Source organism: Curtobacterium pusillum (genome assembly GCF_007680845.1).
GTDB lineage: Bacteria > Actinomycetota > Actinomycetes > Actinomycetales > Microbacteriaceae > Curtobacterium > Curtobacterium pusillum_B.
In genome coordinates this window covers 113706-171376 of record NZ_VEIY01000001.1, presented here as the reverse complement: position 1 = coordinate 171376, position 57671 = coordinate 113706, and the positions used below count along the sequence as shown (strand labels likewise).

49 protein-coding genes, 1 tRNA gene and 1 pseudogene (2 of these 51 cut by a window edge) are annotated in these 57671 nt (G+C 71.7%); 26 read left to right on the top strand and 25 right to left on the bottom strand.

What is annotated here, in order from left to right; all coding sequences use genetic code 11:
* Both FS825_RS00800 and FS825_RS00795 read right to left on the bottom strand, forming a co-directional pair.
* Positions 1-891, bottom strand: the start of a protein-coding gene (locus tag FS825_RS00800; RefSeq protein WP_260980951.1) for an ABC transporter substrate-binding protein. 903 nt of this gene lie to the left of the window's left edge; 891 of the gene's 1794 nt are visible here — the first part of the coding sequence; it begins with the start codon at positions 889-891; its stop codon lies off the left edge, out of view.
* A gap of 492 nt (positions 892-1383) precedes the next feature.
* A complete protein-coding gene (locus FS825_RS00795) occupies positions 1384-2487 on the bottom strand; it encodes a LacI family DNA-binding transcriptional regulator (protein ID WP_144709945.1) in 1104 nt (367 codons plus the stop codon).
* Positions 2488-2694: 207 nt separating this feature from the next.
* Here FS825_RS00795 and FS825_RS18495 point away from each other — a divergent pair, with 207 nt between their 5' ends.
* Positions 2695-2850 (top strand): hypothetical protein, encoded by a 156-nt coding sequence (locus FS825_RS18495; protein WP_186376999.1) that lies wholly within the window; start codon positions 2695-2697, stop codon positions 2848-2850.
* Between the two features lie 157 nt (positions 2851-3007).
* On the opposite strand, the gene FS825_RS00790 is transcribed toward FS825_RS18495, so the two are convergent.
* Positions 3008-3709, bottom strand: coding sequence for a GntR family transcriptional regulator (locus tag FS825_RS00790; RefSeq protein ID WP_260980950.1), 702 nt, complete (start codon positions 3707-3709; stop codon positions 3008-3010).
* A gap of 82 nt (positions 3710-3791) precedes the next feature.
* Between FS825_RS00790 and FS825_RS00785 the strand changes: the two genes are divergently transcribed.
* The gene (locus tag FS825_RS00785) at positions 3792-4973 is read left to right on the top strand and encodes an MFS transporter (protein WP_144709941.1); all 1182 of its coding nucleotides are present in this window, start codon (positions 3792-3794) and stop codon (positions 4971-4973) included.
* Positions 4974-5077: 104 nt separating this feature from the next.
* Here FS825_RS00785 and FS825_RS00780 read toward each other — a convergent pair whose 3' ends face one another.
* Positions 5078-6235: a baeRF2 domain-containing protein gene (locus FS825_RS00780; protein ID WP_144709939.1), complete on the bottom strand. Its 1158-nt coding sequence runs from the start codon at positions 6233-6235 to the stop codon at positions 5078-5080.
* Positions 6236-6422: 187 nt separating this feature from the next.
* On the opposite strand from FS825_RS00780, the gene FS825_RS00775 reads away from it, so the two are divergent.
* The 4 genes and pseudogenes from FS825_RS00775 (at position 6423) to FS825_RS00760 (ending at position 12824) form a co-directional block, all read left to right on the top strand.
* Positions 6423-7787, top strand: coding sequence for an ABC transporter substrate-binding protein (locus tag FS825_RS00775; protein WP_144709938.1), 1365 nt, complete (start codon positions 6423-6425; stop codon positions 7785-7787).
* Positions 7784-8701: pseudogene (locus tag FS825_RS00770) on the top strand (carbohydrate ABC transporter permease); the annotation flags it as partial. The gene FS825_RS00775 and the pseudogene FS825_RS00770, both read left to right, overlap by 4 nt.
* A gap of 167 nt (positions 8702-8868) precedes the next feature.
* The gene (locus FS825_RS00765) at positions 8869-9804 is read left to right on the top strand and encodes a carbohydrate ABC transporter permease (RefSeq protein WP_144709934.1); all 936 of its coding nucleotides are present in this window, start codon (positions 8869-8871) and stop codon (positions 9802-9804) included.
* Positions 9801-12824: a glycoside hydrolase family 2 TIM barrel-domain containing protein gene (locus FS825_RS00760; protein ID WP_144709932.1), complete on the top strand. Its 3024-nt coding sequence runs from the start codon at positions 9801-9803 to the stop codon at positions 12822-12824. Before FS825_RS00765 ends, FS825_RS00760 begins: the two co-directional genes overlap by 4 nt.
* Before the next feature lie 224 nt (positions 12825-13048).
* Here the strand turns inward: FS825_RS00760 and FS825_RS00755 are convergent, their stop codons facing one another.
* Positions 13049-13468, bottom strand: coding sequence for a DUF3151 domain-containing protein (locus FS825_RS00755; RefSeq protein WP_144709931.1), 420 nt, complete (start codon positions 13466-13468; stop codon positions 13049-13051).
* A 285-nt stretch (positions 13469-13753) separates the two neighbouring features.
* Between FS825_RS00755 and FS825_RS00750 the strand changes: the two genes are divergently transcribed.
* A complete protein-coding gene (locus FS825_RS00750; protein ID WP_144709929.1) occupies positions 13754-15331 on the top strand; it encodes an ABC-F family ATP-binding cassette domain-containing protein in 1578 nt (525 codons plus the stop codon).
* Between the two features lie 12 nt (positions 15332-15343).
* Here the strand turns inward: FS825_RS00750 and FS825_RS00745 are convergent, their stop codons facing one another.
* From FS825_RS00745 to FS825_RS00735, 3 genes are all read right to left on the bottom strand, one after another.
* On the bottom strand, positions 15344-16039 hold the full coding sequence (locus FS825_RS00745; protein ID WP_144709927.1) for an SDR family oxidoreductase: 696 nt from the start codon (positions 16037-16039) through the stop codon (positions 15344-15346).
* 135 nt (positions 16040-16174) lie between these two features.
* Positions 16175-17206, bottom strand: coding sequence for a YihY/virulence factor BrkB family protein (locus FS825_RS00740; protein WP_144709925.1), 1032 nt, complete (start codon positions 17204-17206; stop codon positions 16175-16177).
* 3 nt (positions 17207-17209) lie between these two features.
* Positions 17210-17725 (bottom strand): hypothetical protein, encoded by a 516-nt coding sequence (locus FS825_RS00735; RefSeq protein ID WP_144709923.1) that lies wholly within the window; start codon positions 17723-17725, stop codon positions 17210-17212.
* 63 nt (positions 17726-17788) lie between these two features.
* Here FS825_RS00735 and FS825_RS00730 point away from each other — a divergent pair, with 63 nt between their 5' ends.
* Complete coding sequence (locus FS825_RS00730; protein ID WP_144709921.1) at positions 17789-18529, top strand: MBL fold metallo-hydrolase; 741 nt, start codon at positions 17789-17791, stop codon at positions 18527-18529.
* Between the two features lie 398 nt (positions 18530-18927).
* On the opposite strand, the gene FS825_RS00725 is transcribed toward FS825_RS00730, so the two are convergent.
* The 7 genes from FS825_RS00725 to FS825_RS00695 all read right to left on the bottom strand — a co-directional run bounded on the left by FS825_RS00725 (position 18928) and on the right by FS825_RS00695 (position 25298).
* The gene (locus FS825_RS00725) at positions 18928-19971 is read right to left on the bottom strand and encodes a Gfo/Idh/MocA family protein (protein ID WP_144709919.1); all 1044 of its coding nucleotides are present in this window, start codon (positions 19969-19971) and stop codon (positions 18928-18930) included.
* A gap of 70 nt (positions 19972-20041) precedes the next feature.
* A complete protein-coding gene (locus FS825_RS00720; RefSeq protein ID WP_144709918.1) occupies positions 20042-20968 on the bottom strand; it encodes a prenyltransferase in 927 nt (308 codons plus the stop codon).
* Entirely contained in the window at positions 20965-21363 is a 399-nt protein-coding gene (locus FS825_RS00715) for a lycopene cyclase domain-containing protein (RefSeq protein WP_186376998.1), read from the bottom strand. The genes FS825_RS00720 and FS825_RS00715 overlap by 4 nt, the downstream gene beginning before the upstream one ends.
* A complete protein-coding gene (locus FS825_RS00710) occupies positions 21360-21701 on the bottom strand; it encodes a lycopene cyclase domain-containing protein (protein WP_144709914.1) in 342 nt (113 codons plus the stop codon). The genes FS825_RS00715 and FS825_RS00710 overlap by 4 nt, the downstream gene beginning before the upstream one ends.
* Positions 21701-23329: a phytoene desaturase family protein gene (gene crtI, locus FS825_RS00705; RefSeq protein WP_186376997.1), complete on the bottom strand. Its 1629-nt coding sequence runs from the start codon at positions 23327-23329 to the stop codon at positions 21701-21703. The genes FS825_RS00710 and crtI overlap by 1 nt, the downstream gene beginning before the upstream one ends.
* Positions 23326-24243 (bottom strand): phytoene/squalene synthase family protein, encoded by a 918-nt coding sequence (locus FS825_RS00700; protein WP_144709912.1) that lies wholly within the window; start codon positions 24241-24243, stop codon positions 23326-23328. Before FS825_RS00700 ends, crtI begins: the two co-directional genes overlap by 4 nt.
* Entirely contained in the window at positions 24240-25298 is a 1059-nt protein-coding gene (locus tag FS825_RS00695; RefSeq protein WP_186376996.1) for a polyprenyl synthetase family protein, read from the bottom strand. Before FS825_RS00695 ends, FS825_RS00700 begins: the two co-directional genes overlap by 4 nt.
* A gap of 21 nt (positions 25299-25319) precedes the next feature.
* On the opposite strand from FS825_RS00695, the gene idi reads away from it, so the two are divergent.
* From idi to FS825_RS00665, 6 genes are all read left to right on the top strand, one after another.
* Positions 25320-25862, top strand: coding sequence for an isopentenyl-diphosphate Delta-isomerase (idi, locus tag FS825_RS00690; RefSeq protein WP_144709910.1), 543 nt, complete (start codon positions 25320-25322; stop codon positions 25860-25862).
* A gap of 265 nt (positions 25863-26127) precedes the next feature.
* Complete coding sequence (locus FS825_RS00685; protein WP_144709908.1) at positions 26128-27177, top strand: magnesium and cobalt transport protein CorA; 1050 nt, start codon at positions 26128-26130, stop codon at positions 27175-27177.
* 104 nt (positions 27178-27281) lie between these two features.
* Entirely contained in the window at positions 27282-28301 is a 1020-nt protein-coding gene (locus FS825_RS00680; protein ID WP_144709906.1) for a LacI family DNA-binding transcriptional regulator, read from the top strand.
* Between the two features lie 518 nt (positions 28302-28819).
* Positions 28820-30343: a multiple monosaccharide ABC transporter ATP-binding protein gene (gene mmsA / locus FS825_RS00675; RefSeq protein WP_186377066.1), complete on the top strand. Its 1524-nt coding sequence runs from the start codon at positions 28820-28822 to the stop codon at positions 30341-30343.
* Positions 30340-31632, top strand: a complete 1293-nt coding sequence (gene mmsB, locus FS825_RS00670) for a multiple monosaccharide ABC transporter permease (RefSeq protein WP_144709904.1) — start codon at positions 30340-30342, stop codon at positions 31630-31632. Before mmsA ends, mmsB begins: the two co-directional genes overlap by 4 nt.
* A 61-nt stretch (positions 31633-31693) precedes the next feature.
* Complete coding sequence (locus FS825_RS00665) at positions 31694-32797, top strand: substrate-binding domain-containing protein (protein WP_144709902.1); 1104 nt, start codon at positions 31694-31696, stop codon at positions 32795-32797.
* Positions 32798-32940: 143 nt separating this feature from the next.
* On the opposite strand, the gene FS825_RS00660 is transcribed toward FS825_RS00665, so the two are convergent.
* Genes FS825_RS00660 through dcd form a run of 3 tightly spaced genes read right to left on the bottom strand, consistent with a single transcriptional unit; the run spans position 32941 to position 34407 of the window.
* Complete coding sequence (locus tag FS825_RS00660) at positions 32941-33270, bottom strand: HepT-like ribonuclease domain-containing protein (RefSeq protein ID WP_144709900.1); 330 nt, start codon at positions 33268-33270, stop codon at positions 32941-32943.
* A complete protein-coding gene (locus FS825_RS00655; protein WP_144709898.1) occupies positions 33267-33782 on the bottom strand; it encodes a helix-turn-helix domain-containing protein in 516 nt (171 codons plus the stop codon). The genes FS825_RS00660 and FS825_RS00655 overlap by 4 nt, the downstream gene beginning before the upstream one ends.
* Positions 33783-33819: 37 nt before the next feature.
* Positions 33820-34407, bottom strand: a complete 588-nt coding sequence (dcd, locus tag FS825_RS00650) for a dCTP deaminase (protein WP_144709896.1) — start codon at positions 34405-34407, stop codon at positions 33820-33822.
* 77 nt (positions 34408-34484) lie between these two features.
* Here dcd and FS825_RS00645 point away from each other — a divergent pair, with 77 nt between their 5' ends.
* A complete protein-coding gene (locus tag FS825_RS00645; protein ID WP_144709893.1) occupies positions 34485-35576 on the top strand; it encodes a GNAT family N-acetyltransferase in 1092 nt (363 codons plus the stop codon).
* 62 nt (positions 35577-35638) lie between these two features.
* Complete coding sequence (locus tag FS825_RS00640; protein WP_144709891.1) at positions 35639-37684, top strand: bifunctional copper resistance protein CopD/cytochrome c oxidase assembly protein; 2046 nt, start codon at positions 35639-35641, stop codon at positions 37682-37684.
* A gap of 143 nt (positions 37685-37827) precedes the next feature.
* Here the strand turns inward: FS825_RS00640 and FS825_RS00635 are convergent, their stop codons facing one another.
* The 3 genes from FS825_RS00635 to FS825_RS00625 all read right to left on the bottom strand — a co-directional run bounded on the left by FS825_RS00635 (position 37828) and on the right by FS825_RS00625 (position 42278).
* Positions 37828-40722, bottom strand: a complete 2895-nt coding sequence (locus tag FS825_RS00635; RefSeq protein ID WP_144709889.1) for an Ig-like domain repeat protein — start codon at positions 40720-40722, stop codon at positions 37828-37830.
* 148 nt (positions 40723-40870) lie between these two features.
* Positions 40871-41218: a hypothetical protein gene (locus FS825_RS00630; protein ID WP_144709887.1), complete on the bottom strand. Its 348-nt coding sequence runs from the start codon at positions 41216-41218 to the stop codon at positions 40871-40873.
* A complete protein-coding gene (locus FS825_RS00625; RefSeq protein WP_144709885.1) occupies positions 41208-42278 on the bottom strand; it encodes a DUF6177 family protein in 1071 nt (356 codons plus the stop codon). Before FS825_RS00625 ends, FS825_RS00630 begins: the two co-directional genes overlap by 11 nt.
* A 222-nt stretch (positions 42279-42500) precedes the next feature.
* Between FS825_RS00625 and FS825_RS00620 the strand changes: the two genes are divergently transcribed.
* The 6 genes from FS825_RS00620 to FS825_RS00595 all read left to right on the top strand — a co-directional run bounded on the left by FS825_RS00620 (position 42501) and on the right by FS825_RS00595 (position 48988).
* Positions 42501-42571 (top strand) — tRNA-Gly (locus FS825_RS00620).
* A 27-nt stretch (positions 42572-42598) separates the two neighbouring features.
* A complete protein-coding gene (gene bla / locus FS825_RS00615; protein WP_186376995.1) occupies positions 42599-43591 on the top strand; it encodes a class A beta-lactamase in 993 nt (330 codons plus the stop codon).
* A 75-nt stretch (positions 43592-43666) separates the two neighbouring features.
* Positions 43667-44935 (top strand): NAD(P)/FAD-dependent oxidoreductase, encoded by a 1269-nt coding sequence (locus FS825_RS00610; protein WP_144709883.1) that lies wholly within the window; start codon positions 43667-43669, stop codon positions 44933-44935.
* The gene (locus tag FS825_RS00605; protein ID WP_144709881.1) at positions 44932-46074 is read left to right on the top strand and encodes an FAD-dependent oxidoreductase; all 1143 of its coding nucleotides are present in this window, start codon (positions 44932-44934) and stop codon (positions 46072-46074) included. Before FS825_RS00610 ends, FS825_RS00605 begins: the two co-directional genes overlap by 4 nt.
* Complete coding sequence (locus FS825_RS00600) at positions 46071-47627, top strand: ABC transporter substrate-binding protein (RefSeq protein ID WP_144709879.1); 1557 nt, start codon at positions 46071-46073, stop codon at positions 47625-47627. Before FS825_RS00605 ends, FS825_RS00600 begins: the two co-directional genes overlap by 4 nt.
* Entirely contained in the window at positions 47624-48988 is a 1365-nt protein-coding gene (locus FS825_RS00595) for a M20/M25/M40 family metallo-hydrolase (protein ID WP_260980948.1), read from the top strand. Before FS825_RS00600 ends, FS825_RS00595 begins: the two co-directional genes overlap by 4 nt.
* Positions 48989-48991: 3 nt before the next feature.
* On the opposite strand, the gene FS825_RS00590 is transcribed toward FS825_RS00595, so the two are convergent.
* Genes FS825_RS00590 through FS825_RS00575 form a run of 4 tightly spaced genes read right to left on the bottom strand, consistent with a single transcriptional unit; the run spans position 48992 to position 53998 of the window.
* Complete coding sequence (locus FS825_RS00590) at positions 48992-50857, bottom strand: glycogen debranching N-terminal domain-containing protein (RefSeq protein ID WP_144709877.1); 1866 nt, start codon at positions 50855-50857, stop codon at positions 48992-48994.
* The gene (locus FS825_RS00585; RefSeq protein ID WP_144709875.1) at positions 50854-52149 is read right to left on the bottom strand and encodes an MGH1-like glycoside hydrolase domain-containing protein; all 1296 of its coding nucleotides are present in this window, start codon (positions 52147-52149) and stop codon (positions 50854-50856) included. The genes FS825_RS00590 and FS825_RS00585 overlap by 4 nt, the downstream gene beginning before the upstream one ends.
* A complete protein-coding gene (locus FS825_RS00580) occupies positions 52146-52943 on the bottom strand; it encodes a sugar phosphate isomerase/epimerase family protein (RefSeq protein ID WP_144709873.1) in 798 nt (265 codons plus the stop codon). Before FS825_RS00580 ends, FS825_RS00585 begins: the two co-directional genes overlap by 4 nt.
* Positions 52940-53998 carry a zinc-dependent alcohol dehydrogenase gene (locus FS825_RS00575; protein ID WP_144709870.1) on the bottom strand — a complete coding sequence of 353 codons (1059 nt, stop codon included), beginning with the start codon at positions 53996-53998 and terminating at the stop codon, positions 52940-52942. Before FS825_RS00575 ends, FS825_RS00580 begins: the two co-directional genes overlap by 4 nt.
* A gap of 121 nt (positions 53999-54119) precedes the next feature.
* Here FS825_RS00575 and FS825_RS00570 point away from each other — a divergent pair, with 121 nt between their 5' ends.
* The 4 genes in view from FS825_RS00570 to FS825_RS00555 are tightly spaced (at most 2 nt apart) and all read left to right on the top strand, a layout consistent with a single transcriptional unit that may run on beyond the window.
* Positions 54120-55523, top strand: coding sequence for an ABC transporter substrate-binding protein (locus FS825_RS00570; RefSeq protein ID WP_144709868.1), 1404 nt, complete (start codon positions 54120-54122; stop codon positions 55521-55523).
* Complete coding sequence (locus FS825_RS00565) at positions 55520-56455, top strand: carbohydrate ABC transporter permease (protein WP_144709866.1); 936 nt, start codon at positions 55520-55522, stop codon at positions 56453-56455. Before FS825_RS00570 ends, FS825_RS00565 begins: the two co-directional genes overlap by 4 nt.
* Positions 56455-57321: a carbohydrate ABC transporter permease gene (locus tag FS825_RS00560; RefSeq protein WP_144709864.1), complete on the top strand. Its 867-nt coding sequence runs from the start codon at positions 56455-56457 to the stop codon at positions 57319-57321. The genes FS825_RS00565 and FS825_RS00560 overlap by 1 nt, the downstream gene beginning before the upstream one ends.
* 2 nt (positions 57322-57323) lie before the next feature.
* On the top strand, positions 57324-57671 hold the 5' end (the start) of the coding sequence (locus tag FS825_RS00555; RefSeq protein ID WP_260980947.1) for an ROK family transcriptional regulator. The gene runs 789 nt beyond the window's last position; 348 of the gene's 1137 nt are visible here — the first part of the coding sequence; it begins with the start codon at positions 57324-57326; its stop codon lies off the right edge, out of view.

The following is a 57671-nucleotide window of genomic DNA, read 5'->3' as shown; positions in this document are numbered from 1 at the left end:
GCCGATCACGCCCCCCGGCGGGAACCAGTAGGTGTTCGTCTTCGAAGCCGCGCCCCACGTGCCCTGCACGTCGGAGATGAACGCGTACGCCCAGTCGTAGCCGCGCGTGACGGTGTCGAGCTGCGTGTTCGTGGCGGGGAGGATGAGGTGCTTGATGGCGATCTTGTCGGCCTGCCAGTACTTCGGGTTCTTGTCCATCGAGTACTGCTGGTCGGTGTAGTTGCCGAGCACGAACGGGCCGGTGCCGACCGGGTTCGGGTCGCGCCACGTCGTCGGGTCCTTGACCTTCCCCCAGTGCTGCTCGCCGAGGATGTACGTCTGCCCGATGATCGTGAGGCTCGGGACGTCCTCCGACTTGAGGTGGAAGACGACGTGGTCGCCCTTCCGCTCGATGGTGTCGATGTGCTGCCAGGCGCCCTTGACGTCCATCGCGGGGAACTTCTTGAGCAGGTCGAACGTGAAGACGACGTCCTTCGCGGTGAACGCGCTGCCGTCGGACCACTCGACGCCGTCGCGGATCGTCATGTCGATCGTCTTCGCGTCGGGCTGCGTCCATGAGCTCGCGAGCCAGGGGTTGCGCTTGCCGTCGAGGGGGTTCACCTCGATGAGGGGCTCGTACATCCACTTGCTCGCGGTGCGGGCGTTCGCGATGTACGGGTTGAAGTTGCGGTCGAACAGCGGGTTGCCGTGGTCCGCGTTGATGAGCATCGTGTCCTTGCCGATGCTCGGGTCCGGTTGGGAGCGGACCTGGATGCTGCAGCCGGTGGCGGCGAGGGCCACGACGGCGATGCCGGCGATGGCCGCGATGAGGCGGCTGCGGCGGCGGGGGCGCGGGGTGCCCGGGGTGCGTGGCTCGTGTTGCCCGCGCGTGCGCTGTGGGGGAAGCGTCATTGCTCGGTCGACCTCCGTGTCGAGTCGGTACGGAGACAATGTATGCGCTTACATCGCGGCGCGCAACCGTGGCGGTTGTTTGCCGGGGCGACACTCGTGCGGCCGCGGGCCGGCGCCGGGCCGGTGTCGGCCGGGGCGTCGGGCCGGGCGCGGGGTCGGGCGTCGGGCGGGTGTCGGCCGGTGCGTCGGGCGGCCCCTCCGAACGGGCACAAAACGCCGCGAGCCTTCCGCCGAGCGGGCACGATCTGCCGCGTGGGATCTCCGAGCGGGACGGATATCGCCCGCTCGGCGAACGCGTCCGCTCGGCGAAGCCGTCCGACCGCGGGGTCGGGCGGCGGGCCGGTGTCGGCCGGTGCGTCGGGCGGCGGGCACCGAGCGAGCACAACACGCCGCAAGCCTTCCGCCGAGCGGGCACGATCTGCCGCGTGGGCCTGCCGAGCGGGACGGATATTGCCCGCTCGGCGAGCGCGGGCGAGCCCCCGCCGCGCGCCCTCAGAACGCCGGCGGGCAACTCTCGCGCAGCAGCACCTCGACCGGCAGGCGCATCGCCCGGGGCGGCCCCTCCCGGCGCTCCAGCCGGTCCACGATCGCCCGGACCGCTGCACGCCCGAGCTCCCCCATCGGCTGGTGCACGGTCGTGAGCGGCGGCGACGAGAACCGCCCGGCGTCGATGCCGTCGAAGCCCGTGACGACGAGGTCCTCCGGCACCCGGACCCCTCGAGCCGCCGCGGCGTCCAGCACCCCGAGCGCCGACTGGTCGTTCGAGCAGACGATCGCGCGCGGCACCGCGTCCCCGTCGAGCAGCTGCGCCGCGAGCTCCCGGGCACGAGCACGGCCGAAGTCCCCGTGCACGACCCGCACCGCCGAGGCCGGCACCCCGTGGTCGTCGAGGGCCTGCCGGAAGCCCGCCGACCGCTCGATGTCGTCCGGGGAGTCGATCGGTCCCGCGAGGTACACCAGCGACCGGATACCGAGCCGCCCGATCACGTGCGCCCCGAGCGTACGCATGCCCGCGGCGTTGTCCACGCTCACCGAGTCGAACCCGTGGGACCGTCGGTCGTCCGCGAGCACCACCACCGGCACCCGCCGGGCGACGTGCTCGAGCAGCTCGTCCGGCACGGTCTGCGCGAGCACGGCCAGCCCGTCCACCCGGCCGGCGACGTCGTTGACGATGACGTCCCGGGAGGAACCGCGCCCCGCCGCGACCATGAGCGCGAGGCCACGCTGCCACGCCTCGGTCTCGGCGCCACGGAGCACCTCGTCGAAGTACAGGTTCGAGGAGAACGGCTGCGTGACGTGCCGGCGGTCGTCGACGATCCGGACGCCTCCGTCGGTGACGAGGTCGGGCCGTTCGTCCGGCACGACGTCGAACCCGGGCAGCAGGAGGCCGACGACGCCGGTGCGCTTGCCGGCGAGGGCCCTCGCGTTGCCCGACGGCACGTAGCCGAGGGTGCGGATCGCCGCTTGGACCCGGTCGCGGGTGCCCTCGCGGACCGCGTCGGGCGTGCGCAGCACGCGCGAGACGGTGGCGATGGAGACGCCGGCCGCGGAGGCCACGTCGTAGACCGTGGGAGGTGCGGTGCGTTGCTCGGCCAAGCCGTGCCTCCCGTCCGACGTCCGCGCGTTCCTGGCCGCGAGCCGTGCGGCCGGACCATCCTAGGCATGGTGCGAGCCGTGACTTCTCCACACATGGCGCGGAGCCCTTGTGTTCTCGGAACGGGGCGCGCCACACTGTCGAGACCTCAGAACGTCCCGTGAGGAAGCGCACCCGCAACGGTGCCCACACACACAGGAGAAGACACGATGTCCCAATCGACGCGGTCCGGCAGCAAGAACGCGATCCGGCTCGACAACGACGAGGCCGAGGTGCGCGACGCGCTCCTGGACCACACCGACGGCGGGAACGCCTGGATCTTCGACCAGATCGACGCGGCTGAGGACCGCGCGACCAGACCGTAGTCGGTCGCGGTCCGGCCAGGAGGCTCGGTGCGGGTCCGCCCCGCCGCGCGCCTCCCGGTCGGGGCGCGTCCACGGCGGCACGCGCGTCGTGCGGCTGGCGACCGGCCTGGCAGACCGCAGGGGTCAGTGCTCAGTGCTCCTTTGGCGGACCGCCGGTTCAGCGCTCGGTGCTCCCGACGATCGCCATGCCGGCGCCCCGCAGCCGTCGGCGCTCCTGCGCGATCCACGCGAGCAACCGGTCGTTCGTCCCGGCGACGTGCGCCGCGAGCAGTTCTGCGGCGCGGTCCGCGTCGCCGGAGCGCATCGCGTCGATGATGGCGCTGTGCTCGTCCCAGGCGGCGTCGCGGGCCTCGGGTGTGCGCACCTCGATCCAGCGCGTCCGCTCGAGTCGGGTGAGCGCGTCGGCGATGGCGTCGGTGATGAACCGGTTGCCGCCGAGCGCCGCGAGGTCGAGGTGGAACGTCGACCCCATCCGGATGCCGGCCTGCTGGTCGGGTGTCGGGCGGAGCGTGTCCAGGTGCGCCCGGACCTCGTCGAGCTGCGCCTCGGACGCACGGGCCACGGCGAGCCGGGCGGCGGCGGGTTCGAGCACGCCGCGGAGTTCGGCGAGGGAGGCGATCTCGTCGAGGTCGATCGGGGTGACGGTCCACGAGCGACCCTCGTGGAGGATCAGCCCCTCGCGTTCGAGGCGTGAGAGTGCCGCGCGGACGGGCGTCCGGGACGCGTGGAACCGGGCCTCGAGCCCACGCTCGGAGATGCGCTCCCCCGGGGCGATCTCGAGGGTCAGGATCGCCGATCGGAGGTTGTCGTAGAGCTGGCTCGTCTGCGACACGGGGGCTGCGTCCGTCGTCTCCGTCACGGCCAACCAGTCTAGTCGTGGAGCGCTCCGGATGGTATACCGTTTTGGTATACCAATCCGTTCCGATGCGAAACGACCAGGGATGCCCGTGACCACCACCTCCCGCGCCTGGACCATGCTCGCCCTCGGCGTGGCAGCCCAGGCGGCCGGCACGCTCGTGGTGTCCGCACCCGCGCTGCTCATCCCGTACCTGCACGCCCAGGGCACGTCGCTGACCCTCGCCGGGCTCCTCGCCGCGGCCCCGACCTTCGGCATGGTCCTGACGCTCATCGCCTGGGGAGCGATCACGGACCGCGTCGGCGAGCGGATCGTCATCGCGGGCGGTCTCGTGCTCACCACGCTCGCGGTCGTCGGCGCTTGGGCCGCCGCGGGGAACCCGGTCCTCCTCGGGCTCGCGTTCCTCGCAGGCGGCATGACGAGTGCCTCGACGAACGCGGCGAGCGGGCGGGTCGTGGTCGGCTGGTTCCCCAAGGAACGGAGGGGACTCGCGATGGGCATCCGACAGATGTCGCAGCCGCTCGGGGTCACCCTCGCGGCGGTCACCGTCCCACAGCTCGCCGAGGCCGACGGCATCCGGGCCGCCCTAGTGCTCCCGATCGTCCTGTGCACGGTGCTCGCCGTGCTCTGCGCGATCGGGATCGTCAACCCGCCGCGTCCCGCCCGTGCGGACGCCCCGGCCGAGCACGTGGCGAACCCGTACCGGACGAACGGGTTCCTCTGGCGGATCCACGCGGTGTCGATCCTGCTCGTGGTGCCGCAGTTCACCCTGTCGACGTACGGGTTGGTGTGGCTCGTCGGCCTCGGTTGGTCGACGCCGGCGGCGGGACTCCTCGTCGGGGCGTCGCAGTTCGTCGGCGCGATCGGCCGGATCCTGGTCGGGGCGTGGAGTGACCGCGCCGGCTCCCGGGTCGGTCCCTTGCGGATCGTCGCCGTGAGCGCCGCCGTCGTGATGGGCCTGCTCGCGCTCGTCGACGCCACGCACTTCGCCGCGGCGGCGGTGTTCCTGGTCGTCGCGACGAGTGTGACCGTGGCGGACAACGGCCTCGCGTACACGTCGGTGGCGGAAGCGGCGGGCCCGTTCTGGTCCGGCCGGGCCCTCGGTGCGCAGAACACCGGGCAGTTCATCGCGGCGAGCGCCGTCGGCCCCGGGGTCGGCGCACTGGTCGGTGCGGTGGGGTTCGCGGCATCGTTCTCGATCGTGGGGGTCCTGCCGCTGCTGGCGCTCCCCCTGGTGCCGCGCCGCGACCGGGCGCTGCACGACTGAAACTTCCCAGAACGCTCGCGATGGAATGCAGAAACGGGCGTACCCGGTCGAAAAGTTCGACCAGGTACGCCCGTTTCGACCAGGTAAGCGCGAACAGCCCGGGCTCAGGCGGGGACCGCCGGGCCGACCGGCCACCGCAGCAGCGCCGCCGCGGCCGCTCCTCCGGGCAACGACGCCGCGTTGACGAGCACGAGCTCCGCATCCGTCAGCACCGCCGCCCGCACGAGCGCGCACACCGCCGGCACGGCCCCGATCACGGGCGTCCCGGCCGCCTGCTCCGGCGCCGTCGCCACCCACGGCGCACCGGCGAGCGCGAGGAGCGTGCGCTCCCCGACCGCCACGGCGTCGAGCGCGACCACCGCACCCTGCGCCTGCTGCAGCGCGGCGACGACGGCTCCGAGCCCGGTCACCGCGAGGTTGTCACCGCGGCCGGCGTGCGTGCGGAGCAGGTCCTCGAGGTCGTGCCGCCGCGTGGCGACGACCCGGGCGAGAGCGGTCTCGACGTGTTCGACGAACGCCTGCTTCGAACCGGCGTCCGCCCGGGGGTCGCCCGGGAACACCGAGGTCAGGGCGCGGGTCTCCGCCGAGAGCGTCTTGACGAGGAGTTCCCGCGCGGTGACGTCCCCGGCGACGACCACGAGTCCGGGGCGCAGGGAACGGACGGTCTCGTCGATCGCGGCAGCGACCTCGCCCGAGGTCTGCTTCCAGATCTCCTCGGTGTGCGCCTGCCAGTGCGGCTGCTTCCAGCCGGTGCCGGCCTTGGCGTAGTGGAGGGTGTCGGTCCGCCCCTCGACGACCCGGTCGTCGGTGGCGCCCGGAGCGTGTCCGAGGCGGTAGGTGCGGAAGGTGCCGCCCTCCTTCGCGGCGTGCACGACGAGGAACGGCAGGTCGACCGGACGGTGGGCGACCAGCGGGACGAGGTCGGGCACGTGTCCGACGCCGACGGCCTCCGGGCCGTGCAACTGACCCGGCAGGACCTCGCTGAGCACGAGTTCGCCGTCGTGGACGAGCACGTAGCGGGTGACGGGCGACGGCACACCGGGTTCCTGCTCGAACTCGCCGGCGATCAGGTCCACCACGTCGTCGGCCGCGCCCTGCCCGCGGAGCGCCGTCTCGACGGCCCGGAGCTTGAGGGCCGCCTGCCGCCTCGGATCCTCCACGTTGCCGGAGACGTCGGCGTAGGCCCAGGCCCACGTCCCACCGCCCTCCAATCGCTGTCCCAGGATCCCGTGCAGTTCGCTCGTCGCGTTGGTCGACGTCATGGCAGCTCCTCTCGGACGGTGCCGGGGCTGTCACGAACCCCGACGTTTCGTGTCCGACCACACTCCACCCGGCTGCCTGGGGGTGTCCGCGGCGCGGAGGGAACACCCAGGCCGTGAAAAGACACCGGTGCTCGGTTCTGTGGTTGGCTGAGGAGAACCCCGATCGACGACGAACCGGAGTCCGGCAATGACGCCACGACCGAACCGAAGCCCGATATCGAGACGACAGCTGTTGGGCTTCGGCCTGGGCACCGCTGCCGCAGGACTGCTCGCCGGGTGCGCTGTCCCCGGCTCGACGAACGTCAACCGAGCCGCGGTGATCCCCGCGGCGGCCGCCGGCCAGAAGGTCGAACTGACCTACTGGGCGTGGCTGAAGGACCTGCAGAAGGTCTGCGACGTCTGGAACCGCACGCACCCGGACATCCAGGTGAACGCGAACTGGATCCCCGGCGGCAACAGCGGCGGGTACCAGAAGATGTACTCGGCGCTGGCGGCCGGAGGCGGCCCGGACATCGGGCAGGTCGAGCTCCGCCAGGTCCCGGAGTTCATGCTCGCCAACGGCCTGGTCGACCTCGCCCGCTACGGCGCGAAGGACTTCGAGTCGAAGTACGACGACGCCGCGTGGGCCCAGGTCTCGTTCGTCGACGGGGTCTACGGCATCCCGCAGGACACCGGCCCGATGGGCTTCTACTACCAGACCGCCGTGCTCGAACGGGCCGGCGGCGAACCCCCGGCGACGTGGGACGAGTGGCGCGACCTCGCCGAAAAGGTCCGGAAGACCGGGTCGCAGAACTACCTCGAGGTGTTCCCGGTCTCGGACGCCTCGCCCTTCGCCGCGTACGCGCAGCAGGCCGGTGCCCGCTGGTTCAAGGTCGACGGCGACGAGTGGGTCGTGGACCTCACCGACGACCAGACCCTGATGGTCGCCGAGTTCTTCGACGGCGTGATCGACGACAAGCTCGTCGACACGAGCGCCGGCGCGTACTCCCCCGGCTGGTACGCCTCGGCCGCGAGCGGCAAGATCGCGGCCGTCACGAGCGCGAGCTGGGGCGACGCCCTCATCGAGAGCGTCCAGGGCGGCAAGGGCAAGTGGAAGGTCGCGCCGATGCAGAAGTGGGGCGACACCGGGTTCGGGTCGAGCGCGATCGGCGGGTCGACCGCCGCGGTGCTCGCCAACTCGAAGCACCCGAAGGAAGCGCTCGAGTTCATCACCTGGATGACCACCTCGAAGGAGGGCATCGACGCGATGATCAAGTACTGCGGCATCGGGTGGTCGCCGGCGAAGGACTACATCGGCGCGCAGCGTGAGAAGCCCAGCGCGTGGTTCTCCGGCCAGAACTACAACGAGGACGTCTTCGTGCCCGCAGCGACGGAGCAGAACGTCGACTGGTCGTGGTCCCCGGTCACGCAGTCCGCGTTCACGAGCCTGCAGAACCAGTTCCGCCGCAAGCTCACGAGCGGACTCAAGCTCACCGACGCGGTGGAGCTCGCCCAGAAGGAGATCGTCCAGTCCTTCAAGGACAAGGGCCTCAGCGTGAGGACGGCACGATGACCACGACCCAGCCGAAGAACGGCTTCCGCACGAGCACCAAGGCCACGAGTGCGCAGAAGCGCGCGCCGTGGATCCTCCTCGCGCCCTTCCTCGCCCTGTTCGTGCTCACGTTCGTCATCCCGATCATCAGCGCGCTGTTCCAGAGCTTCACCACGGTCGACCGGCAGGGGCTCTTCGGCGAGGACGGCGTCACCGGCCGGTTCGCCGGGTTCGACAACTACGTCACCGCGCTGAACGACAACGGCTTCGTCGCCTCGATCGGACGGATGCTGCTGTTCGGCATCGTGCAGGTCCCGGTGATGATCATCGCCTGCACGATCCTCGCGCTGCTGCTCGAGTCGGCGAGCGCCCGCTGGCCGGGCTTCTTCCGGGCGATCTACTTCATGCCGTACGGCGTCCCGGGCGTCATCGCGACGATCCTGTGGTCGTTCCTCTACGTGCCCGGGCTCTCGCCGATCGTCGCGGGCCTGCAGGCGATCGGGTTGCAGCCGGACTTCCTCGGCGCGAACAGCGTGCTGTGGTCGATCGCGAACATCGTCACCTGGACGTACACCGGCTACAACATGCTCATCATCGTGGCGCAGCTGAAGTCGATCCCCGGCGAGGTCTACGAAGCCGCGAGGGTCGACGGCGCGAACGCGTTCCAGGTCGCGTGGCGGATCCAGATCCCGCTCATCGCCCCGGCACTCGTGCTCACGACGGTGTTCTCGATCATCGGGACGCTGCAGCTCTTCGCCGAGCCGCAGATCCTGTCCACGGTCGCTCCCGCGATCGACACGGAGTACACGCCGAACTACGCCGCCTACACGAACGCGTTCGCGTTCAACGAGTACGGCGTCGCCTCGGCCCAGGCGGTCATCATCGCGCTGGCCGCGTTCATCCTGTCGTTCGCGTTCCTCGCGTTGACGAACCGTCCGCCGAAGGACGAGCGGGAGCGCCGGAAGCGGGGGAAGCGGGACGGACTGGAGGCGCGGCGTGCGCTCGAGACGCGCGCATCCGCCCGACCGGTGGTCACCACCCAGGCCGCACCGCGCCTCCAGACGGAGTCCGGACCGCAGAACGCAACCAAGGGGGCGGACGCATGACCAGCGAAGCCATCGAAGCGCCGGCCACGGCGAAGACCGCCGTGCCGGTCGACACCACGTCGATCACGGCGCACCAGCGCCGCAAGCTCGACCGCTCCGGGAAGTCGCAGATCGTCGTGACGGGCATCCTGGTCGTCGTCGCGCTGTACTTCCTCGTCCCGCTGTACTGGGTCGTCATCGCCGCGACGAAGACCACCGGTGCCCTGTTCGCCACGAACGGGTTCTGGTTCGGCGGCGACTTCGCCCTGTTCAGCAACCTCCAGCAGGTGTTCACCTACGACGGCGGCATCTTCGTCCGGTGGATCGCGAACAGCATCCTGTACTCGGGCGTCGGCGCCGTCCTCGCGACGTACTTCGCCGCGGCCGGTGGGTATGCGCTCGCGAAGTACGAGTTCCGCGGACGGCAGCTCGTCTTCGGCACGATCCTCGGCGGCGTGCTCGTGCCGGGGACCGCGACGGCGCTGCCGCTGTTCCTGCTGTTCTCGACGCTCGGGCTGACCGACACGTACTGGAGCGTGCTCATCCCGAGCCTCGTCAGTCCGTTCGGCCTGTTCCTCTGCCGCGTGTACGCGTCGGCCTCGGTCGACACGGCGCTGCTCGAGCAGGCGCGCATCGACGGCGCCGGCGAGCTGCGCATCTTCCACACGATCGTGCTGCGGCAGATGACGCCGGCGCTCGTCACCGTGTTCCTGTTCCAGGTGGTCGGGATCTGGAACAACTTCTTCCTACCGCTCATCATGCTGGCAGACCAGAAGCTCTACCCGATCACACTGGGGTTGAACAACTGGCGCTCGCAGGTCGACCGTCTGCCGGAGTTCTACCAGCTCACCACCGGCGGGGTGCTCGTCTCGGTCATCCCGCTCGTCATCGCCATCATCGTCCTGCAGCGCTTCTGGCGCGGGGGCCTCACGGAAGGATCGGTCAAGGGTTGACCATCGCCGCACTCTCCTCCACCACGCCCGGCTCCGACTCGAGGCTGGCACCGCGGGCCTGGTTGCACACCGACGCCCCGGCGCTGTCGCTCAACGGGGAGTGGGACTTCCGGTGGTCGCCCGTCGCGGACGTCCCGGAACCCGGACCGAACGACGAGTGGGGCACGATCCCCGTCCCGGCCCACTGGGTCCTGCACGGGCACGGGGCACCGAGCTACACGAACCTGCAGTACCCGTTCCCGATCGACCCGCCGCACCCGCCGGAGGAGAACCCCACCGGTGACTACCGGCGCACGTTCTCCTTGCCGACGTCCTTCGACGCGGCGGCCCGGGTGCTGCTGCGGTTCGACGGCGTGGAGTCGCACTTCCGGGTGTGGCTGAACGGGTCCGAGGTCGGGTGGGCGACCGGCTCGCGGCTCGCGACGGAGTTCGACGTGACGTCCCTGCTGCGGCCGGGGTCGAACGAGGTGCGGGTCCGCGTGCACCAGTGGTCGGCCGCGTCGTACCTCGAGGACCAGGACCAATGGTGGCTGCCCGGCATCTTCCGGGACGTCACGCTGCTGGCACGCCCGAGTGCGCCGATCGACGACGTGTTCGTGCGGGCCGGGTGGACCGCGGTCCTGGGTGACGCCGCCACCGCCGGGACCGCTGCGTCCGGACGCCCCTCGACCGGCACGGGGACGATCACGTTCCCGACGCTCGACGCGGTGTTCCCGGTGCGGTTCTCGGTGCCCGATCTGGGCATCGACGTGACGTGGGCGTCCGCTTCCGACGTCGGGCCGATCACCGTCGAGGGGGTCGAGCCGTGGAGCGCTGAGCTCCCGCGGTTGTACGACGCGACCCTGGCGACCGGGACCGCTGCCGGCGGTGCCTCTGCCGCGTCGGGCGGGGAGACCGTCTCGCTGCGGCTCGGGTTCCGGACCGTGGCGATCGAGGGCGACCGGTTCCTCGTGAACGGCGAGCGCGTGGTCTTCCACGGGGTGAACCGGCACGAGACGCACCCGTTGCGTGGCCGCGTCTTCGACGAGGAGCACGCCCGCGCCGACATGGCGCGCATGAAGCGGAACAACGTCAACGCGATCCGGACCTCGCACTACCCGCCACACCCCCGCGTGCTCGACCTCGCCGACGAGCTCGGGTTCTGGGTGATCCTGGAGTGCGACCTCGAGACCCACGGGTTCATCTTCACGGACTGGGTCGGCAACCCGTCCGACGACCCCGCGTGGGAGGACGCCTACCTCGACCGCATCGCGCGGACCGTCGAGCGGGACAAGAACCACCCGGCCATCGTGATGTGGTCGCTCGGCAACGAGTCCGGCACCGGGCGGAACCTCGCGGCCATGTCGCAGTGGGTCCACGCGCGGGACGCCGAACGCCCCGTGCACTACGAGGGCGACTACACGGGCGAGTACACCGACGTCTACTCGCGGATGTACCCGTCGCTGCAGGAGACCGAGTCCATCGGCGGCGGCACGCCCACCCCGCTGCTCGGCTGCGGTCCGGCCGCGGCCGCACGCCAGCGGTCGAAGCCGTTCATCCACTGCGAGTACGTGCACGCGATGGGGAACGGACCCGGGCAGATCGCCGAGTACGAGGCCCTCGTCGACAAGTACCCGCGCCTGCACGGTGGCTTCGTGTGGGAGTGGCGGGACCACGGGCTCCTGACCCACACGGCGTCCGGCCAGCCGTACTACGGGTACGGCGGCGACTTCGGCGAGGTCGTGCACGACGGCAACTTCGTAATGGACGGCCTCGTGCTGCCGGACGACTCCCCGACTCCGGGGCTCGCGGAGTTCGCGGCCGTCGTCGCCCCGATCCGACTGTCGGTGTCCGACCGGACCCTGCTCGTCGAGAACCGGTACCACTCGGCGTCGACCGCGGGGCTCCGCTTCTGCTGGACCCTGTCGCGCAACGGCGTCGTCGAGGCCTCCGGACGCTTCGCACCCGGTGTCGTCGCCGCGCGGGCGTCCGCGACCGTGCCGGTGCCGGACGAGGTGCTCGCCGCCACAGCGTCGGAGCCGGCACCCGGCGAAGAGCTGTGGTTCGACGTCACCGCCGAGCTGGCGGGCCCGACCGCGTGGGCGGACACCGGCCACGTCGTCGCACGCACCCAGACGCTCGTCGCGAGCCGGGAGGCGGAGCCGCCACGCGCCTCCAGGCAGGGGTGGGACGGCGACCGTCTCGGCGACGGGACCTTCACCGCCCGCGGTGACCTCGTCGGCTTCAAGGGGCACGAGGTCGCCGGTCCCCGACTCGAGCTCTGGCGGGCGCCGACGGACAACGACAGTCTGGCGTCGCAGGGCGGGTACGAGACCGCCGACCCGGTGCTCACGCACGGCGTCGGCGACCCGGACGCCCCGGCCTCGGCGACGCGGTGGCGTTCGCGAGGGCTGGATCGCCTGACGCACCGGCTCGTCGCGGTGACCAGGACCGACTCCGGGCTCGTGCAACGGGTCCGCGTGGCCGCGGCGAACAGCGGGTGGGGCGTCGACGTCACGCACCGCTGGACCCTGACCGACTCGGGCTTGGTGCTGCAGACCGACGCCGTGCCGTTCGGGGCGTGGGACGTGACCTGGCCGCGGATCGGCGTGCGGTTCGACCTGCCCGTCGGGCTGCTCGACTCGGAGGCGACGTGGTTCGGGACCGGGCCGCTGGAGTCCTACGCGGACTCGTCGCACGCGGCCCGGGTCGGACGGTTCACGGCACCGGTGCGGGCGCTGTCCGTCGAGTACTCGATGCCGCAGGAGACGGGGCACCGGCCGGGGCTCCGGACGCTGTCGGTCGGGGACCTCACCGTGTCGACCGTCGGGGCGCACCGTGCGGGGTTCACCCTGTCGCCGTGGACCGCGCAGCAGATCGGTCGCGCGGGACACCCGTACGAGCTGCCGACGCCGGACCACACGTACCTGTACCTCGACGCGGCGCAGCACGGGCTCGGGTCGCGGGCGTGCGGGCTCGACGTGCTGCCGGAGCACCAGCTGTGGCCGCGGGCGTTCTCGTGGAGCGTGGTGTTGGCGTAGCGGCGCGGGCGCGGGCGCGGGCGGCGCGGGAGGGGCCTGCGGCGCGGCGGGCGCGGCCGTCGCTGCGCTGCGGTTCGAACCACGGAACCGACGTCGAACCGCCCTCCGGGGCTGGTTCGACGTCGGTTTCGTGGTTCGTCGCGGGGGCGCGGCGGCGACGCGGGCGGCGGCGCGGCGCACCGGCGCGGGCTGGGCGCCGCGGGCGCGCCGCGCGCGGCGCCGCGCTACGCCTCGAGCGCGCGCCGCGCCTCGGGGTCGGACGCGTCGAGGAACTCGGTGAGCCGCTCGGGCTCGCCCGGCTCCTCGATCGCCTCGGCCGCACGACGCAGGGCGAACAGCGCCCGCAGCACGCCGCGGTTCGGCTCGTGCGACCACGGCACGGACCCGGTGCCGCGCCACCCGGCCTTCCGCAGGGCATCGAGGCCGCGGTGGTACCCGACCCGGGCGTACGCGTAGGACTCGAGGGTCGCCCCGCGCTCCCAAGCCTCGTCGGCGAGGAGCGCCCACGCCAGGCTCGACGACGGGTACGACACCACGATGCTCGCGACCGGGGTCTCGGCGGCGATGGCGGCGGTCACCTCGGGCTCGGCGGGGAGCAGCGTCTCGGGGTTCGCGGTCGGGTTCGGCAGCAGGTTCTCCGGCATGCCCCCCAGCCTGTCACGCGCGCGGGACCCTTGCGGCCCGCCCGACCACGGGCGTAGCGTGTCGGTCACCTCGTCGTCATCACGAGGCCACCGGGGCGGGACGACCGACCGGCGGCACGGATGGCGGACACGGGGGTCCCCCGACGGAGAGAGTCGCCTTGCTGGCCACCACCGGTCCTGCTCAGCCCACGCGCTGACACCGGTGTCCTCGCGTCCCGTCGGACGCCCCGCCTGACGGCGGACCGGTGTCGTGCGCCCAGCACCGACAACCGGGGAGGCACCCGCATGCCCATCAGTCCGTCCGTCGTCCTCGACGACGTCAGCTTCACCTGGCCCGACGGCACCGTCGCGCTCAGTCACCTCACCACCGCCTTCGGACGGGGCCGGACCGGCCTGGTCGGGAGGAACGGGGCCGGCAAGTCCACGCTCGTCCGGCTGGCCACGGGGCAGCTCCACCCCTCGTCCGGCCGCATCACGACGTCCGGCCGCGTGGACCTGCTCCCCCAGCGCCTGACCGGCGACCCGAGCGCGACCGTCACGGACCTCCTCGGCATCCGGGACACCGTGACGGCGCTCCGCGCGGTCCTCGGCGGCGACGTCTCCCCGGGCCTGTTCGACGCCGTCGGCGACGACTGGGACGTCGAGGAGCGCGCCGCCGCCGCGCTCTCCGGCATCGGGCTCGGACTCGACGCCGACGACCTGGACCGGCCCGTCGGGACCCTGTCCGGCGGTCAGGCCGTGCTCGTCGCGGTCGCCGGCATCCGGATGCGCCGCGCTCCCGTGGTGTTCCTCGACGAGCCGACGAACAACCTCGACCGTCGGGCCCGCGGCGTCCTGCTCGAGATGGTGGACTCGTGGTCCGGCACCCTCGTGGTCGTGAGCCACGACCGCGAACTGCTCGAGCACGTCGACGAGGTCGCCGAGCTCCGCGCGGGTTCGATGACCGTGTTCGGCGGGACGTTCAGCGCCTTCGAGGAGCACGTCGCGGTGCAGCAGGCCGCGGTCGAGCGCGAGGTCCGCGTCGCCGACCAGCGGCACCGGACCGAGAAGCGCCAGCGCATCGAGGCCGAGACGAAGATCGCGCGCCGTGCCAAGGCGGGCGAGAAGGCGGGTCGGTCGATGCCGAAGATCCTCGCGAACGAGGCACGGAAGAAGGCGCAGGAGACCGCCGGGCGGCTCCGTGCGGGCTCGGCGGACGACGAGGCCGCGGCGCTCGAGGACAAGCGGGAAGCGCAGCTCCGGCTCCGCGTCGACGAGTCCATCCACGTCGCCCTCCCCGACCCGGACGTGCCCGCGTCGAAGCGGATCGCCACGATCACCGTCCGCGGTCGGGACACGATCGTGCAGGGCCCGGAGCGCATCGCCGTCGCGGGCGACAACGGCGTGGGCAAGACGACGCTGCTCGAACAGCTCGTCGGCGCGCCCGGGGCCCGGGAGCACCCGCTCCCGGACACGAGCGCGACCGCCCACGTCGACCGCATCGGGTACCTGCCGCAGCGCAAGGACTCGCTCGACGACGACGCGTCGGTGTTCGACAACGTGCGGCGCCGCGCCCCTGGGATCCCGGACGCCGAGGTGAAGAACCGTCTCGCGCGGTTCCTCGTCCGCGGGGACACCCTCGGCCGCCCGGCGAGCGCGCTCTCCGGTGGGGAGCGGTTCCGGGTGGCGCTGGCGAGCCTGGTGCTCGCGGACCCGCCGCCGCAGCTGCTGGTGCTCGACGAACCGACGAACGACCTCGACCTGACGAGCGTCGACCAGGTCGTCGACGCACTGCGGTCCTACCGCGGAGCCCTCGTCGTGGTCAGCCACGACGAGACGTTCCTCGACCGGCTGGAGCTCACGGCGAGGATCGAGCTGGGGTGAGCGCCGGCGCCGTCAGCGCCGTCGGGTCGGTCGGATCGCGAGCGACTCGACGGTGCCGCGCTCCGGCAGGTCGACGACGGTGCGGACCGCGGCGGCGACGTCCTCCGGCGCGAGGTAGTACGCGGTGTCGTAGTCCTCGCCGAGCTTCTCGGTGAGCGCCCGCTGCATGTCCGAGTCGGTCCGGCCCGGGTGCACGCTCGAGACCCGGACGCCGTTCGCCCGCTCTTCTTCGCGCAGGGCGTCGGCGAAGGCCCGCAGTGCGAACTTCGACGCCGCGTACACGCCGCCGCCGGGGCCGGAGTGGAAGCCCGAGCCGCTGTTGATCGGCACCACGATGCCCCGTGCCGCCCGGAGGGCCGGGAGCGCGAGCCGGGTGAGTTCGGCCACCGCGAAGAGGTTCGTCGCGAAGACCTGTTCCCACACGGGGCGGGGCGTGTCGGCGATGGTGGTGCCCTGCTCGACGCCGGCGGAGTGCACGAGCACGTCGAGCCGCTCCGGGAGCGCCGGGACGTCCCCGGACGCGAGGTCGGCGACGAACGGCGCAGCGCTCGGCAGTTCGGCGACGAGCGCATCGACGGCCTCGGCCGAACGGCCGCCGACGAGCACGTGGTGCGTGCGCCCGAGGTCGAACGCGATGGCTCGGCCGATGCCACGGGTCGCGCCCGTCACGAGTGCGGTCGGACGGACGGGAGGCGCGGTGTCGGTCATGCGCACCAGCCTACGGAAGCCGCGGTGCGGGCCGGTGTCGCGCAGTGGACCTGTGGAGAACCCGACGGAGCGCGCCTGCCGCGGACGAGCCGCGCCTCCCGTCCGGGGAACCGGCCCCGGGCCCCCGGCCGACCGTCAGCTGCGGTCGGCGTCCTCCCGGATCTTGATGCCGTCGAGCACGTCCTGCGCGCGCTTCTCGTCCTGCTTCTCGATCTGGCGGGTGTCGCGCTCGGGGAGCTGGATGTCCTCCTCGGCGCGGATGCCGGCCTGCAGTTCACGACCGCGCTCGATCTCGGCGTCGAACTCGGCGCCGAACAGCAGCGCGTTGTTGGTGATCCAGATCCAGAGCAGGAAGACGATCACACCACCGAGGGAGCCGTACGTGGCGTTGTAGTTCGAGAAGTTCCCGACGTAGAAGCCGAACCCGACGCTCGCGATGATCCAGATGAGGAGCGCGAGGATCGAGCCGCCGCTCACCCACGTGAACTTCGGCTGCTTGACGTTCGGCGACCAGTAGTAGAGCACCGCCACGACGACGATCGCGATGACGAGCAGGATCGGCCACTGCACGATGCTGAGGACGGTGACCGCGACGTCGCCGAGGCCGATCACGTCGCCGAAGCTGCGGGCCAGCGGGCCGCTCACCAGGACGAGGAGGCCGAGGACGAGGAGGATCACCGTGGCGAGCGTGACGCCGAGCATCGTCGGGCGGAGCTTCCAGATCGGTCGCCCCTCGCGGACGTTGTAGATGCGGTTCATCGCCCGGCCGAAGGCGCCGACGTAGCCGGAGGCCGACCAGATGGCGCCGACGATGCCGACGATGAACGTCACGGGTGCCGCCGGCGAGCGGACGAGGTTCTCGACCGGCCCGCGGATCAGGTCGACGACCTTGTCCGAACCGATGTTCCCGATGATGTCGAGCAGGGTCTTGATCGTGGTGTCCGCCTGGCCGACGAGCCCCAGGATCGACACGACGGCCAGCAACCCGGGGAAGAGCGCGAGGACGGAGTAGTACGTCAGGCTCGCCGCGAGGTCGGTGCACTGGTCCGCGGAGAACTCCCGGAGCGTCTTCTTCAGCGTGTAGACGATCGTGGGCTTGTTGAGGTCCGCGGGGTTGTCGGGCTTGCGGGGGTCGTCCGGTGCGGGCTTGCCCTGGTCGTCGGTCATCGTCTAGCCCTTCGCCTTCGCGGCCTGCTTGGACCGCTTCGCGGCCTGCTTGCGGTTCTTGTCGGCTCGTCGCTGGACGGCGGCGATGCCGGCGCGCTGCTTCACGCGAGCGCGGTGCGCGGGGTCGCGCTCGAGCGCTTCCTCGGCGGCCTTCTGGCGTGCCTTGCGGCCCTTCCGACCGGGCTGCGTCTGCTCCGCCCAGGTCGGGCCGTCGCCGCGGGGGCCGAACGGCAGCAGCGTGGTGAACGCGGTCGAGGCGGGCGGGTCGGCCAGGTGACCGGCAGGGCGCTTCCCGATCGCGAACCCCAGGACGATGGCGCCGACACCAGCCGCTGCCGTGATCCCCATCGCCACGAGGGGCGTGGGGTCGCGGTGCCACCGCTGACGCGTCTTCGCGACGGCGAGGCGTGTCCGGGCGGGGAGGTCGGCGCGGCGACGGATCTCGCTCACGCTGTCGGTGAGTCGCTCGCGCGTGCGCACGTTCGCGAGCTCGAGCTCGGGGAGACTGTCCTTGGGCATGCTTCGTGCCTACCAGGACGAGCCCCGTCCGGTGCTCAGCCGGGGCCGTCTACCGTGCGCTGCATGCTCTTCCGGGACGTCGCCGAGGGGATCCACCGCCTCGAGCTCGCACACACCAACACCTACTTCGTCGAGACCGGCGACCAGTTGCTCGTGGTCGACGCCGGACTCCCCGCCGTGTGGCCGCACCTGCTGCTCGCCGTGCACGACCTCGGGTACTCGCCCGAGCAGGTCGAGGGGCTCCTCCTCACCCACGGGCACTTCGACCACGTCGGCACGGCCCTCCGGATGCACCGGGAGTGGGGCACGCCCGTGTACGTGCACCCGGGCGACCGTGCACTCGCGGCACACCCGTACTCGTACCGGCCCGAGACGAACCGGTTCGGCTTCGTCGCGCTGCACCCGGGCGGCCTCGCGCCACTCGGTCGCATGCTCCTCGCCGGTGCGGCGACCGTGTCCGGCATCGACGACACCGTGCCGCTCGAGTCCCGTGCGGAGGTCCCCGGGTCGCCGTGGATCATCGAGACGCCCGGGCACACCGACGGGCACGTGGCGCTGCACTTCGCCGACCGGGACGCCGTGATCGCCGGGGACGCACTCGTGACGTTCGACCCGTACACCGGCGGCATCGGCCCGCGGGTCGTCGCACCGGCAGCCACGGCGGACATGAGCACGGCGGTCGCGTCGCTCGACCGGCTGTCCGACACCGAGGCGAAGCACGTGCTGCCCGGTCACGGGCCGGTGTGGTCGCTCGGGGTGCGGTCCGCCGTCGCGCAGGCGCGGCGGGCGGCGGGCGCCGCGTAGCGCGCGGCGCGGGCGCGGCGCGGGCGCGGGGGCGCGCGTGGCTTACCTGGCGGAATCGGGCGTACCCGGCCGAACCAACCGACCAGGTACGCCCGGTACGACCAGGTACGCCCGGAACGACCCGGCACCGCGTCGGTCGGGAGGCGCGGGTCGGCGCCGACCCGCGCCTCCCGTCCGACCGGCCGCACGTCGCGCGCCACCCGCGGCGACCACCCACGTACCAGGCGGAATCGGGCGTACCCGGTCGGAACATCCGACCAGGTACGCCCGGAACGACCAGGTACGCCCGGGACGACCGGGCCGGGCGCGGCCTCGCCAGGTACGCCCGGAACGACCAGGTACGCCCGGTTCCGCCAGGTCAGGCACGACCCACCCGGACGGACGACCGGGCGCCCGCGTCAGGACGGGACGACCACGTCCTCCGGCAACCCGGACGCGGCGGAGCGACCGGCCGCCTCCATGAGCGCCAGGCTCCGCAGGTTGTCGCGACCGCTCGTCTCCGGCGCCGGACCGCCCTCGACCGACCGCGCGAAGGCCTGCAGCCCACCCTGCCGGTCGGTGTGCGCCAGCGCCGGGAGTTCGACGGGCGACGCCGCGTCGTCCTGGGTCCGACGGATCGTGACACGGTCGCCCTCGACGGCGTTCGGCTCACCCGACCGGCTCGTGAACCACAGTTCGCCGTCCGACCCCTGGATGCTCCACTCCCCCGCCCAGGCAGTCCGTGGCGCGCGCGAGAGCCAGCTGCCGCGGTAGCTCACCACGAGACCGCCCTCGAGCTCGACGATCATCGACGCGACGGCCTCGTCCTGGTACTTGCTGTACGACGGGTAGGACGCCTTCGCGAAGACGCGAACGGCCTCGCGACCGGTGACCATCCGGATGAGGTCGAAGTGGTGGATGGCCATGTCGTTGATCATGGCGTGCGGGAACCGGTAGTGCGGGTGCTCCTCGAACGCGAGATCGTTGTCCCACTGCCGGAAGTCGATGTCGATCGCCGAGAGCTCGCCCACTGCGTCGGCCGCCAGCAGGTCCTTGACCACCCGGGGCGCCGGGTACCAGCGGTAGTTCTGGCTGACCTGGAGCACCAGGCCGAGTTCCTCGGCACGGCGTACGGCGGTGACGGCCTCGTCGGTGGTGTTGGCGAACGGCTTCTCGACGAGCACGTGCTTGCCGGCCTCGAGCGCCTCGAGCGCGAGCGGCACGTGCGTCACGGCCGGCGCGGTGATGACGACGGCATCGGCCTCCACCGAGGCGAGCGCCTCGGTCAGCGACGAGAACGCCGCGGACGTCGGCAGCCCGAGGTCCGAACGCACGGCGTCCAGCGTCGCGGGGACCGGGTCGACGAGCCCGACCACCTCCACTTCGGTGACTTCCGGGATGGCGGTGCGGGCCCAGTTGCCGCCCCACCCTCCGAGACCGACGTGGATGATCCGGACCGTCATGCGTGCACTCCTTCGTGGCTGCCGCGTCGCGACTCCCGCGGCGCGCTCGTCCAGTCTGTCAGTGCCCCGGTCAGTGCGTGAAGGCGTACGCGATGAGTGCCATCGTGACGATGAACCCGGCGAGGTAGTTGATCCACAGGAACCGCTTCCACCCCGCGTTCGCGGACTCTGCCCCCGCGTCGGTGACGTTCCACCAGGGCAGCACGTTGAGCGCGTACGGGATCACCACGACCGCGGCGATCGGCCCGGGGAAGGCCGAGAACAGCAGGGCGACCCCGGCGACCAGGTAGGCGACGAACGCCAGGCGGACCGTGGCGCGGGCGCCGATGACGGTCGCCACCGAGCCGATCCCGCCGGCACGGTCGGCGAGGACGTCCTGCACGGCCCCGAACGCGTGCGAGGCCACACCCCAGAGGAAGAACGCCACGCAGACGGCGACGAGCTGTCCGGTCCAGTGCGGCCCGGCGAGCGCCAGGCCGTAGATCGCGGGCGACACGAAGTGCGTCGACGAGGTGAGGGAGTCGAGGAACGGCTTCTCCTTGAACCGCAGCCCCGGTGCCGAGTAGGCGATCACGGCGAAGACGCTGATCGCGAGGACGAGCCACGACCATGGTCCGTTGCCGCTCACGGCACCCAGCACGACGAGCGCGACGAGGAACGGCACGTTCGTGACGACGACGGCCCACAGGGTGGTGCGGTGCACGCTCTTGTCGAGCAGGGCGCCCTCGACACCACCCTTCCGCGGGTTGCGCAGGTCGGACTCGTAGTCGAAGACGTCGTTGATGCCGTACATCGCGAGGTTGTACGGCACGAGGAAGTACACGACACCGACGAGGAACGCCACGAGCGAGAACCCGCCACCCCCGTCGACGCCCACGCCGCTGCCGAGCAGGTACGCGGCGCCGAACGGGTAGGCGGTGTTCACCCAGCTGATCGGGCGCGACGAGACGAACAGTGCGCGCAGGGTCGACGGCCTGGAGGCGGTGCTCGCGTTCACGGGGACTCCTCCGGTGGTGCGGTGGTCGGGTCGGGCGCGGGGCGCGCGCCGGTCCGGTCGAACAGGACCCACAGGCTGGGCAGCAGCACGATCGCGGCGATCGAGTACGCGAGGTCCTCGACCGGGATCGCGCCGATCTTCGCCCCGCTGATGAGCGCCGGGTCGTACGCGACGATCCGGAGGGTCACGATGACGTTGTCGAACACGAGCGTCATCACCAGCAGCACCGCCCCCGAGACGAGCCCGGTGACGACTGCGATCCGTCGGCCCGTGCCACCGCGCCGGCCGTGCGCTCGGGCCCGGCGCGCGGCGACGATCTCGGCGACGACGGCCACCACGGCGACGACCGCGAAGAACGGCACCGCGAGCAGCGCGTAGGCACCCGTCCCCGTCACGATCGACTCCGCTCGGCCCGCCGGACGGCACGTGCGACGAGGGGCTGCACGAACCCGACCGTGTTCATGGTCGTGGAGCAGAGCAGCAGCAGGAAGAACAGTTCTTCGAGCGGGACGTCCGGTGCGATCAGCACCCCGGTCAGCAGCCGCTGGTGCCCGATGAAGAAGATGCCGTGCGCGACGCCGAGGACGTCCCACACCAGGAAGAACGCGACGCCGACGACCATCACCGCCGCCGCACGCCACGGAGCCCGCCAGAAGAACAAGTGGAAGCGGGCGTCGAGCACGGTCATGCCGACGAGCGACACCACCAGACCGGCGAGGTACAGCCCGGGCATCAGACGGCGGCGGCCGACGTCGAGCCGAGCGGCGTCGGCAGCGGCTCGGTGCTGGTGTCGCCGTGGATGCGCTTGAGGAGCACCTCAGCACTGATGAGGCACATCGGCAGACCGATGCCCGGGATAGTCGACGCCCCCGCGTAGTAGAGCCCGTCGACCTTCCGCGACGCGTTCTTCTCGCGGAAGAAGGCGCTCTGCTTCAGGGTGTGCGCCGGCCCGAGCATCGAGCCGTTCCACGCGTTGTAGTCGTCGGCGAAGTCCCGCGGCCCGATCGTCCGGCGCACGCGGATGCGGTCCCGAAGGTCCGGGACGCCGGCGCGCTCGGCGACGACGTCGATCGCACGGTCGGCGATCCGTTCGACCTCGTAGTCGCCGGCACCGTCGATTCCGCCCTTGCCGATGGAGAGGTCGGCCGGCAACGGCACGAGCAGGAACAGGTTGCTCGTCCCCGGGGGCGACACCGAGGGGTCGGTCTCGGAAGGGGCGCAGACGTAGATGGACGCGGGGTCCGGCACGTGGCGGTCGGCGCCGAAGATCGCGCCGAAGTTGGCCTTCCAGTCCGCGGTGAACACGAGCGTGTGGTGGAGGAGCCCCGGAACCGGGCCGTCGACACCGAGGTACACGAGCACGGCGCTCGGCCCCGGGTCACGCTTCGCCCAGTGCGCGGTCGGGTACGTGCGGTACTCCTTGTCGAGCAGCTGCAGCTCGGTGTGCCGGAGGTCCGCAGCGCTCACGACGAGGTCCGCCGGCGCGGTGTGCTGCACGCCCCGCCGGTCCCGGTGCACGACGCCGGTGACGTGGCCGTCCTCGACGACGATCCGCTCGACCTTCGCCCCGGCGATGATCTTCGCGCCCTCGCGACGTCCGACGCGCTCGACCGCGGAGATGACCTCGGTGATGCCGCCCTTCGGGTACAGCACACCGTCGGCCAGGTCGAGGTGGCTCATCAGGTGGTACATGCTCGGAGCGGCATACGGGCTCGTGCCGAGGAACACGGCCGGGTAGCCGAGGACCTGCCAGAGTCGGCGGTCCTTCACGGCGGACTCGGCGAACGTGGACAGCGGCTCGATGAGCAGGCGCGCGAGCTTCGGCAACCGGCGGAGGACGTCGGGTGCGGCGAGCTTGGTGAGGTCCTGGAAGCTCGTGTAGAGGAACCGGCGGACCGCCATCGCGTAGGTGTCCTCGGCGGAGGCCAGGTACTTCCGCATCCGCTTGCCGGAACCGGGCTCGACCGACTCGAAGAGCGCGATGTTCGCCTCTCGGTCGGCGCGGAGGTCGATCGGGTCCTCGTGCCCCTCGCTGTAGACGCGGTAGCCGGGGTCGAGCTTCACGAGGTCGAGTTCGGCGTCGGCCGAGGTGCCGAGCAGCTGGAAGAAGTGGTCGAACACCTCGGGCATGAGGTACCAGGACGGTCCGGTGTCGAACCGGAAGCCGTCCTGCTCCCACGACCCGGCCCGGCCGCCGAGCTGCTTGCGCTGCTCGAGCACGGTCACAGAGAAGCCGTCCCGCGCCAGCAGGGCAGCGGACGCGAGTCCGCTGATGCCACCGCCGATCACGACGGCGCGACGGGCGGGCACCTTGCGCTTGGACGTGGGGGCCTTCTTCCTGGAGGCGCGGGGCGGGGTCATACCGCGCCTCCAGTCCGGTGGTGGGTCGCGCGCGACCGCAGCGGCGCACGTCCGGCGAGCACCTGCGCGGCCAACCGCGCCTTGACCGGGTTCGGGACGCGGACCCGGGTCGTGATGAGCCGCGGGGCCGGTGTCGCCGCGATGCGGTCGTTGAGCTCCTGGAACAGCGCGTGGGCGAGCCCGACGGCGTTCCGGGCGTCAGCGGGCAGCAACCGGATCGTCCGGGCGGCGCGGTCGAGGTCGGACTGGACGTCGTCGACCAGCCGGTCCTTCGTCGCCTCGTCGAAGGTGCGGAGGTCGACGCCCGGGAAGTACGAGCGGCCGAGGACCTCGAAGTCGGCGTGCAGGTCGCGGAGGAAGTTCACCTTCTGGAACGCTGCCCCGAGCGCACGGGCGCCGTCGACGAGCACGGTGTCGTCGAACGTCGGCCGTCCGGCGCGGTACACGAACGCGCGGAGGCACATCAGGCCGACGACCTCGGCGGAGCCGTACACGTAACGGTCGAACGACTCCTGGTCGTGCTCGGTCCGCTCGAGGTCCATGCGCATCGACGCGAAGAAGGGCCGCGTCAGCTCCGGGCCGAACCCGGTGACCCGGGCCGACCGTGCGAACGCGTGCACGACCGGGTTCACCGAGAAGCCGAGGTCAATCGCCCGTTCGGTGTCGGCCTCGAGCTCGTCGAGGACGATCCGCGCCAGGTCGTGGTCGAGACCGGCCTCGGTCGCGGGGCCGTCGACCACCTCGTCGGCGACCCGGACGAGGGCGTAGACGTTGCGGATGTGCTCGCGGGTGTCCTTCGTGAGCAGGCGGCTGGCCAGCCCGAACGACGTCGAGTACCGCTCGATGACGACGCCGGAGGCGGCCTCGGCCGTCGCGTCGTACAGGGGCAGACGCGTGGTGGTGCTCTGGCTCACCGGGCGCGCTCCACGAGTTCGGTCACGAGGCCCTCCAGGCGGTCGGCGAGGTCGTACGGCAGTCCGGCGAGCTCGGCACGGGCGAGTGCTGCGTGGTCGGCGATCCGCGCTTCCGCGGCCGCGCGGGCTCCGCAGGTGACCAGGGTCGCACGGAGTTCGGTCGCGCGCTCCTCGGTGAGGTCCGGGTCGCCGAGGTACGGGGCGATGTCGGGCCAGCACTCGGTCGTCGCCGCGTGTGCGATGAGCATGGTGCGCTTGCCCTCACGGAGGTCGCCGAGCACGCTCTTGCCGGTCGTCGTCTCGTCACCGAAGACGCCGAGGAGGTCGTCGACGATCTGGTAGGCGATGCCGATCTCCCGACCGAAGGCGCCGAGCGCGGCGACGACCGGCTCCGACGCGCCGGCCAGGACGGCACCGGACTGCAGCGGCGCCTCGAACGAGTACACGCTCGTCTTCGCACGCTCCATCTGCAGGACCTCGTCCACGGTCGGCATCACACCGAGGGCCAGGTCGACGTCGGCCATCTCGCCCGCGGCGCTCGCGAACACGGCTTCGTCGAGGATCTCGAGCAGCCGGACCCGTCGTTCGCCGGTGACGCCGGACGACTCGATGAAGCGCGGGGCGGCGGCGAGCGCGAGGTCCCCGGCGATCACGGCGGCGCTCATCCCCCGGTGCTCGGCGGTGGGGAGCGGCAGCCCGCCGGTCGTCCCGGTGTCGCGGAAGGACCCGGCGACGTTCGGCTGGCCGCGGCGGGACCAGTCACGGTCGATGACGTCGTCGTGCACGACCAGCGCGGTGTGCAGCAGCTCGTAGGCGGCGCCGACGTTCGCGGCGGCGTGCGGGTCCGCGCCGCCGAGGCCCGCGTACGCGGTGAGGACCATGCGGGGACGGAAGCGCTTGCCGCCCATGCTCGCCTTGCGGAGCACCCGCCAGAGCTCCTCGGAGGGGCGGCCGTAGCGCTCGGCACGCGCGGACGACACGGCGAAGAAGCGCTCGAGGCAGTCGTCCACGAGCGCGAGGTCGATGTGCGCCACGGTGGCCGCTTCCTCGCTCATTGGCCTAACCTATCGATGCAGATGAGCACATTCCCTGAAACCGTGGTGCTTCTGGCCGACGACCGTACCCCGATCGGCACAGCGGACAAGTTCACGGTGCACACCGACCACACGCCCCTCCACCTCGCGTTCTCGTGCCACGTGCGGAACACCGACGGCGACGTCCTGGTGACCCGTCGTGCGCTGTCGAAGAAGACCTGGCCGGGGGTCTGGACGAACACCTTCTGCGGCCACCCGGGGCCGGACGAGTCCTTCGAGGACGCCATCGCCCGTCGGGCGTCCCGCGAGCTGGGCATCACCGTGCGCGACGTCGAGCTCGTGCTGCCCGACTTCCGGTACCGCGCGGTGGACGCCTCCGGCATCGTCGAGAACGAGGTGTGCCCGGTGTACCGCGCGGTCACCGACGACGTTCCGGCCCCCGCGGACGACGAGGTCGCCGAGTACGCCTGGGTCTCCGAGGACGCCCTGTTCGCCTCGGTCGAGGGGGCGCCCTTCGCGTGGAGCCCGTGGCTCGGGTGGCAGCTGAGCGAGCTGGCCGCGGCGGACCTGCACATCACCCGCTGACCCCCGACTCGTCGGGCCGTGTGCTCCGTGGTCGACGCGCTCCGGACCGGCGAGTAGTGTGGCCCCTCGGCCACGGGCGTGGCCACGCGGGCGCACACCGCGGCCGCGACGGACGCAGGAGAGCAGGTGAGGCGCGATGTCGGGTGACCATCCTCGATCGGGCCGGCCGCCCCTGACGGTCGTCGCCGTGCCCGTTCGCTGAACCACGCCTGCCCCGGGTCCCCCGGGGACGTCGCGCCAGCCTGCTCCCGGAAGGAGCACGGACATGGCACTGATCGACAACGCGGTCTACGTCGGAGGACGTCGCGTCGAGTCACCGTCGACCCTGTCGCACCCCACGCGGGACGGCCTCGCCTGGATCGGCCTGCTCCGCCCCGACCCGTCCGAGCTCGACGCCGTCGCCACCGAGTTCGACCTGCACGAGAACGCGGTGGAGGACGCCCGCAAGGGACACCAGCGCGCGAAGCTGGAGCGGTACGGCGACACGCTCTTCCTCGTCCTCCGGCCGGCCTGGTACGACCGCACCGCCGCCGAGGTGCGCTTCGGCGAGGTGCACCTCTTCGTCGGCGCCCGCTTCGTCGTGAGCGTCCGGCACGCCGCTCGGCCCGACCTCGCGGCACTGCGCGCTCGGTGCGAGGCCGACCCGGAGTTCCTCGCCCGCGGGTCCGAGGCGATCACGGCGGCGGTGCTCGACGAGGTCGTCGACGGCTACGCCCCGGTCGTCGAGGTCCTGCAGGACGAGATCGACGAGATCGAGGACCAGCTGTTCGCCGGCCAGGTCGACCCGGGCGTCTCGAAGCGGATCTACCAGCTGCTCAGCGAGGTCCTGGCCTTCCAGCGCGCGACCACCCCGGTGCCCGCGATGGTCACCGGACTGCTCCGCGGTGCCGACAAGTACGGCGTCGACGAGGAGGTCCAGCACCGTCTGCGGAACGTCCTCGACCACGCCCTGCGGGTCACGGAGCGGGTCGACTCCTTCCGCGCGCTCCTGGAGAACGCGCTGACGCTCCACGCCACCCTGGTCTCGCAGGAGCAGAACGAGGCGATGCGCCGGATGACGAGCGCGAGCCTCGCGCAGGGGGAGGAGAGCCGCCAGCTGGCACGTGCCGCGCACCGGCAGGGCGAGGAGGTCAAGAAGATCTCGTCGTGGGCGGCGATCCTGTTCGCGCCCGGGCTCATCGCGGGGGTCTACGGGATGAACTTCGACGACATACCCGAGCTGCACTGGCGGTTCGGGTACCCGGTGGCGATCCTCGGGATGCTCCTGCTCATGGGCATCCTGTGGGTCTGGTTCCGGAAGCGGAACTGGCTCTAGCCCGGACTCAGGTGGCGCGGACGTCCCAGGCGTGCATAATGATCTGGCTCGGAATGTGAACGTGCACATGGGCGTGCCACGGCCCCGGGCGGGAACGAGTAGCAATGGCGTCGACGCGGACACAGCAACCGCGGTCGCCCAGCATCCGCGACGTCGCGCGGGTCGCAGGCGTGTCGCACCAGACCGTGTCGCGGGTCCTCAACAACTCGGACGCGATCCGGGCGGAGACGCGTGATCGCGTCCTGGCTGCGATGGAACAGCTGCAGTACCGGCCGAACCGGGCCGCACGCGCGCTGGTCACCAGCCGGACCCGGACGATCGGCGTGCTCACGGCGCAGCGGTCGCACTACGGGCCGGCGGTGACGATGCAGGCGATCGAGGACGCCGCCGTCAGCCGGGGCTACTCGGTGACGACGGCGAACATCGCGGAACCGACCGACACCGCGGTGCGCGACGGCCTCGGGCACCTGCTCGACCAGGACGTCGAGGGGATCGTCGTGATCGCGCCGCAGCAGCGCGTGTTCGACCTCATCGAGGAGCTCGGCATCCGCACGCCCTACGTCACCATGCGTTCGAGCGTCGGCGAGGACCCGACGGCGCTCTGGGTGGACCAGATGGAGGGCGCACGCCTGGCGACCGAGCACCTGCTCGACCTCGGCCACGAGTACATCCGGCACATCGCCGGGCCGCAGGACTGGATCGAGGCGGACGCCAGGATGCAGGGCTTCCTCCGCGCCATGTCCGACCGGGACATGCCCGTGGCGCCGCCGATCCTCGGGGACTGGTCCGCGGACTTCGGGTACCACGCCGGCCGGGAGCTCCTGCGCTGGCGGGACTGCACCGCGATCTTCTGCTCGAACGACGCGATGGCGCTGGGCGTGGTGCACGCCGCGCGGTCGTACGGGCTCGACGTCCCCGGTGACCTGTCGGTGGTGGGCTACGACGACATCCCCGAGGCGAAGCACTTCTGGCCGCCGCTCACCACCGTGCAGGTCGACTTCGCCGAGCTCGGTCGCCGGTGCGTGGACCTGCTGCTGCCCGGGGACGACGAGGTGCTCCGGCCGATCGACATCGTGCCGCAGCTCGTGGTGCGGGCGTCGACGAGCGCCCCTCGTAAGCGCTGAGCGTGCCCGGGCCCGGACGCACCCGTCGCCCGCCCGCGTACCCAGCGGTTCCGGGCGTACCCGGCGGAAACTTCCGACCGGGTATGCCCGGAACGACCAGGTACGCCCCGAACGACGAGGCCGCCGACCCGCCCCGGTCCGGCACCGCCCGACCCGGTCCGCCACCGCCCGCGCGCACCCCCGGTACCCCAACGCGGGGGACGTGCGGCCCCCGGTTCCGCCAGATCGCGCGGGCCGTTACGAAACCGCGACCAATCCGAATTGACAGCCGCGCCGATGCCGTGCGTAGTATTACCTCCGTTCCGCCGATGTGAACGGTCACATGGACCGTCACACAGCAGGACACCGGACGCGACAACGAGGTCCACGCAGACTCCCTGCGCCCCTCGGTGCCGCTGGCAGAACCACCCGAAGGACTGCCGCATCGCAGCGGCAGAAGGAGATGCACCGTGGCGTCAACCCCGATCGACACCGGCCTCGAGACCCGGTCGATCACCGCACCCGAGACGATCCTCGAGATGCGCTCGATCACCAAGGAGTTCCCTGGTGTGAAGGCGCTGTCCGACGTCTCGCTCAGCGTCCGTGCCGGCGAGATCCACGCGATCTGCGGCGAGAACGGCGCCGGCAAGTCGACCCTGATGAAGGTCCTGTCGGGTGTGTACCCGTACGGCACCTACACCGGCGAGATCGTCTACGAGGGCGAAGAGGTTCGCTTCGCGAACATCAAGCAGTCCGAGCAGGCCGGCATCGTGATCATCCACCAGGAGCTCGCGCTGATCCCCGAGCTCTCGATCACCGAGAACCTGTTCCTCGGCAACGAGCCGAGCCGGTTCGGTGCGATCGACTGGACCGCCGCCCAGCTGCGCGCCCAGGACCTCCTGGCCCGCGTCGGCCTCGCCGACGACCCGGACACGCAGATCAAGAACATCGGCGTCGGCAAGCAGCAGCTCGTGGAGATCGCGAAGGCGCTCCACAAGGACGTCAAGCTCCTCATCCTCGACGAGCCCACCGCCGCCCTCAACGAGAACGACTCCCAGCACCTGCTCGACCTCATCGTCGGGCTGAAGGCCAAGGGCATCTCGAGCATCATCATCAGCCACAAGCTCAACGAGATCGAGCAGATCGCGGACGAGATCACGATCATCCGCGACGGCAAGACCATCGAGACGCTCAACGTCAAGGCGGACGGCGTCAACGAGGACCGCATCATCCGCGGCATGGTCGGCCGGTCGCTCGAGTCCCGGTTCCCGGACCGCACCCCGAAGATCGGTGAGACCTTCTTCGAGGTCCGCGACTGGACCGTGCAGCACCCGCTCGACTCCTCGCGCCTGGTCTGCAAGGGCTCGAACTTCCACGTGAAGCGCGGCGAGATCGTCGGGTTCGCCGGGCTCATGGGCGCCGGTCGCACCGAGCTCGCGATGAGCCTCTTCGGCCACTCGTACGGCACCTTCCTCGGTGGTCAGGTCTTCAAGGACGGCCACGAGATCAAGGTGAACACCGTCCAGCAGGCGATCGACAACGGCATCGGCTACGTGTCCGAGGACCGGAAGGCGCTCGGCCTCAACCTGCTCGACACGGTGAAGCGGTCGACCGTCGCGGCCGACCTCAAGAAGATCTCGAAGGCCGGCGTCGTCGACTCGCTCGAGGAGTACTCGGTCGCCGAGAAGTACCGGAAGCTGCTCCGCACGAAGGTGCCGAGCGTCGAGGAGAACGTCGGGAAGCTCTCCGGCGGGAACCAGCAGAAGGTCGTCCTGTCCAAGTGGATGTTCACCGACCCGGACATCCTCATCCTCGACGAGCCCACCCGCGGCATCGACGTCGGGGCCAAGTTCGAGATCTACGGCATCATCCAGCAGCTGGCGGCCGAGGGGAAGGGCATCATCCTCATCTCCTCCGAGCTCCCGGAGCTGCTCGGGCTGTCCGACCGGATCTACACCATCTTCGAGGGCCAGATCACCGCTGACCTCCCGGCCGACCAGGCCGACCCAGAATCGCTCATGCGCAGCATGACCTCCGCGCGGAAGGGCGCCACCGTCTCATGAAGAACCTGAAACTGCTGTTCGGCAAGGGCAACAGCATCGGCCAGTACGGCATGATCATCGCGCTCATCGCGCTCCTGATCTTCTTCTCGATCACCACCCAGGGCCTGATCCTCGAGCCCACGAACGTGATCAACCTGTTCCTGCAGTACTCCTACATCCTGATCCTGGCGCTCGGCATGGTCATGGTGATCATCGCCGGCCACATCGACCTCTCGGTCGGTTCGGTCGCCGCGGTCGTCGGCATCATCGTGGCGCAGTCCATGTCGGTGTGGCACTTCCCGGTGTGGGGCGCGATCCTGCTCGGCCTCGCGGTCGGCGCGGTCATCGGTGCGTGGCAGGGCTTCTGGGTCGCCTTCGTCCGCGTCCCGGCGTTCATCGTGACGCTGGCCGGTCAGCTCATCTTCCGTGGTGCGAACCAGATCATCGGCAACTCGACGTCGGTCCCCGTCCCGGACGCGTACACCCCGATCGGCGCCGGCTTCCTCGGTGACTTCGGTCCGGACTTCGGGTACAGCAACGGCACGCTCCTGCTCGGTCTCGTCACCATCGCGGCGCTCATCATCATCGAGGCGCGTGGCCGTGCCCGTCGCCGCAAGATGCAGGCCGAGGTCCCGCCGCTGTGGGTCTCGATCGTCCGCACCGGTGTCCTGGTCGCCGTCACCCTCGTCGCCACGTACCTGTTCGGCGCCGGCCCCGTCGGCACCTCGGTCCCGATCGTCGCGATCATCCTCGGTGTCCTCACGATCATCTACGGCTTCGTCACGAAGAACACGATCTTCGGCCGCCAGGTCTACGCGGTCGGTGGCAACTCCAGCGCCGCCGTCCTGTCCGGTGTCTCCGCGAAGAAGGTCAACTTCTTCGTCATGATGAACATGTCGGTCCTCGCCGCGATCGCCGGCATGGTGTTCGTCGCCTACTCGGGTGCCTCGGGCCCCGCTGACGGCACCGGCTGGGAGCTCGACGCGATCGCCGCCGTGTTCGTCGGTGGCGCTGCGGTCGCCGGTGGTGTCGGCACGATCTCCGGGTCGATCATCGGTGGTCTCGTGATGGCGCTCCTGTCGAACGGTCTGCAGCTGATGGGCCTCGAGTCCAACAAGGTGCAGATCATCCGCGGTCTGGTCCTGCTCGTCGCCGTCGCCTTCGACGTCTACTCGAAGTCGCAGGGCCGTCCGTCGCTGATCGGCGGCATGATGCGGCAGTTCCAGCGGAAGGACACCGAGCAGAACACAGTGGCCTCGCAGCAGCCGCGTTCCATCGAGGACCAGCCCGAGAAGGTCACCCTCCCCTAGTCCCAACCACCCACAGCGGGGCTCCGGCCCCACCACTCCTCAACGAAGAGAAAGCAATCACATGCGCAAGAAGATCGTCGCCGGCCTCAGCCTGGCGCTCATCGCGGGCCTGGCCCTCAGCGGCTGCTCGTCGCGTGGCTCGGACTCGGGCTCCGGCTCGGACGCGACCATCAAGAAGGGCGACCTCATCGGCGTGGCGCTCCCGGCGAAGACCTCCCAGAACTGGGTGCTCGCGGGCGCCGCGTTCAAGAAGTCGATCGAGGACGCCGGCTTCAAGGCCGACATCCAGTACGCCAACGCCGGCAGCCCGGTCCCGGACCAGCAGTCGCAGATCTCCGGCATGATCACCAAGGGTGCGAAGGCCGTCATCATCGGTGCGGCCGACGGTTCGCAGCTCACCTCGCAGGTCAAGTCCGCGAAGGCGTCCGGCGCCGTCGTCATCGCCTGGGACCGCAACATCCTGAACACCAAGAACGTCGACTACTACGTCGCGTTCAACAACTACAAGGTCGGCCAGCTCCAGGCCAACGCGCTCCTCAAGGGCCTCAAGGAGAAGAAGGGCTCGGGCCCGTACAACGTCGAGCTCTTCGCCGGTTCGCCGGACGACGCGAACGCCACGGTCTTCTTCAACGGCGCGATGAGCGTCCTGCAGCCGAAGATCGACGACGGCACGCTCAAGGTCACCTCGGGTCAGACCACCTTCGCGAAGGTGAACACCCAGGGCTGGCTCGCGCAGAAGGCCCAGTCGCGCATGACCGACCTGCTGTCGCAGTACTACACGGGTGACACCAAGCTCGACGGCGTCCTGTCGCCGAACGACACCCTCGCCCGTGCGATCCTCACCGCGACCAAGGCCGCCGGCAAGGACAACCCCGTCGTGACCGGGCAGGACTCGGAGACCGCCTCCATCCCGCTCATCATGCAGGGCACGCAGTACTCGACGATCTACAAGAACACCACCGAAGAGGCCCAGGCGGCCGTCGACCTGGTGACCGACCTGTCGAAGGGCAACAAGCCCGACACGAAGATCGACAAGACGAACAACTACAACGGCGTCAAGACGGTCCCCGCGATCGAGCTGACCCCGGTGCTCGTCACCAAGGAGAACGCGGTCGAGGCCTACAAGGGCAACGACACCCTCGAGGCGCTCGCCAAGAAGGGCTGATCTCCCCAGCACCACAGGACGGCCCCGTCTCGCATCGCGAGACGGGGCCGTCCCGCGTCCGCGCGCAGGTGGCGGACGGGAGGCGCGGGTCGGCCCCGCACCGCGCCTCCCGTCCGGCAGTGCGCACCGCGCGGCGGGGCCGCCTACGGCTGGGCCGCCCGCAGACGCTCGACCGCCGCGCACAGCGCGGGCACGTCCACCCGTGCCGTCCCGAAGACCACGGCCGGCGTCGTGTCGAAGTACCGTCGGGTCAGGCGCTCCCCGAGCAGCGACACCCGCGCCCACGGGATCCCCGGCTCGGCCGAGGTCACGGCACTCGGGAGCATCCGCACCGCCTCCCCGATCTCGACGAGCCGCATCCGGACGGCGTCGTAGACGAGGTCCTCCGGCAGGGACCGGTCGTCGACGTACCGGCCGATCACCCCGCACGCCCGGACGACGTCGTCCAGCCGGTCGGCGACCGCGCGGCTCACAGCGGGACCGCGCCCCGGACGACGTCGGGGCTCATCCCGGCGGCGTCCACCACGTCCACCCGGACCCCGAGGAGCTGCTCGGCCTCGTCCTGGATCCGCATCAGCGCGAAGATGCCGAGCCCCGGGTCGAGGTCCACCATGAGGTCCACGTCGCTCGTCGGCCCGTCCTCGCCGCGCGCGACGCTGCCGAACAATCGCGGGTTGCTCCCACCGAGACGCAGCACGATCGCGGTGAGCTCATCACGCGCCGCTGCGACACGGGCGCGGAGGGGCGGTGGCTCCTCAATCGGCAGGAGGTCGATCGCAGTCACGAACCCGGCGGCCAGGAGCAGCCGCTGCAGTGCGGCGAGCGAGGGTTCGCGCCGGCCGTTCTCGTACGTGCTGATGACGCTCTGCGTGACCCCGGCGCGGCGGGCGAGCTGCACCTGGGTGAGTTCCGCGCGGAGACGGGCGTCCCGGATGAGTCCGGCCGCCGACACAGGGGGCGCGGACCGAGGGAGAACAGCGGACATGCTGTAACGATACACAGCATGCGAAATTTTGTACGCGCTACGGGCGCTCGGAGACGTCCGTCCGGAGGAAGTTCTGCGCCGACCGCGAGGCGGTCGGGCCCCGCTGTCCCTGGTACCGCGACTGGTACTCGGCCGAGCCGTACGGCTTCTCGGCGGGGCTCGACAGCTGGAAGAAGCACAGCTGGCCGATCTTCATGCCCGGCCAGAGCTTGATCGGCAGGGTCGCCACGTTCGACAGCTCCAGGGTCACGTGCCCGGAGAAGCCCGGGTCGATGAAGCCCGCCGTCGAGTGGGTCAGGAGGCCGAGGCGCCCGAGCGAGCTCTTGCCCTCGAGCCGGGCGGCGATGTCGTCGGGCAGCGTGACCACCTCGTACGTCGAACCGAGGACGAACTCCCCCGGGTGCAGGACGAACGCCTCGTCCGGGTCGGTCTCCACCAGGCGGGTGAGGTCGGGCTGGTCGACCGCGGGGTCGATGTGCGGGTACTTGTGGTTGTCGAACAGCCGGAAGAACTTGTCGAGCCGCACGTCGATGCTCGACGGCTGGACGAGCGAGGCGTCGTACGGGTCGAGGCCGATCCGGCCATCGGCGAGCTGGGCGGTGATGTCGCGGTCGGAGAGCAGCACGGGGGAAGCCTAGCGGCCCCGCGTGCTCCTCGATATGCTGCGAGGCTGCCCAGGGTCGGGCGGCGGGAGGGGCGACCATGACGGACTACACGGTGCACGAGCTGGACGTGCCCGCGACGATGGACGACGACCCGGAGAAGGTGCGCGCGTTCCTCGACTGGCTCCGGGTGTCCGACGCTGCCGAGGTCGACGTGCACCACCTCCCCGAGCTGTCGTGGAAGCCGGAGGAGTACCTGCCGATGTGCCACGAGCCCGAGGCGCCGAGTCGTCTCTTCGTGGTCCGGACGGACGACGGGTCCGTCGTCGCCGCCGGCTCGTACGACACGAAGCAGGCGCCGGGGACGCCGAACTGCTGGCTCGCGATGGGGGTCCGGCCGGACCACCAGCGCCGGGGGGTCGGCACGCTGCTCGCGGACCACCTCGAGGGCGTCGCGCGTGCCGACGGCCGGACGCAGTGGAAGACGTACGCGGTGTCCCGGCAGGTCGGGCCGGCGTCCGGGCCCGGGTACCTGCCCGCGCCGACAGGCTTCGGCGCCGTCCCCGAGGACGAGGCGGGCGTGCGCTTCCTCACCGGACGCGGCTGGCGCTTCGGGCAGGTGAACCGGATCAGCCGACTGGCCCTCCCCGCCGACCCGGCGGTGGTCCGAGAACTCCACGACCGTGCCGAGGCCGCCGCTCGCCCGGGCTACCGGGTGCACTCCTGGACCGGACGGACACCGGACGAGTGGCTCGACGGCCTCGCCCTCCTCGAGACGCGGATGAGCACCGACGCACCGGAGGGCGACATGGAGGAGCCGGAGGACGTCTGGACAGCCGACCGTCTGCGCGAGCACGAGGAGGAGCTCGCCCGCGCCCCGCGGACGATGCTCACGGTGGCCGTGGAGCACGTCGAGAGCGCCACCCTGACCGGTTTCACACAGTTGGCCGTGCCGAACGACCCCGCGCGCGCGGTGATGCAGTGGGACACGCTCGTCCTCCGCGAGCACCGCGGGCACCGGCTCGGGTGGCTCCTCAAGGTCGTCGGGATCGAGCGCGTCGAGCAGGACTTCCCCGGCCGGCCGTCGATCATCACGTTCAACGCGGAGGAGAACCGGCCGATGCTCGACGTGAACGAGGCGGTCGGGTTCGTCGGCGTCGGCAGCGAGGGGATCTGGGAACGACGCGTCTGACGACGCACGTCGTGCACGACGCACGTCGCGGACACAGTCAGGCCACCTACCATGGGACGGTCATGACCGTCACGTCACCCGTCACCCAGCCTGGAGGCGCGGCGCCCGAATCCGCGCCCGTCACCGCGCGCACGTCCACCGTCGCGACCGTGCTCGTCATCGCTGTCCCGCTCGCGGTGGCGTGCTCGATCCTCGGGATGACGCTCACCGGCGCGTTCACCGCGAACCAGCAGCTGGTGTCCGCCGGTGACCTCGTCGAGTACGGGCTGCCCGTCGCTCGCGTGGTGCACGACACGATGGCGGCGCTGACGATCGGCCTGCTCGTCGTCGCCGCGTTCGCACTGCCGGCACAGAAGAAGGACCACGGAGCCCTGTCGAGCGTGCAGCACCGTGCCGCGCGCTGGGCGGGCGTCACGGGAGCGCTGTGGTTCCTCGCCGCCGTCGTGAGCATCGTGCTGACCGGGGCGAACACGCTCGGCGTCCCGCTCACGAGCCCGGTGTTCGCCCGGAACTTCATGCTCTTCACGTTCCAGGTGGAGATCGGGCAGGCGCTCGTCGTCTCCGCCGCGGCGATCCTCATCGCGACCGTCGTCGCGGCCTTCGCCACCCGGGTGACGACCCTCGCGGTGGCCACCGTCGCGGGACTCTTCGCGCTCCTCCCCCTCGCCTTGTCCGGCCACGCCGCCGGGTCCCTCGAGCACGCGAACGCGGTGAACTCGCTCGCGGTGCACCTCGTCGCCGTCTGCGTGTGGGCCGGCGGGCTCGTCGCCGTCGTGGTCCTCCGCACCCGGACGAAGGGCGCGACCGGGCGGGTCGTCTCGCGCTACTCGACGCTCGCCGGGTGGGCGTTCGCCGCGGTGGCGTTCTCCGGCATCGTGAACGCCTCGCTCCGGCTGACCGGCCCGCTCGACCTCGTCACGACGACGTACGGCTGGCTCATCACGGTCAAGGCCGTGATCCTCGTGCTGCTCGGCCTCGCCGGGATCGTCCAGCGCCGACGCCTCGTGCCGGGGCTCCTCCGCGCACCGCTCGACCGTCGGCTGTTCGTGCGGTTCGCCCTCGCCGAGATCGTGTTCATGGCCGTCGCCATCGGCGTCTCCGTCGCCGTGTCCCGGTCGCAGCCGCCGATCCCGCAGACCCCGGCGACCGGCGAGGACACCCGCTCCGGACTGATTGGATTCCCGTACCCGCCGGCGCAGACCGTGCAGACCTACCTGACCCAGTGGCACATCGACTGGGTGTGGCTCGGGCTCGCCGTCGTCGGTGCCGGGTGGTACCTGCTCGCCGTCCGGAAGCTCCGGAAGCGCGGCGACAAGTGGCCTGTCGGGCGCACCATCGCCTGGCTGCTCGGCTGTGCGCTCTTCATCTGGACGACCTCGGCGGGACCGGCCGTCTACGGGATGATCCACTTCTCGTCGCACATGATTCAGCACATGCTGCTCATGATGTTCGTGCCGTTGCCGCTCGTGCTCGGCGGCCCGGTGCTGCTCGCCCTGCGCACGCTGCCCGTCCGCAACGACGGCTCCCGTGGCGCCCGCGAGTGGCTGATGCTCTTCACGCACTCGCGGTACATGCAGTTCCTCGCGCGCCCCGCCGTCGCGGGCGTCATCTTCGCCGGCTCGCTCGTGGTGTTCTACTTCACGCCGGCGTACCAGTACGCGATGCAGTCGCACGAGTGGCACGTCGTGATGATCGTGCACTTCGTGTTCAGCGGGTACCTGTTCTTCTGGGTCTTCGTCGGGGTCGACCCCGGGCCCGCGCGGCCGCAGTACCCGATCCTCATCATCGCCCTGCTCGCGACCCTGGCGTTCCACGCGTTCTTCGGTGTGGCCGTCATGACGAGCGAGTCGGTGTTCGCGGTCGACTGGTTCCACGCGCTCGGGCAGACGAACGACGCCGCCCTGCTCGCCGACCAGCACACCGGCGGCGGGATCGCGTGGGGCGCGTCCGAGCTGCCGATGGTGTTCGTGGCGCTGCTCGTGGTGCGGAACTGGGTGCGGTCGGACACGCGGGACGCGAAGCGCCTCGACCGGAAGGCCGATCGCGACGGGGACGCGGACCTCAAGGCCTACAACGAGCGGCTTGCCGCGATGAACAAGCGCGACTGACGCACGCCCACGCGGCCGGGCCCGGCTCCGCTCGGCCGACGTCGAACCACGGAACCGACGTCGAACCAGCTCGATTGCCTGGTTCGACGTCGGTTCCGTGGTTCCGAGCGGGCGGCGTCCTCCAGGACGCCGCCCCGGTGTGCCTACTCCGCCGAGGCCCGGGCTGCCCGGGTCCGACGGACCATGAGCAACACCAGCCCCGCCACGAGCAACGCCGCGGCGAGCCCGAGTCCGGTGCCGATCGCGACCGGCGACCCGGTGAACGCGAGCTCACCGGCCGTGGCCGCACGGGTCGGCGTCGTACCCGGGACGGCTCCGGACGTCGGGTCCGCAGACGGGCTCGTCGTGGGGTCCGTCGTCGGGTCCGCAGCGGGTGCCGAGGGGTCACCGGTCGGGTCGTCCACGGGTGCGGCGTCGACGACGACCTCGAGGGTGGTGTCCGACGCGGCGAAGGACGCGTCCCCGCTGTACGCAGCGGTCACCGTGTTCGTGCCGACCGGCAGGGCATCCGTCTCGCAGCTGGTCTCGGGCAGCGTCACCGTGCACAGGACGGTGCCGTCCGCGGCGGTGAACGTCACGGTCCCCGTGGCGCCGGCGGGCAGGCCCGAGGTGCTGAGGCGCACCGTGCTGCCGACGACCGGGTGCCGGGCGTCGCTGGACGCCACGAACTCGGTCGGCTGCGCGGTCACGACCAGGTCGAAGGGCTCGCCCTCCGCCGGGTCGTAGTTGTCGTCGCCGCTGTAGCGGGCGTGCACGCGGTAGGCGCCACCGGCGAGGTCGGCGGGGATCGCGCACTCGGTGTCCGGCAGCGTCGCGGTGCAGAGGACGGTGCCGTCCTCGGTGACGTAGTCGATCGTGCCGGTGGCGTCCTCGGGGATCCCCGGGGTGCCGAGCGTGGTGGTCTCGCCGTGCGTGACCGTCACGGTGGTGTCACCCCCGTCCGACGGGCCCGACGGGTCCGACGGGTCCGAGCCCGGGGTGATCGTCGCCGTCGCCTTCCGCACGGTGAGCTCGACGGAGACCGCCGTCGCACCCTCGTGCAGGTCGTCGCCTGAGTACACCGCCGTGACCGAGTGGGTCCCGGCTCCGAGGCCGGAGACGTCGCAGCTCGTGTCCGGCAGGGTCGCCGTGCAGAGGAGGGTGTCGCCCTCCCGGAACTCGACGGTCCCGGTCGGGGCGGGCACGGTGCCGTCGACGGCTTCGAGGCCGTCGACGCCGAGCGTGACGGTCTGCCCGTACGTCGCGTCCTCCGGCGTCGAGGTCAGCGAGATCGCGGTCGGGACCTTCGTGACCACGAGGGAGCCCGTTCCGTCCGCGGTGTCGTGATCGGCGTCACCGCCGTAGCCCGCGGTGACACCGGTGGTGCCGACGGCCGAGGTCGGGACGTCGCACGACGCGACGCCGTCGACGACCTTCGCCGTGCACAGCGACGCACCGGACGCGGTGTCCGTGAACTCCACGCTCCCGGTCGGAGTCGTGCCGCCCTGCTCCGCGCCCGAGGCCACGGTCGCGGTCAGCGTGGCGCGGTCACCCACGGTCGCGGTCGCACCGGCCACCGTGACGGTGGTCGACTGCTGGCGGACGGTGACGGCGCCGGAAACGGTCACCGCCTCCGCATCGGTCGACGCGACGACGGTCGAGACGGTCGCGGTGCGGGCTGCGCCGGACACCGTGTACGGGATCGAGAGCGTCGGGAGGACCGTACCGGGGGCGCGGTCCGCCGCGACCTGGTCGCACGTGACGACCTGGCCGACAGCCGAGCACGTCCAGCCGTCACCGGTCGCACCGGCAGCCGAGGGCGTGATGCCCGCCGGGAACGTGGTCGTGGTGCGCACGAGCTGCGACTCCGAGCCGCCGTCGGCCGACACGGTCGGGGTGACCGTGTACGAACCGGAGCCGGCGTGCGCGACGCTGGTCGCACCCGACGTCCGGGCGGTCAGCACCGGCACCGGGCCGGCGGCCGTCGTGGTCGTGAGGTAGTTGACCTCGTGGATGTCGTTCTGTCCCCCGGTCCCGGCGACCCACCCGTAGGTGAGCTTGTAGGGGTAGCCGGTCGCCGGGTCGATCCACGAGGAGTCGACGTTCGCCTGGTTTGACGTCGCGGCGAGCTTCGGCAGCGCGCCCGTCACCACCTGCTGGGTCCCACCGATGGACGTGAAGATGACGGCGTAGCGGCCGGCCGGCACGGTGACGGACGTGTTCTGCTGCGCGGTGAGCGCCGACGACGTCGGGTTGATGACGATCTCGACGGGGACCTTCGCCTGCGCACGGTCGGTCACGCCGGTCCGCTCGAGCGAACCGTTCACCGTCGTCTTCGACTGGACGCAGTAGCCGGTGGACCCGTCGCCCGGGCCACGCACGGTCACCGCGTTGGCGTAGAGACTGCCGTTCGTGCCGGCGTCGCTGTCGCAGCCGGTGCCGCCGAACTGCCGGTTCGCGAAGTTGCCGAACCGGTCGAGGCCGATGCCGAGGTACGCGTGCGAGAGGCCCTGGGCGTTGTTCGCCGTGCTCGCGCTGTAGCCGAGCGAGCCGCCGAGGTACCCGATCTTGGCGGGGACCGTCGGGGTGTACGGGTCGGTCGCGGCGAGGTAGAAGACGATGCCGTCGGCCGCGGTGCCGTTGTACTGGTAGCTGTTGAAGACCGCGTCGATGCCCTTGGTGATCGGGACCGACTGCTTCGCGCCGACGCCACCGGACTGGTTGTTGACGTTCGACGTGAGTCGCAACGCACCGGCCCCGTCGGCGTCGGTCGTGCCGGCGCAGGTCGGGATCGATCCGGTGTTCGTGCCGGACGCCGGGCGCGCGGTGAGGCACGCGACGTTGCCGGACGCGGCCGTCGTCGACGGGAGGATGTACCCGGCGCCGGCGGTCGCGCCGGTGAAGCCCTCGCTCACGAACGTGGTCTGCGCGGGTGCGGCGGCGGACGCGCTGGTTGCACCGGCCCCGACGAAGGCGAGACCGGCGAGACCGACGACGACGAGACCGGCGAGGATGCTGCGAGCGCGCGCGACGGCACGCTTCGGGGGGTGTGTACGCACTGGAGCCCTGTTCAGTGAGAAGAGCGGTACCGACGAGGAGCGGATCCGCCCAGCTCGTCGGCTCGGGTGTTCACACCGTACGGCCAGTCCGGCGACGCGCAGGGCGCGGATCGGGCAATCGCACCAGAACTGGGGGCAGGTCGCCGGATCAGTCCCCGTGGACGATGCAGACCGCGTCGAGGTCCAGCGCGGCCTCGAGCGCAGCGGAGATCCCGGACTCGCCGTCGGCCCCGGCCGGGGTGACGGTGTCGACCCACCACAGCGGCGTCGAGAGCGCCGGGGCGTCCGGCAGGATCCGTGCGACCTCGTCGAGGGAGTCCACCCGCCGCACCCCGAGGACGGTGATGACCGGGTGCGTGGCGTCCCGGCAGACCTGCATCACGGGGCCGTCGTCGAGCGCTCGGACGCCCCAGGCCTCGTCGTGCAGGAGCAGCGCCTCGGCGACGTCCCGTGTCTCGACGGGCTCGCGGCACAGCAGCGTGACGTCACGGGGCACGGTTGCCGCCGAGCGCCTGCGGAGCACCGCCGACGTGACCGTCGAGCGTGCCCTCGTCGTGGGCGGGGTCGAGCGGTGCGCCGCCGACGAGCTGCAGGAAGCGGTCCTCGTCGATGCGGTCCAGGAACGCTTCGAGTGCTTCCCAACCGTCGTCGAACCGGATGACGAGTCCGCCGCCGCCGAAGGTCGACGTGGAGGTGCGCGGGGGCGGCCACACGCCGTCGCGGTCGAGGAACTCGGTCGCCTCGGCGCCCACCACGACCGCGAGCGGGGAGGGTTCGCCGTGCGACGTGGCGCGGACGAGGTGGTCGGCGTCCCCGCGGCGCTGCATCACGACGCCGAAGACCGGCTCGACCTCGTCCGCCACGCGCTGCACCGCTTCGAGCAGCGCGGACGCGAGCTCCGGGTCGGCGCCCTCCTCGGGGATGGTCAGGACGGCGGACACGGTCTCGACGACCACGCCGTCGAGCAGGTGCGCCGTCATCGTCGCGGAGAACCCCTCGCCCACGGCGTACGAGGTCGACACCGCCGGCGCCTCGTGCTTGGCGTACTGCGTGACGACCCAGCGGTCCCACGGCACCGTGAGCGGTTCGGCGGTCCCCCAGCGGGTCGGGCACGTGCCGACGGTCTCGCACAGCGCTTCGATCGCGGATCCGATGTCGACGGCGCGCTCGGCGTGGTGCCGCAGGGTCAGGTCGATGCTGATCTGCCGGACCGAGTCCCCGGCGACGGGGTGCCCCGGCGAGGGCGTCCCGACGAGCTCGGGACCGTGGTGGACGAAGTCCTCGATGCCGCCGTCGGCGGCGACGCCGGTCCGGCCGTCCCGCAGCGTGCCGTCGGGATCGGCCACCGCCCACGCGGCGCCGTGCGCACCCAGCGCGTGCCGGAGGGCGGGCGTGAGCCGCGCCTCCTGGCCGGTGCGGAGCACGACCATCCGGCCGGACTCGGAGGCCCGGCGGAGCAGGGAGGCGAGCGCTTCGGTCAGCCACACCACCGGTGACGCGGAGTCGACCACGATGGCTGGTCCGACGACGTCGTCGATGAGGGGATGCCTGACCATCCGGGTCCTCCTCGGGTTCGGCTCGCTCGATCCACCTGGACGGTACACACGAGGGCGACACCTGTCCGTCAGGCTGACGTGCTCACAGCGGGTACTCGGGTCCGGTCGCGAGGAGTGCGGTCTGGAGGCGCGGTGCCGGTCCGGCACGCGGCGCTCGGGAGCACCCGGCTCGCGTCCAGCGCAGAATCCGCTAGGCTTGCTGCGTCCCGCCGAGCGGGGCACGCGAGTGTAGTTCAATGGTAGAACTCCAGCTTCCCAAGCTGGTAGCGCGGGTTCGATTCCCGTCACTCGCTCCGATTCCTCCTCCGGGGTGTGCGAGGGTGCTCCCATGCACCGCCCCCCCCGTCCCGCTCGTCGTCGGTGCCGGCATCGCCGCCGCACTCGTCCTCGCCGGCTGCAGCACTGGCGACGCGACGAGAGCACCGACCGGCACGGAGGCGAGCGCGAGCGCACCCCCGGCCACTCCGACCCCGACCCGGACCCGGACCCGGACCCCGACCGTCAGCGACGCAGACCGCGCCGCCGTCACCGGGGCCCTCGCCGCCCTCGAACACGAGTACGACGCCACGGTCGGCGTGGTCGCCACGGACACCACGACCGGCGACACCGTCTCGTACCGGGGCGACCGGCGCTTCGGCTACGCCTCGACGATCAAGGTGTTCGCCGCGGCGCAGTTCCTCCGCACCGTGCGCGGCCACGCCCGCGACGCACGGGTGCACTGGACCGTGGACGACGTCGCGGCCGCCGGGCACTCCCCGGTGACGGGAGCGCACGTGGCCGACGGTCTCACCCTCGCCCAGCTCGCCGAGGCCGCGGTCCGGCAGAGCGACAACACGGCGCTGAACGTCGTCCTGGAGCACATCGGCGGCCCGGCGTCGCTCGGCGCAGCGCTGCGGGACCTCGGCGACCGGACGACCGAGGTGGTGCACGACGAACCGGCCCTCAACATGATCGAACCCGGCAGCACGGAGGACACCACCACCGCGGCCGCGTCCACGGCGTCATTGGCCCGGGTCCTCGACGGGCGGACCCTCGGTCCCGCCGACACGGCACTCCTCGAGGCGTGGATGAGCGGCAACGCCACCGGCGACACCCTCGTCCGCGCCGGCGCACCCACGGGGTGGACGGTGGCGGACAAGTCCGGTGGCGCCGGCGGCATCCGGGACGACGTCGCACTGGTGACCCGGCCCGACGGGGACCCGATCGTCATCTCGGTGCTCACCACGAGGAACCAGCCCGGCACCCCGTACGACGACGCCCTCGTGGCGGAGACCGCCCACGCCGTGCTCGGGGCGTTCGCCGCAGCGCGCTGACGACCGCGCAGCCGTCGCGTCACACGGCGTCATGGACGACACGTGTCGGAAACGCACCGCAACTACGATCTGGGCATGTCCTCCCCCGCCTCCCCCACGGTCGTCGTCGGCGCCGGCATCATCGGCCTGAGCACCGCGTGGCACCTCGCCGACCTCGGGCAGCGCGTCGTCGTGGTCGACAGCGGCCCAGCAGCCGGTGGCACCACGACCGCCGGCGCCGGGTTCGTCGGCCTGTGGGCAGCCGGGTACGCCTGGTACTGGAACGAGTCCGAGCGGGACGTCGAGCAGTACGGCATCGACTTCTACCGCCGCCTCAGCGAGTCGGGGAACGGCGAGACCGGGTACCGGCAGAACGGCAACGTCTGGCTGACGGTCACGGAGGAGGGCCGCGCCGACCACATCCCGCCGTTCGAGGACCACCGGTTCCGCCCGGCGGGCGCACGCACGCTCACCCCCGACGAAGCGGCCGAGCTCGTCCCCGGCCTCGACCCGTCCGCCGTCACGGCCGGCTTCTTCCACCCGGACGGCATCCAGATCAGCGCGCCCGACACGGCCGCGGCTCTCGTCTCCGCACTGCGCGCTCGCGGCGTCACGTTCCACGAGCACACCCGGGTCACCGGCCTGGAGGCGCGGGACGGCTCCGTCACGGGCGTCCGGACCGCGGGCGGTCCCGTGATCGCGGCGAGCCGGGTCGTGCTCGCCGCCGGCAGCTGGACGAACACCCTCCTCGCACCCCTCGGTCGCGAGCTGCCCACCGTGCGGGTGGTCGCGAGCCGCCTGGTCACGAAGCCGTTCGGGCTGCCGGGCACCCTGCCGACGCTCATGCTGCCGGAGCTGCACGGGCTGTGGATCCGGGAGCACCGCGGCGGCCTGACCTACGGCGCGGGCCGCGGCTACGAACCGCTCTTCGTCGGCGGGTCCGACCGGCGCACCGAACCGGCACGGCGACCGGTCCGCCCGGACCTGCTGGACGCCATGCGCGAGTACCTGCACCCGCTCGTGGCGGGGCTCCTGCCGGACGCGGCGAGCGCCCTCGGAGCGGACGAGACCGCGACCCAGGGCGTCGTCTCGATGACCGCGGACCGGAACTTCATCGTCGGCCGGGTGCCGGAGCTGGCCGGTCTCGTGGTGGCCGGCGGCGACAACGAGTCCGGTGTGACGCACGGCCCCGGGCTCGGGCGGATCGCCGCCGAGATCAGCGTCACGGGCACGACCACCCTCGGCGACGCGAGCCGCTACGACCCGGCACGGTTCCCGGCCGAGGCGCCGAGCGAGCAGGACGTCATCGGGCTGATGCCAGCCCGGCGCGAGGCCGACGCCCGACGTGCCGGAGCGGCAGCATGAGCCCGAGCACGGACGCCACCACCCACGTCGTGATCGGCGGCGGGGTCGTCGGCGCCGCCACCGCGTACGCCCTCACCGCCAGGGGCGAGCGGGTCCTCCTCGTCGAGCAGCACGAGCGTGGACACCACAACGGTTCCTCGCACGGTGCGACCCGGATCTTCCGGCAGGGCTACGCCGACGCCGAGTACGTCGCGCTGACGACCCGTGCCCTCGAGCTGTGGGAAGCGTTGGAGGCGGCCGGCGGCACGACGCTCATCGACCGGACCGGCGCCGTCGACCACGGCCGGCCCGAGGTCGTCGACGCCATCGCCGCCGCGCTCGCGGACGCGGGCATCCCGCACGAGACCCTCACCCCGGACGCAGCCGCCGCGCGCTGGCCCGGCATCGCCTTCGAGGGGCACGTGCTCACGCACGCCACCGCGGGGCGCATCCGCTCAGCCGACGCGATCGAGGTCTTCCTCACGCTGGCCGAACGGACCGGGCTCGCCGAGCTCCGGTTCGGCACCCGGGTGAGCGGGATCGAGGACCACGGCGACGCGGTGACGGTCGCGGTGACCGGTGCCGACGGCGGGACCACGTCGGTCCGCACCCAGTCCGTGGTGGCCGCGGTGGGCTCGTGGGCCCCCACGCTGGTCGGTGCCCTGCTCGCGGAACGCGGGGCGCGCCTCCCGGCCATCCGCGTCACCCAGGAGCAGCCCGCCCACTTCCCCAGCCACCTGCCGGACGAGGCCTGGCCGAGCTTCGTGCACTGGGCCGAGGGGGACGACGTCTACGGCCTGCTCACCCCGGGCGAGGGCGTCAAGGTCGGGTTCCACGGCACTGGACCCCTGGTCGACCCCGACCACCGCGACTTCACGCCCGTGCCCGCCGAGGCCGCGCGGCTGCAGGCGTACGTCGAACGGTTCGTGCCCGGTGTGGACGCGACGAAGCCGACGTTCATCAGCTGCTTGTACGACAACTCCCCCGACGAGGACTTCGTCATCGACCGTCGGGGGCCCCTCACCGTCGCGACCGGGTTCTCCGGCCACGGCTTCAAGTTCGCTCCGCTGCTCGGCGACATGATCGCCGAGCTCGCGACCGGCGGGGCACCCCATCCCCGCTTCGCCCTGCCCGAACCCCTCCCCATCGGAACCCCATGAAGAAGCGAACCAGCGCGATCGCGCTCACCGCGGCGATCGCCGCCCTCCTGACCGGCTGCGCGTCGACCGGCTCCTCCGGCGACGACACCGCCGACGGTCTCGTCGTCGGGACCACCGACGTCGTGACCTCCCTCGACCCGGCCGGCGCCTGGGACCGCGGCAGCTACACGGTCCAGACGCAGCTCTACCAGCACCTCCTCACCTACCCGGCGGGGAAGACCTCGACGAGCCCCGAGGTGGCGAAGTCCTGCGACTTCACCGACGGCACCCACTACGTGTGCCAGATCCGCACGGGGCTCGAGTTCTCGAACGGGGACGACCTGACCGCGAAGGACGTGGTGTTCTCGTTCGAGCGCCAGGTGTCGCTCGGGGCGAAGAGCGGCCCGGGCTCGCTGCTGGCCAACATGGCGTCGGTCTCGGCATCGGGCAGCACCGTGACGTTCACCCTGAAGCAGGCGAACGACCAGACGTTCCCCTACGTGCTGGCGAGCATGGCGGGCGCCATCGTCGACAGCAACGTCTTCTCGAAGACGAAGGTGCACGCGAACGCCGGCGTCGTCGGCTCCGGTCCGTACGCACTCGAGCAGTCCGCGGACGGCGGCGCGACGATCGCCCTGACCGCGAACGAGCACTACGACGGCACCGCTCCGGCGACGAAGAACGTGACGATCAAGCAGTACACGAAGTCCGCCGACCTCAAGCTCGCCGTGCAGGAGGGTGACGCGGACGTCGCGTACCGCCAGCTCACCCCGACCGAGGTGACGTCGCTGTCGAAGGACGACGGGCTCCAGCGCGTGCAGGGCAACTCCGGCGAGGTCCGGTTCCTCGCGTTCAACCTGCAGACCATGCCGGGGAAGGACGCCGCGCAGAAGCAGGCGATCCGGCAGGCGGTCGACGCCACGATCGACCGGGCGGCCATCGCGAAGGACGTCTACCAGGGCACCTACGCACCGGCGTGGTCGATCGTGCCGACCGGGTTCGCCGGGGCGACCGAGCCGTTCAAGGCCGTCGCCGACGAGGACGCGAAGGACATCCTCGCGAAGGCCGGCGTGACCACCCCGATCACGCTGCCGATCGAGTACACGACCGACCACTACGGCTCGGGGTCCGACGACGAGTACGCCCTCATCAAGCAGCAGCTCGAGGACACCGGGCTGTTCACGGTCGACCTGCAGTCGGCGAGCTGGGACACCTACGTCGGGAACGTCGGCAAGAGCGCCTACCCCGTCTTCCAGCTCGGGTTCTTCCAGGACTACCCGGACGCCTCGTCGTACCTCACCCCGGCGTACGGTTCGTCCGACGTGAACCTCCTCGCGAACCACTTCGACGACAGCACGGTCACCGACCTCGTCGCGGCGCAGGCCGTCGAGCCGGACGTGGCGAAGCGGAAGCAGCAGATCGAGCAGATCCAGCAGGACACCGCCGAGTCGGTCCCGCTCATCCCGCTGCTCGCCGGGCAGGAGAACGTGATCGGGCAGAAGTCGTTGACCGGGCTGACGAAGTCCGTCGACGCGTCCGGCGAGTTCCGCATCTGGGAGATCGGCCGCTCGTGACCCTCCCGCCGCCGGACGCCCTCCGGCACGCCGTGCGGTCGCGCATGCCGGAGGGCGTGCGCGACCTCGCCGCGCTCGTCGCGATCCCGTCGGTGTTCGACCCGCAGGTACAGTCGCTGGACGACTGCACCCGGGCAGCGGAGGCGGTCCGTTCCGCGTTCGCGGACGTCGGACTGGAGGCGCGGCTCGTCCCGACCACGGACGGATCGCGGGCGGTCATCGCGACGCACCCCGCGCCTGACGGCGCTCCCACCGTCCTGCTCTACGCGCACCACGACGTCCAGCCCGCCGGCGACCCGGCCGCGTGGTCGAGCGACCCGTGGACCCTGACCGAACGGGACGGTCGGCTGTATGGTCGCGGTGCCGCGGACTGCAAGGGCGGCATCGTCACGCACCTCGTCGCACTGCGGGCGCTCCTCGACGTGCACGGAGCGTTCCCGGTCGGGCTCGTGGTGGTCGTCGAGGGGTCCGAGGAGCAGGCCGGTTCCGGCCTCGAGGACCACGTCCGCACGCACGCCGGCGACTTCGCGGACGTCTCGGCCGCCGTGGTGATGGACGCCGGCAACGCCGCCGTCGGGGTGCCCGCCCTCGTCACCTCGCTCCGCGGCACCGCCAACGTCCGGGTGCAGGTGCGCGCGCTCGCCGGAAACGTGCACTCCGGGATGTTCGGCGGCGCCGCGCCCGACGCCCTCGCCACCCTCGTCGCCCTGCTCGCCACGCTCCGCGACGACACCGGCGACACCACGGTCGACGGCCTCGACGCCGCCGGGCTGTGGGACGGACTGCCGTACGACGCCGACCGGTTCGCCGCGGATGCGGGCCTGCTCCCCGGCGCCGTACCGATCGGCTCGGCGGACCCGGCGTCCCAGGTCTGGGCACGACCGGCGCTGACGATCACCGGCATGGACGCGCCGCCCCTCGCCGGAGCGACCCCGGCGGTCCAGGCCACGGCGGCGGCCGAGCTCAACCTCCGCGTCCCACCGGGGACCGACCCGGCGGCCGCCGGTGCCCTGCTCGTCGCACACCTGGAGCGCCGGGCGCCGACCGGGGTCACGCTGACCGCCGCCGTCGTCGGTACCGGCGCCGGGTTCCGCACGGCGGGTGGGCCGCACACCGATGCGTTCCGGTCGGCGCTCGCGACGTCCTACGGCGTCGAGGAGGTCGGTTCGCTCGGCGGCGGCGGCTCCATCCCGCTGTGCGCCACGCTCGCCGAGGCGATCCCGGGGGTGGAGGTCCTGCTCGCCGGGGTCTCCGAGCCCGCGGCGAACGTGCACGCGCCGGACGAGAGCGTCGACCCGTCCGAGATCGAGCACATGGCGTTGGCCGAGGCGCTCTGGCTCGTGGCGGCCGGCGCGCGCTGAGCCTCAGACCAACCGGAGCGCCGCGAACACCGCCGCCACGGCCCACGCCTGCGGTCGCGCGGCCTGCCGGTACGACACCGGCACCGGGAACGCCGCACGCTCGACCCCGCCGAAGAGCTCCGGCAGGGTCCCATCGCACGCCTCGGCGGCAGCGAGCAGCCCCTCGGCGACCACCCTGGCCTGTTCGGTGTGGCCGTACGCCGCCATCCCGACCGCCGCGAGCGCGGTGTCGTGGGGCCACACCGAGCCGTTGTGGTACGACAGCGGGGCGTAGCGGGCGGTCCCGGTCGCGAGCGTCCGCAGCCCCCACCCGGAGAACACGTCGTCCTCGAGCAGCCGGTCCGTGACGATCCGGGCGTCGTGCGGCCAGAGGATGCCCGACCAGAGCAGGTGGCCGATGTTCGACGAGACCACCTCGACCCGGGCACCGTCGCCGTCGAGCGCCAGCACCGGGACGTCCAGCCGGTCACTCCAGAACGCGTCGCGGAACCGGGTGCGGAGTGCTGCCGCCTCACCCTCGAGCGCGACGGCGTAGGCGGGGTCGCCCCAGACCTCGCGGGCGACGGCGGCCGTGTCGACGAGCGCCCGCCACGCGTAGCCCTGCACCTCGCAGAGCGCGATCGCCCCGGAGTCGACGACCCGACCGTCGGCGTGCGCGACGGCGTCCTCGGAGTCCTTCCAGCCCTGGTGGACCAGACCGGCCGGGTCGGGCGTGTACCGGAGGAATCCGTGTTCGCCGAGGCCGCCCGGGCCGCGCATCCACTCGACGGCGGCGCGTGCGGCCGGTTCGAGTTCGCGGGCGACGGCGTCGGGGGCCTCCGCGAGGGCGACCAGGAACAGCGGGGTGACGTCGACCGAGCCGTGGTAGTGCCGGTAGGGGACCTCGTCGAGGGTGGCCAGCTCGTCGATCCGGATCTCGTGCGGCAGCTTCCCGGGCTCGGCGACGCGGGCGGCGTCGAACGCGGTCGCCTGCTCGGCGGCGAGCGCCCGCAGCACCGGGACGAGCAGGTCCGGTGCGTCGTCGCCGGCGAGCAGCGCGGTCAGCAGCGAGTCGCGCCCGAACAGCGTGAGGAACCAGGGCACGCCCGCGCCGACGACGTCCGCGGTGGCTGCCGGGAGGCCCGGTGCCGGCATCCGGAGCGCACGCAGGTCGTCCTGTGCTCGGCTCCGGAGGTCGCGGGGCTCCACCACGTCGGGTCGCGACGGCCAGGCGGGGGCCGGGGCGGGGTCCGCCGAACCAGCCACGGCACCGTCGGCGACGCGTGTGCGGAAGGCGAGCCGCGCCTCCTGTCCGGCTCCGACCGTGACGCGGCGGACGAGGCGTGCGCTGGTGTCCCGCTCGTCCACCGCGACGTCGGTCAACGGCGCGTCGCTCTCGGTGCGGAACGCGATCGCGTACTCCCTGCGGCGGTGCGTGACGAGGACGCCGTGCGCATCCGGGGTGATCGTGCGGACCGCGTCGGAGCGGTCGAACGTCCGCTTGTCGGACCGGAGCGCGAACGGGTCGGCGGCGTCGACCGCGACCTCGAGGGCGACCTCGACCTCGCGGTCCGCGTGCCCGGTGTTCCGGACGGTGACCCACTCGTCGAGCCCGTCGGTGCTGACACGCTGCGTCAGGACGACGAGGACGTCGCTCGACTCGTTGCGCGTGCCGCGCGGCAGGAGCACCACGGATCGGACGCTGCGGCTGGCCGTGACCGCGGCGACGTCGAGCGGTCGGCCGTCGACCAGGAGGACCCGTGCAGAGAGCGCGCGGCAGTCGCGGAGGAAGAGCCCGCGCGCCGGGTCGTCGCGGAGCTGGCGGATGCTGCCGTCGTCGTCGGAGCGGAGCATCGAGCCGCCGCCGACGAGGACGGTCGCCTCGTTCACGAGCGCCGCCCGCCGTGCAGGACGTCGAGCGCGAGCGCCGCCGTCCAGGAGAACCGTCGCGTGCCGTGCGGGGTGCCGTCGACCGGTCCGACGTACTCGGGGTGGTCACCCGGTGCGGCGAGGTCCACGATCGCTCGGCGGAGGCCGTCGGCGACGTCCGGTCGGCCCTGGACGCAGGCGCCCTCGGCGACGAGCCACGAGGTGTTGAACCACGCCGGGCCGCGCCAGTACAGGCGGGGGTCGTAGGCGTCCGCGGTGACTGCGGTGCTCGGGACGAGCTGGGCCCCGGAGCCGAGGAAGCCCGGGCCGGTGAGGGTGTCGACGAGGCGGTCGGCGTGCCGGATGCCGGGCAGCACCAGGGGCACGAGGCCGTTCACGGTGGCGACGGGCACGAGCTCGCCGGTGCGGGCGTCCGCGGCGGTGTGGATCCCGAGCTCCTCGTGCCAGAGCTGGTCGAGCGCGGCGGTCAGGTCGGCGGCACGCGCGCGGTGGGGTGCGGGGTCGGCCCCGATGTGGTCGGCGATCGCGGCGAGGGCGAGTTCCGACCGCGCGAGGAGCGCGTTCGACAGCGGTTCCTCGACGAGGAACGGGTACGCGTCGTCGCGGTCGTCGCAGTCGTGGTCGCGGTACCGCTCGGCCAGCCAGTAGTAGCGGCCGTAGTCCCGGTCGGACGGGCGTTCGCCGTCGCCGGCGTGCGCGAGGTCCGGGCGGTCGAAGGGGTCGCGCGGGGTGGCCGGCACCGAGGCGAGCACGGTGTCCCAGAGCGGGGAGTTGTCCGTGCCCGGCTCCCAGGGGTGGACGATGCTGACCAGTCCGCGGCCCCCGCGGTCCCGGCGCTCGGTGAGGTAGGCGTGCCAGGCGACGAGTCGGGGGTAGGCGCGGCGGAGGAACCGGGCGTGGTCCGAACCGGACGGGTCGGACTCGTGCACGGCGAGTGCCGCCCAGGCGTGGACGGCCGGCTGCACGAACCCCGCGGTGGACGCGACGGGCGACGACCCCGGGATCTCCGACGAACGCCAGAACGAGGGCCCCGGGGAGTACTCGGCGCCCTTCGCCGGGTCGAACACGATCTGCGGGACCCGACCGTCGGTCCACTGCGCCCCGAGCAGGGTCTCCAGCTCGAGACGGGCGCGGCGCGGGGACACGTGCCGGAGCCCGAACGCGATGAACGCGGAGTCCCAGGACCACTGGTGGGGGTAGAGGCCTGCCGCCGGCACGGTGTGGTCGCCGCGCCAGTTGGCGAGCAGGACCTCGGTGGCGGCGGCGCGGGCGTCCGCGGTCGTGCGCGTCACAGGTACCTCTGGAGCAGCGGCGGGACGGTCGGGAGGACGTCGGCGGCCGGTCCGGACAGCCGTGATTCGATCGCGATGCTGCCGGTGTAGCCGATGGCCCGCACGGTGGCACCGAACAGCGCCCAGTCGACGTGTCCGGCGCCGGGCTCGAGTCGGTTCGAGTCACTCGCCTGCACGTGTCCGACCAGGTCGGCGACGTCGAGCAGCGCCTGTGCCGGATCGGCCTCCTCGATGTTCATGTGGTACGTGTCGGCGACGATCCGGACGCCGTCGGACCCGACCTCGCGGATGAGGGACGCGGCGTCGGCGAGCCGGTTCACCATGTGGTCCTCGTAGCGGTTGAGCGGCTCGAGGAAGAGCGTGACGCCCTCGCTGACCGCGTGCTCGCCGAGCTGCCCGAGGGCGTCGACCAGGACGGCACGGTCCCCCTCGGGCGGCCGCGGCGGCTCGAACGGGGGCAGCCGGCGCGAGAACATCCCGTACGAGGCCGGCGTCATCACGCCGACGCCGCCGATCTCGGCCATCACGCTGAGCTGCGACCGCATCTGGGCGATGGCGTCGGCACGGAGGTCCGCGTCGAACGCCCCGATGAAGTGGGACATCTCGACGCAGGTGGTGGGCATGTACACGCCCGCGGCAGCGGCCTTCCGGAGCGCCGGCAGCCGCGCGGCGAACCCGAGGTCGCCGGCGCTCCGGAGCTCGAGGCCGTCGAAGCCCCAGCTCCGGGCGGTTGCGTACTGTTCCTCGAGCGAGGCGCCGGGGACGTGCTGTTCCTGGACGGTCAGGCGGTTCACGGCAGCTCCAGGACGACCTGCAGCGCGGCTGAGGGGTCGGTGTCGAGCATCGCGTACGCGGTGGCGGCCTTGGCGAGTGGGTAGCGGTGACTGACCAGCGGACGCGGGTCGAGCCGACCCTTGGCCATCGCGTCGACGACCGCACGCTGCAGCCGGGGCACGTCCCACCGGGCACGGAGCCGTGCCGGCGCGGCCCCGATCTGCGAGGCGAGGACCTGCACGCGGTTGTGGTGGAACTCCTCGCCGAGACGGACCGGCTGCGCGGCGCCCTGGTAGAAGCCGGACGCGACGACCGTGCCGTCGACGCCGACCGTGCGGATGGCGTCGTGCAGGGCGTGGTAGTTGCCGCTCAGCTCGATCGCGACGTCGGCGCCGGCGCCGTCGGTGAGCTCCCGGACGCGCAGCGCGAGCTCGGCACCGGGTTCGAGGGCGTGCGCGGCGCCCATCGCGAGGGCGTGCTCGCGGCGCGAGGCGATGCCGTCGACGGCGATGACGGTCGCGCCGTTGAGCACGGCGAGGCGGGTGGCGAGGAGGCCGATGACCCCCTGGCCGAACACCACGACGGTCGACCCGACGCCGAGGTCGGCCGCGAGCACGCCGTTCAGGGCGATCGCACCGACGCGGACGAACGAGCCCGAGAGCGGGTCGAGCCCGGCGGGCAGGGTGTGCCCGAGGAGCTTGTCGACGGGCAGGACACCCTCGGCGCGGTGGCCCCAGATGCCCCAGACGACGTCGCCGACCGCGGGGGCGCCGTCCGGGAGGGTGCCGTCCTCGAACGGGGCGATCTCGACGACCTCCCCGACCTCCGAGTAGCCCCAGCCGTCGAGCGGGTACGCGGGCGGACGCTGTTCGTCGGCGGCGCGGAACAGCCGGACGTCCGGGTCCCACTCGCTCGTCAGGTAGGGGTTCGTCCCCCGGTACGCGGTCATCTCGGTCCCGGCGGAGATCCCGGTGACGAGCGTGCGGACACGCACCTCGCCCGGGTGGAGTTCGGCGCTCGGGAGGTCGACGATCTCGACTCGGCGCGGCGCTGCGAAGCGGAGTACTGCGGTCACTGGTCCCGTCCTCGTTGTCGTGGTCGCGGCGACATTAGCACTTTCGCTGAGCAACTTCTGCTTAGACATTGGGCAGAAGTTGGGTTACAGTCCATCCGCCCCCACATCGGAAGGAGCCGCGATGACGACGTCGCGTGCCCGACGGATCACGACCACCGCAGCACTGCTGCTGACCGCGACCGTCGCACTCACCGCCTGCTCGGCGTCCCCGAAGGACGACGACGGCGACTCGAAGACCATCACCGTCTGGTCCGAGGAGAACCAGCCGGACCGCGTCGCGGAGACGAAGCGGATCATCGCCGGGTTCACCGACCAGACCGGCATCGCGGTCAAGCTGGTCCCGGTCGACGAGAACCAGGTGCCCCAGCTCACGGCCTCGGCCGCGATCTCCGGCGACCTGCCCGACGTGATGGGCGCGATCCCGCTCTCGCTCGTCCGGCAGTTCGACACGCAGGACCTGCTCGACACCACGGCGGCCGCGAACATCGTGCGGCAGCTCGGCGCGGGGACCTTCGTCGACTCGGCACTCGCACTCGACCAGGACGGCGACCGACAGCTCGCGGTGCCGGACTCGTCGTACGCGCAGATCCTCGTGTACCGGAAGGACCTGTTCCAGCAGGCCGGGCTCGCACCCCCGACGACCTACGCGGCGATCAAGAAGGCCGCCGACGTGCTGACGAAGAAGGGACAGTACGGCATCACGCTCGCGACCGACCCCGCGGACGTCTTCACGCAGCAGACCTTCGAGTCGCTCGCGCTCGGGAACGACTGCCAGCTCGTGCGCTCCTCCGGGAAGGTCGCGCTCGAGAGCCCGGCGTGCCAGGCGACCTGGGACCTCTACGGACACCTCACCGCGAAGGACTCGCCGCAGGGCACCCAGACGGTCGACACGACCCGCGCCGCGTACTTCGCCGGCCAGGCCGCGATGGTCGACTGGTCGACGTACATCCTCGACGAGCTCGGCGGTCTCCGGAACGACGCACTCCCGACGTGCCCGCAGTGCCGCGACGACCGGAAGTGGCTCGCCGAGCACAGCGGTGTCGTCACCGCGATCAGCGGCCCGGACGGCTCCGCGCCGGCGACCTACGGCGAGGCGACGAGCTGGGCGGTCATGCACGGGGCGAACCGCTCCGCGAGCGAGCAGTTCGTGCAGTACATGATGTCCACCGGGTACGAGCAGTGGCTCGGCATGGCGCCGGAGGGCAAGCTGCCGCTCCGCACCGGCACGGCCACCGACCCGAACCGGTTCCAGGACGCCTGGCTCGACATGAAGGCCGGGGTCGACCGCAAGGAGCGGCTCGACGACATCTACGACGCGTCGACGATGCGCGCGCTCGAGTCGGTGCCGCAGTCCATCCGCCGCTGGGCCATCCCCCAGGGCCAGGGCGCGCTGCTCGGCCCGTTCAACGCGCAGTTGCCCGTCGGCAAGTCCGTCGCCGACCTGGCGTCCGGTTCCACCACCCCGCGCGACGCGGCGAAGACGGCGCAGGACGCCGTCGAGGAGATCGAGGCGAAGACACGATGACCACCGCTTCCCCCCGCGTTCCGCGTCTGCCGCGACGGCGGGACACCATCACCGCGCGGGACAACCGCGCCGGCCTCTGGATGGTGATGCCGACGACGCTCATCGTCGTCGCGATCGTCATCGTCCCGGTCGTCTGGAACCTCGTGATGGCGTTCCAGAAGGCGAGCTTCATCGACATCGCCGACAACGGTCTCCTCAACCCGCTCACGCTGCAGAACTTCGCCGACGTGTTCACCGACCGCTCGTTCTGGGCGTCGCTGTGGACCACCGTCGTGTTCTCGGTCCTCAGCACCGGGGGCTCAATCGCACTCGGCCTCGTCGCCGCGCTGGCGTTCCGATCGGCGTTCCCCGGTCGTGGCGTGGCCCGGTCCCTGATGCTCCTGCCGTACGTCGCGCCCGTCGTCGCGGTGACGTTCGTCTGGCAGATCATGCTCAACCCGCAGTTCGGCATCGTGAACTGGGTCGGCACGAACGTCCTCGGGTGGGACCACCCGGTCGACTTCCTCGGCCGCGCGCCGTACGCCCTCGCGACCGTCATCGTGTTCGAGATCTGGCGCTACTTCCCGTTCGCGTTCATGTTCGTCACCGCACGGCTGACCGCGCTCCCCGGTGACATCGAGGAAGCAGCACTGGTCGACGGCGTCACCCCGCTGCAGAACTTCCGGCTCGTGGTGCTGCCGCAGATCATGCCGCTGCTCTCGCTGCTCGCGGTGCTCCGACTGATCATGACGTTCAACAAGTTCGACGACATCTACCTGCTCACCGGCGGCGCCGCGGGGACCGAGGTCTCCGCGGTCCGGGTCTACGACCAGCTCATGGGCAGCTTCGACATCGGCGGTGCCGCGGCGAACGCCTTCGTCCTGTCCGCGATCCTCGCGGTCTCCCTGTTCGTGTACATGAAGTTCTTCGCGGGTCGCGAGGAGGAGGACTGATGCGCGCCTACGCCATCCAGACGCGGCTGTTCCGCGTGCTCCGCTGGGTCGTCATCGGGCTGCTCGTGCTCGCCTGCGTCTTCCCCTTCTACTACATGCTCGAACTGAGCTTCGTGCCGATCGAGCAGCTGCTGCTCAACCCCGCACGGCTCTGGGTCCCCCTGCAGGACCTCACCCTGCAGACCTACCAGAACGTGCTCGCGCCGGAGAGCCAGGGCGGCCAGGGCTTCGGCCACTTCATGCTCAACTCCGCGATCGTGGCGATCGTCACGGCGATCCTCACCCTGGGCGTCTCGATCGCCGGCGCGTACGCCGTGGCCCGCCTGCAGTTCTTCGGCCGTCGCCAGGTCTCGGCACTGTTCCTCGCCGTGTACCTGTTCCCGGTGATCATCATCGCGATCCCGCTGTTCGTGGGCTTCTCGGCGATGGGCATCCGCGAGTCGCTGTTCGGCCTCGTCATCGTCTACATCGCGCAGACGATCCCGGTGTCGATCCACATGCTCCGCTCGTACCTGCGCTCCATCCCGGACTCGATCGAGGAGGCGGCCGCGATCGACGGCGCCGGCCGCGGACGGATCCTCTGGCAGATCGTCGTCCCGCTCGCGATGCCGTCGATCATGTCCACCGGGCTCTACGTCTTCATGATCGCGTGGAACGAGTTCCTGTTCGCCCTGCTCTTCCTCACCGCGAACCGCGACCTGTGGACCGTCTCCCTCGGACTCTCGCAGCTGTCGAACGGCATCGAGGTGTCGAAGACCGTGCTGATGGCCGGATCGGTGCTGCTCACCGTGCCGATCGTGGTCCTGTACGGTATCGCCGAACGGTCCCTCACCGAGGGGCTGACCAGCGGCGCGGACAAGGGATGAGCGTGGGATCAGGGCCCGGCGACGTCCTCGCCCTCGTCCGGCGCGGGACGGCGAACACCCGCCGCGACCTGCAGGAGGTCACCGGCCTGTCCCGCATGACGGTCGCGCAGCGGGTCGACGCGCTCATCGACGCCGGCCTCGTCCGCGAGACGGGCACCGGCACCGCGACCGGCGGGCGACGTCCGTCCACGCTCGAGTTCGACGTGTCGCGGAGCGTGTTCGCGGTCGCCACCGTCGACACCGCCCACTCGCGCACCGCGGTCACGGACCGTGCCGGTCGGATCCTGTCGAGCGAGATCGTCGAGGTGCACATCGAGGACGGTCCGCTCGTCGTCCTGGACCGCATCCGG

Coding starts and splice junctions, on each gene's coding strand:
- FS825_RS18495 (WP_186376999.1), top strand. CDS start 2,695: ATGTCCCAATCGACGCGGTCCGGCAGCAAGAACGCGATCCGGCTCGAC.
- FS825_RS00785 (WP_144709941.1), top strand. CDS start 3,792: ATGCCCGTGACCACCACCTCCCGCGCCTGGACCATGCTCGCCCTCGGC.
- FS825_RS00780 (WP_144709939.1), bottom strand. CDS start 6,235: ATGACGTCGACCAACGCGACGAGCGAACTGCACGGGATCCTGGGACAG.
- FS825_RS00775 (WP_144709938.1), top strand. CDS start 6,423: ATGACGCCACGACCGAACCGAAGCCCGATATCGAGACGACAGCTGTTG.
- FS825_RS00765 (WP_144709934.1), top strand. CDS start 8,869: ATGACCAGCGAAGCCATCGAAGCGCCGGCCACGGCGAAGACCGCCGTG.
- FS825_RS00755 (WP_144709931.1), bottom strand. CDS start 13,468: ATGCCGGAGAACCTGCTGCCGAACCCGACCGCGAACCCCGAGACGCTG.
- FS825_RS00750 (WP_144709929.1), top strand. CDS start 13,754: ATGCCCATCAGTCCGTCCGTCGTCCTCGACGACGTCAGCTTCACCTGG.
- FS825_RS00745 (WP_144709927.1), bottom strand. CDS start 16,039: ATGACCGACACCGCGCCTCCCGTCCGTCCGACCGCACTCGTGACGGGC.
- FS825_RS00740 (WP_144709925.1), bottom strand. CDS start 17,206: ATGACCGACGACCAGGGCAAGCCCGCACCGGACGACCCCCGCAAGCCC.
- FS825_RS00735 (WP_144709923.1), bottom strand. CDS start 17,725: ATGCCCAAGGACAGTCTCCCCGAGCTCGAGCTCGCGAACGTGCGCACG.
- FS825_RS00730 (WP_144709921.1), top strand. CDS start 17,789: ATGCTCTTCCGGGACGTCGCCGAGGGGATCCACCGCCTCGAGCTCGCA.
- FS825_RS00725 (WP_144709919.1), bottom strand. CDS start 19,971: ATGACGGTCCGGATCATCCACGTCGGTCTCGGAGGGTGGGGCGGCAAC.
- FS825_RS00710 (WP_144709914.1), bottom strand. CDS start 21,701: ATGCCCGGGCTGTACCTCGCCGGTCTGGTGGTGTCGCTCGTCGGCATG.
- crtI (WP_186376997.1), bottom strand. CDS start 23,329: ATGACCCCGCCCCGCGCCTCCAGGAAGAAGGCCCCCACGTCCAAGCGC.
- FS825_RS00695 (WP_186376996.1), bottom strand. CDS start 25,298: ATGAGCGAGGAAGCGGCCACCGTGGCGCACATCGACCTCGCGCTCGTG.
- idi (WP_144709910.1), top strand. CDS start 25,320: ATGAGCACATTCCCTGAAACCGTGGTGCTTCTGGCCGACGACCGTACC.
- FS825_RS00685 (WP_144709908.1), top strand. CDS start 26,128: ATGGCACTGATCGACAACGCGGTCTACGTCGGAGGACGTCGCGTCGAG.
- FS825_RS00680 (WP_144709906.1), top strand. CDS start 27,282: ATGGCGTCGACGCGGACACAGCAACCGCGGTCGCCCAGCATCCGCGAC.
- mmsA (WP_186377066.1), top strand. CDS start 28,820: ATGCGCTCGATCACCAAGGAGTTCCCTGGTGTGAAGGCGCTGTCCGAC.
- mmsB (WP_144709904.1), top strand. CDS start 30,340: ATGAAGAACCTGAAACTGCTGTTCGGCAAGGGCAACAGCATCGGCCAG.
- FS825_RS00665 (WP_144709902.1), top strand. CDS start 31,694: ATGCGCAAGAAGATCGTCGCCGGCCTCAGCCTGGCGCTCATCGCGGGC.
- FS825_RS00655 (WP_144709898.1), bottom strand. CDS start 33,782: ATGTCCGCTGTTCTCCCTCGGTCCGCGCCCCCTGTGTCGGCGGCCGGA.
- FS825_RS00645 (WP_144709893.1), top strand. CDS start 34,485: ATGACGGACTACACGGTGCACGAGCTGGACGTGCCCGCGACGATGGAC.
- FS825_RS00640 (WP_144709891.1), top strand. CDS start 35,639: ATGACCGTCACGTCACCCGTCACCCAGCCTGGAGGCGCGGCGCCCGAA.
- FS825_RS00625 (WP_144709885.1), bottom strand. CDS start 42,278: ATGGTCAGGCATCCCCTCATCGACGACGTCGTCGGACCAGCCATCGTG.
- FS825_RS00610 (WP_144709883.1), top strand. CDS start 43,667: ATGTCCTCCCCCGCCTCCCCCACGGTCGTCGTCGGCGCCGGCATCATC.
- FS825_RS00605 (WP_144709881.1), top strand. CDS start 44,932: ATGAGCCCGAGCACGGACGCCACCACCCACGTCGTGATCGGCGGCGGG.
- FS825_RS00600 (WP_144709879.1), top strand. CDS start 46,071: ATGAAGAAGCGAACCAGCGCGATCGCGCTCACCGCGGCGATCGCCGCC.
- FS825_RS00570 (WP_144709868.1), top strand. CDS start 54,120: ATGACGACGTCGCGTGCCCGACGGATCACGACCACCGCAGCACTGCTG.
- FS825_RS00565 (WP_144709866.1), top strand. CDS start 55,520: ATGACCACCGCTTCCCCCCGCGTTCCGCGTCTGCCGCGACGGCGGGAC.
- FS825_RS00560 (WP_144709864.1), top strand. CDS start 56,455: ATGCGCGCCTACGCCATCCAGACGCGGCTGTTCCGCGTGCTCCGCTGG.